The 51,766-nt window shown below is 48.8% G+C and carries 31 protein-coding genes and 1 pseudogene; 18 read left to right on the forward strand and 14 right to left on the reverse strand.

Annotation, left to right across the window (positions count from 1 at the left end; translation table 11 throughout):
- The 6 genes and pseudogenes from BACCOPRO_RS16000 to BACCOPRO_RS16025 form a co-directional block, all read right to left on the reverse strand.
- Window positions 1–3,253: pseudogene (locus BACCOPRO_RS16000) on the reverse strand (SusC/RagA family TonB-linked outer membrane protein); the annotation flags it as partial.
- 608 nt (window positions 3,254–3,861) lie between these two features.
- Complete coding sequence (locus BACCOPRO_RS16005) at window positions 3,862–6,357, reverse strand: outer membrane protein assembly factor BamB family protein (RefSeq protein ID WP_008145280.1); 2,496 nt, start codon at window positions 6,355–6,357, stop codon at window positions 3,862–3,864.
- A 103-nt stretch (window positions 6,358–6,460) separates the two neighbouring features.
- Window positions 6,461–8,263, reverse strand: a complete 1,803-nt coding sequence (locus BACCOPRO_RS16010) for a RagB/SusD family nutrient uptake outer membrane protein (RefSeq protein ID WP_008145281.1) — start codon at window positions 8,261–8,263, stop codon at window positions 6,461–6,463.
- Window positions 8,264–8,275: 12 nt separating this feature from the next.
- Entirely contained in the window at window positions 8,276–11,617 is a 3,342-nt protein-coding gene (locus BACCOPRO_RS16015) for a TonB-dependent receptor (protein ID WP_008145282.1), read from the reverse strand.
- 246 nt (window positions 11,618–11,863) lie between these two features.
- Window positions 11,864–12,871, reverse strand: a complete 1,008-nt coding sequence (locus tag BACCOPRO_RS16020; protein WP_008145284.1) for a FecR family protein — start codon at window positions 12,869–12,871, stop codon at window positions 11,864–11,866.
- A gap of 78 nt (window positions 12,872–12,949) precedes the next feature.
- A complete protein-coding gene (locus BACCOPRO_RS16025) occupies window positions 12,950–13,525 on the reverse strand; it encodes an RNA polymerase sigma factor (RefSeq protein ID WP_008145285.1) in 576 nt (191 codons plus the stop codon).
- Between the two features lie 353 nt (window positions 13,526–13,878).
- Between BACCOPRO_RS16025 and BACCOPRO_RS16035 the strand changes: the two genes are divergently transcribed.
- From BACCOPRO_RS16035 to BACCOPRO_RS16050, 4 genes are all read left to right on the forward strand, one after another.
- A complete protein-coding gene (locus BACCOPRO_RS16035) occupies window positions 13,879–17,490 on the forward strand; it encodes a glycosyl hydrolase 2 galactose-binding domain-containing protein (RefSeq protein ID WP_008145288.1) in 3,612 nt (1,203 codons plus the stop codon).
- A gap of 175 nt (window positions 17,491–17,665) precedes the next feature.
- Window positions 17,666–18,619, forward strand: coding sequence for a glycoside hydrolase family 18 protein (locus BACCOPRO_RS16040; RefSeq protein ID WP_258461142.1), 954 nt, complete (start codon window positions 17,666–17,668; stop codon window positions 18,617–18,619).
- A gap of 195 nt (window positions 18,620–18,814) precedes the next feature.
- Window positions 18,815–20,068, forward strand: coding sequence for a serpin family protein (locus BACCOPRO_RS16045; protein WP_162231606.1), 1,254 nt, complete (start codon window positions 18,815–18,817; stop codon window positions 20,066–20,068).
- Window positions 20,069–20,208: 140 nt separating this feature from the next.
- Window positions 20,209–20,457: a cyclomaltodextrinase C-terminal domain-containing protein gene (locus BACCOPRO_RS16050; protein WP_040311620.1), complete on the forward strand. Its 249-nt coding sequence runs from the start codon at window positions 20,209–20,211 to the stop codon at window positions 20,455–20,457.
- Window positions 20,458–20,555: 98 nt separating this feature from the next.
- Here BACCOPRO_RS16050 and BACCOPRO_RS16055 read toward each other — a convergent pair whose 3' ends face one another.
- Together BACCOPRO_RS16055 and BACCOPRO_RS16060 are read right to left on the reverse strand one after the other, a co-directional pair.
- Window positions 20,556–21,482, reverse strand: coding sequence for an Rpn family recombination-promoting nuclease/putative transposase (locus BACCOPRO_RS16055; protein ID WP_008145293.1), 927 nt, complete (start codon window positions 21,480–21,482; stop codon window positions 20,556–20,558).
- 87 nt (window positions 21,483–21,569) lie between these two features.
- The gene (locus BACCOPRO_RS16060; RefSeq protein WP_008145294.1) at window positions 21,570–22,403 is read right to left on the reverse strand and encodes an alpha/beta hydrolase; all 834 of its coding nucleotides are present in this window, start codon (window positions 22,401–22,403) and stop codon (window positions 21,570–21,572) included.
- Between the two features lie 123 nt (window positions 22,404–22,526).
- Here BACCOPRO_RS16060 and BACCOPRO_RS16065 point away from each other — a divergent pair, with 123 nt between their 5' ends.
- From BACCOPRO_RS16065 to BACCOPRO_RS16100, 8 genes are all read left to right on the forward strand, one after another.
- Complete coding sequence (locus BACCOPRO_RS16065; RefSeq protein WP_008145295.1) at window positions 22,527–23,702, forward strand: MFS transporter; 1,176 nt, start codon at window positions 22,527–22,529, stop codon at window positions 23,700–23,702.
- Between the two features lie 49 nt (window positions 23,703–23,751).
- Window positions 23,752–24,915: a DUF3843 family protein gene (locus BACCOPRO_RS16070; protein WP_008145296.1), complete on the forward strand. Its 1,164-nt coding sequence runs from the start codon at window positions 23,752–23,754 to the stop codon at window positions 24,913–24,915.
- 86 nt (window positions 24,916–25,001) lie between these two features.
- Window positions 25,002–28,595: a glycoside hydrolase family 2 TIM barrel-domain containing protein gene (locus BACCOPRO_RS16075; RefSeq protein ID WP_008145297.1), complete on the forward strand. Its 3,594-nt coding sequence runs from the start codon at window positions 25,002–25,004 to the stop codon at window positions 28,593–28,595.
- Window positions 28,596–28,928: 333 nt separating this feature from the next.
- Complete coding sequence (locus BACCOPRO_RS16080) at window positions 28,929–29,702, forward strand: glycerophosphodiester phosphodiesterase (RefSeq protein ID WP_008145299.1); 774 nt, start codon at window positions 28,929–28,931, stop codon at window positions 29,700–29,702.
- A 3-nt stretch (window positions 29,703–29,705) separates the two neighbouring features.
- Complete coding sequence (locus BACCOPRO_RS16085; protein WP_008145300.1) at window positions 29,706–31,166, forward strand: calcineurin-like phosphoesterase C-terminal domain-containing protein; 1,461 nt, start codon at window positions 29,706–29,708, stop codon at window positions 31,164–31,166.
- 55 nt (window positions 31,167–31,221) lie between these two features.
- Window positions 31,222–34,485: a SusC/RagA family TonB-linked outer membrane protein gene (locus BACCOPRO_RS16090; RefSeq protein WP_008145302.1), complete on the forward strand. Its 3,264-nt coding sequence runs from the start codon at window positions 31,222–31,224 to the stop codon at window positions 34,483–34,485.
- Between the two features lie 24 nt (window positions 34,486–34,509).
- Complete coding sequence (locus BACCOPRO_RS16095) at window positions 34,510–36,306, forward strand: RagB/SusD family nutrient uptake outer membrane protein (RefSeq protein ID WP_008145303.1); 1,797 nt, start codon at window positions 34,510–34,512, stop codon at window positions 36,304–36,306.
- A gap of 177 nt (window positions 36,307–36,483) precedes the next feature.
- On the forward strand, window positions 36,484–38,643 hold the full coding sequence (locus BACCOPRO_RS16100; protein ID WP_008145305.1) for an alpha-L-fucosidase: 2,160 nt from the start codon (window positions 36,484–36,486) through the stop codon (window positions 38,641–38,643).
- A gap of 2 nt (window positions 38,644–38,645) precedes the next feature.
- On the opposite strand, the gene mnmA is transcribed toward BACCOPRO_RS16100, so the two are convergent.
- Window positions 38,646–39,716, reverse strand: a complete 1,071-nt coding sequence (gene mnmA / locus BACCOPRO_RS16105; RefSeq protein ID WP_040311611.1) for a tRNA 2-thiouridine(34) synthase MnmA — start codon at window positions 39,714–39,716, stop codon at window positions 38,646–38,648.
- Window positions 39,717–39,954: 238 nt separating this feature from the next.
- On the opposite strand from mnmA, the gene BACCOPRO_RS16110 reads away from it, so the two are divergent.
- Together BACCOPRO_RS16110 and BACCOPRO_RS16115 are read left to right on the forward strand one after the other, a co-directional pair.
- Window positions 39,955–40,410 (forward strand): BACON domain-containing protein, encoded by a 456-nt coding sequence (locus tag BACCOPRO_RS16110; RefSeq protein WP_008145308.1) that lies wholly within the window; start codon window positions 39,955–39,957, stop codon window positions 40,408–40,410.
- A 21-nt stretch (window positions 40,411–40,431) separates the two neighbouring features.
- Window positions 40,432–42,633: a M64 family metallopeptidase gene (locus BACCOPRO_RS16115; protein ID WP_008145309.1), complete on the forward strand. Its 2,202-nt coding sequence runs from the start codon at window positions 40,432–40,434 to the stop codon at window positions 42,631–42,633.
- 83 nt (window positions 42,634–42,716) lie between these two features.
- On the opposite strand, the gene BACCOPRO_RS16120 is transcribed toward BACCOPRO_RS16115, so the two are convergent.
- The gene (locus BACCOPRO_RS16120; RefSeq protein WP_008145310.1) at window positions 42,717–43,796 is read right to left on the reverse strand and encodes a YeiH family protein; all 1,080 of its coding nucleotides are present in this window, start codon (window positions 43,794–43,796) and stop codon (window positions 42,717–42,719) included.
- Window positions 43,797–43,921: 125 nt separating this feature from the next.
- Window positions 43,922–44,821 (reverse strand): Abi family protein, encoded by a 900-nt coding sequence (locus BACCOPRO_RS16125; RefSeq protein ID WP_008145311.1) that lies wholly within the window; start codon window positions 44,819–44,821, stop codon window positions 43,922–43,924.
- A 429-nt stretch (window positions 44,822–45,250) separates the two neighbouring features.
- Between BACCOPRO_RS16125 and BACCOPRO_RS16130 the strand changes: the two genes are divergently transcribed.
- Window positions 45,251–45,811 (forward strand): UpxY family transcription antiterminator, encoded by a 561-nt coding sequence (locus BACCOPRO_RS16130; RefSeq protein WP_246497738.1) that lies wholly within the window; start codon window positions 45,251–45,253, stop codon window positions 45,809–45,811.
- Window positions 45,812–45,903: 92 nt separating this feature from the next.
- Here the strand turns inward: BACCOPRO_RS16130 and BACCOPRO_RS17925 are convergent, their stop codons facing one another.
- A complete protein-coding gene (locus tag BACCOPRO_RS17925; RefSeq protein WP_022278031.1) occupies window positions 45,904–46,017 on the reverse strand; it encodes a smalltalk protein in 114 nt (37 codons plus the stop codon).
- 191 nt (window positions 46,018–46,208) lie between these two features.
- Window positions 46,209–46,709, reverse strand: coding sequence for an HU family DNA-binding protein (locus BACCOPRO_RS16135; protein ID WP_008145314.1), 501 nt, complete (start codon window positions 46,707–46,709; stop codon window positions 46,209–46,211).
- A gap of 490 nt (window positions 46,710–47,199) precedes the next feature.
- Here BACCOPRO_RS16135 and BACCOPRO_RS16140 point away from each other — a divergent pair, with 490 nt between their 5' ends.
- From BACCOPRO_RS16140 to BACCOPRO_RS16150, 3 genes are read left to right on the forward strand one after another with little or no spacing between them, the layout of a single operon-like run.
- Window positions 47,200–47,418: a DUF4248 domain-containing protein gene (locus BACCOPRO_RS16140; protein WP_008145321.1), complete on the forward strand. Its 219-nt coding sequence runs from the start codon at window positions 47,200–47,202 to the stop codon at window positions 47,416–47,418.
- A 44-nt stretch (window positions 47,419–47,462) separates the two neighbouring features.
- Window positions 47,463–49,874 (forward strand): polysaccharide biosynthesis/export family protein, encoded by a 2,412-nt coding sequence (locus BACCOPRO_RS16145; protein WP_008145323.1) that lies wholly within the window; start codon window positions 47,463–47,465, stop codon window positions 49,872–49,874.
- Between the two features lie 5 nt (window positions 49,875–49,879).
- Window positions 49,880–51,019: a GumC domain-containing protein gene (locus BACCOPRO_RS16150; RefSeq protein WP_008145324.1), complete on the forward strand. Its 1,140-nt coding sequence runs from the start codon at window positions 49,880–49,882 to the stop codon at window positions 51,017–51,019.
- Window positions 51,020–51,034: 15 nt separating this feature from the next.
- Here BACCOPRO_RS16150 and BACCOPRO_RS16155 read toward each other — a convergent pair.
- The coding region (locus BACCOPRO_RS16155) for a VapE domain-containing protein (RefSeq protein WP_008145326.1) at window positions 51,035–51,766 on the reverse strand (732 nt) is incomplete at its 5' end.

Genomic DNA, 51,766 nt, shown 5'->3' on the forward strand with positions numbered 1-51,766 from the left:
GAGGGTGATACTTAAACCGCAAGAGAAGGTTCTGGATAATGGGTAGGCTACACCTTCTTCGTAACCGCCATAAAGAGTTTCGGGATCGAACTGCTTGTCAACTCCGGAAAGTGTCCACAGGTTTTCTCCTGAAACGAAGAAACGCAGGTTCTGGATACCCCAGCGGCTGGTAATGCTGTTCGGAATGGTGTATCCCAGCTGCAGGTTCTTCAAGCGGATATAGGCTGCATTCTGTAAGTAACGTGTCTGGGTCTGCTGGTTTTTGTAGTTATGCAGCGGGCGTGGCAGATAAGCGTCCAGATTTTCCTGCTGGTAGCCGTTCTGTACAGACCATGTGTTCTGGTCACGGAAGTAGTCGCTGACAGCGGTCAGACCGTTGTCATTCCAGATCTGCCAGGAAGTACCGAACATGTAAGCACTTCCCTGCCATACGTCACGTTTCATGACACCTTGGAAGAAGGCACGGAAGTCGAATCCTTTCCAGCTGGCGTTCAGGTCAAGTCCGAACAGGTAGCGCGGAGTGTTGTTTCCGATGACAGACAAGTCTCCGTGGTCACTCAATGTTTCAGATCCGCTTGAAATCTTACCGTCTCCGTTCAGGTCTGCGTACATGATATCTCCTGCTGTCCAGTCTTGTCCCAGTGCATCTTGTCCACCGTTAGGCAGGGTAGCCAGGTGGTCTTGCATCTGCTGGTCTGTCTGTGCCAGTCCCACAGTTGTGTAACCCCAGATTTCACCGATGTATCGTCCCGGAATATAGTTCCAGATATTTTCAGTCGGGTTGTTGGGATATTTGGTGATTTTGGTACGTGCGTCCGACAAGTTAAAGTTTACCCCATAGCTGAATCCGTTCTGCAGGCGGTCTCTCCATCCGATAGTCAACTCCCATCCCTGAGAGCGGAGGTCGGTATTGTTGGTTACGGGAACTCCTGTACCCAGGATGTTCGGAAGTTCAGGAGCGTTGCCGACCATGTTTTTGGTTGTCACGGATATAATATTCAAACGATCCGGTCAGACGATTCTTGAGCAATCCCCAGTCGAGACCGACGTTGTAACTCTGGATGGTTTCCCAGCCAAGGTCGGTAGATACAAGTCCCGGTGTACCTGCCGTATTCGGACGGTTGCCGTTCATCAGCCATGCTCCACTGGCGGAATAGATGGCAAGAGTCTGGTAAGTCTGATACCAGTTGGTTGTATTCTGATTACCTAATGAACCGAAAGATCCGCGAAGTTTCAATGTTCCGATCGTATTGCTCAGCGGTTCGAAGAATTTTTCCTGTGCGATATTCCATCCGACTGATACAGACGGGAATACTTTCCACCGGTTGTCGCTGCGGAAGCGGGAAGAACCGTCTGCACGGATATTGGCTTCAAACAGATAACGGCCCATGTAGTCGTAGTTTACACGGCCAAAGAAACCGGCTGTAGACCAGTCGCTGAGGTTTCCGTATACATCCGGAGTCATAGCCTCCCCATAGAAACTGTTGCCGCTGGTAAGGTCGATCACCGGTTTGTTTGGGAACATGATACCATTGCGGGTCAGTCCGTATTGTTTTACACGCATTTCTTCTGCCTGGAAACCGGCCATCACATGCAGGTTGTGAGTGTCGTTGAACAGGTGAGTATATTCTGTATATGCGTTGAAGGTGAGATGAGCATTCTTGTAGAATCCTTCGTGCACCTCTGATCCGTCTTCATAAACGACAGGGTCTCCGGCTACGTTGTGGTTATACAAAACCTGAGAATCCCAGTGACGGTCCTGATGGTAAGTACTGTAATTGAATTCCACATGAGTGAGCCAGTTCTTGATCGGTTCGATCAACAGTCCGGCCTGCTGGTAGATACGGTCATTCTGCCACTGGTCAGTACCGCCTTCTGCCAGTCCGAGTTCCGGTGACGGACTGCTGTAATAGTATCCGTTCGGATCGTAAAGAGGCAGGGTAGGCCATCCCTGTCGGGCAATGGACTGATAGAGACTGCTGGTCAGGCGTGACGGGCGTTTCTGATCCTGACGGCTGAAACGCATGCTGTAATTGAAGCGGAGCCATTTGGTAAGCTCTGAGTTGATTTTTGCTGTAACATTATATCGTTTGAATCCTTCTTCCCCGATGTTCATCAAACCGCCCTGATCCAGATAATTGAAAGATGCGTAGTAATTGAATTTCTTGCTACCGCCGTTAGCACTGAAATTGTGTTCCTGTGAGAACGTCCAGTCTTTGTAAATGACATCGAAACGATCCACATCATCAATACCGACCTGATAACCGTCTCCCCATACGGTTTCGTCCCATGATGCCGGGCTGAGTGCATAAAGGATTCTTCCATCCTCGGTAATGCGCTGTCCCGGTTTGTAAGGTCTGGCATTGTGGTATTCAACAATTTTCGCCATGCGTTCGTTGTCGAAGAATACCCCACTGCTGCTGTTGGTGTTGGCATCGTTCAGGAAACTGGCGAAGTCAACAGAGTTCATCATGTGGTTTTTGTTGATCGGATTTCCCCAGCGGAATGAGTTGTTGTAGTTAAGGGTCAGTTTGCCGTCGTCATTACCCTTCTTGGTTGTGATCAGGATGACACCGAACGGTGCGCGTGAGCCGTAAATAGAAGATGCCGCTGCATCTTTTAACACGGAAATGTTGGCAATATCCTGAGGGTTGATGGTGTTGAGGTCACCTTCCATGCCATCAATCAAAACCAGCGGGCTGCCGCTGGAACCCTGTCCGATGGTACCCATACCGCGGACATTAATACTCGGAGTATCTTCCAGGCTACCGTTGGTCTGCGAAATGTTCAATCCGGGAACGACACCTTGCAAGGCCTGTGAAACATTGCTTACCGGACGCTCGGCGATTTCATCGGCTGTAACAACGGAAACGGCTCCGGTCAGATTCGCTTTCTTTTGACTTCCAAAGCCGACAACCACAACTTCATCCAGCAATTTGGTGTCTTCCAGCAGTTTGACCAGAATCTCTTTTCCTGAAGTTGCCTTTAGTGTCTGGGTTTTGTAACCCACAAAAGAAATTTCCAGTTCGGCATTTTTCTGGGTAGTTAAAGAGAACAGACCATCCAGATCGGTGGTAACTCCGTTGGTTGTGCCTTTTTCCAGAATGGTTGCACCGATGATGGGTTCTCCGCTGGCATCGGTAACTTTACCTTTTACTGTAATTTTACCGGTTTGTTCGATAGACAGGCCGGATAAAACATTGGCAGGCTGTGCTGCATAGAGATTAGATGAAATGGGTAATAAAATGCCCATGCAAAGTCCTAAGGCTGCGTAACGCGATACCTTGAAGGAACGGGTCGGTGGTGTGTAGGTTGTCACACCCTTTGATTGGACAGAAATGTTTTTCATATTTCCTGTTTTTTATAGTATATGAATGTGAGAATTAATACGGCGGCGAAGATATAAACTTTATGTAAAATAAACAATAAGTGTCGATAAAAAATATTTTTACTAATTAAATGCGTATTATTTAAGTTCTATAATCAAAAAATCTCCCTTTTTGTCTTGTGCATAGATGGCTTATTGTATTGTAAATACCAGCTTTTGTAAAGTTATATATTGATCTATGTGTTTAAAATATAGTTATTTATAATAATGTAAATTGAAAGTTGTAATGTCTGTATTATGTGATTTTCTACAAGATGGTTATTGTAGTAAATACACTTATAATCATGCAATGAAAAATATTTACATAAAAGCTGGTATTTATACTTTTATACGATTTTCTTAGACTAAATTATTATCAATAAATTATAAGTTTATTTTCCGGACTGGCATCTGTATTGGGAATAGAGTAGCTAGAGTTTTCAACGTAAATGCCGAAAACCCTAACTACCAAGATGCCTACACAATATTTCGTCTTACCTGGACTTTTTCAATTCGCAGGAAAAGCCATATACATTGCCGCCAAAATCTACGGCAAAGAGACCATTCCCCGATATTGCAATGGTAGCAAAAAGAGGAGCTCCCATCGAATGCCGCCATTGTAAACGTCCGCTTTGGGCATCGAGGGCATACAGTGTCCCATCTGAGGCACCGATATACACCTGGTTGCCACATAAAACCGGACTTGTTTCGACCGTATTCGGATGATTGCCCTGATAAGGAGCTGAAAGAATCATGGCTTCACGGGTTTTGAAGTGCCATTTTTCTTCCAGTGTTTCCTTGTCCAATGCTACTACACCATTGTTGGAAGTACCAAAAATTATGGCGTCTTTTGTCACCAATGGAGTAGAGGCAACTTCTACGCCGTAATTCAACTTCTTGCGCATCAGAATGCGTCCTGTTTTATTCTCTACCATCAACAGAGAATTAGCAGAAGTAACATACATAACATCACCCCATGCTGCCGGTGTTGCAGCCCGAAAGCGTAAATCCTTGTCCCAATCCTGCCAAAGCATTTTACCGGTTTCAGCATTATTTCCAAACAGGGCTCCCCAATGACGGCTTCCAATGAGGACATTGTCCTCACTCAACGTCAGGGTGGCTACGCAACCTTCACCACGTCCCCAGTCCTTGTTCTGCCAGATTATTTCGCCAGTTTGACCTTTGAAGGCTGTCAGTTGATAACCTGTACCCGCATAGACAATGCCGTCTTTGGCTACCAGTCCGTCATTCAGGGCAGGGGTTACACCTATTTTTAAATCCTTTTGCCACACGATTGCACCGTTTTTCGTATCTATTGCATAAACGATACCTTGTACATCTTGTGCAAATACAAGTCCGCCATCTATTGCAATGCTGTTACGGACGGATGATTTCAACGGAGATTTCCAGACAATCTGCCCGGTAGCAGCTTCTATTTTTGTAATTGAGGCCTTACCGGTTTCATTCTCATCCAGCGAAGCCACATAGACAAAGCCTTCGCTGACCACTGGTGCGGACATATAGATATTGGAACCGACATTGGTCGTCCAGGCCAGACGGGGGGCAACCAGCGTATCTTCAACCAGACCGGTGTGAGTCGGATTGCCTAACAGGTTATTCCAATCCTTATCGGTCACAATAGGCTGCTGCTGGTCTTCATACAAGAAAGATGCCGTTTTTTTACTGATTTCCCCATTGGCATATTGCGCTTCAGCGATAACGGTAACATAGTGTCCTTTGGCTGTTGACGGTAAAGATATCTCAGCTGTCCATGCAAAATCACTTTGTTGTTTCATCGGTTTGTTTTTCAATAAAACCTTCCCGTCTGATGTACAGCTGTATATCATACGGACTACCGGACTCGCTGTGGAATAAGCATTGACGGTCAGAGGTATGGTTCCATCCGGACTAATGGCAGACTGATGGTTCTGGATAGATGCAATTACCATCTTTTTATCCAGATACGAATAGTGAAAATCTGAAGTAAAGTCTCCTTTTGCATCAATATGCATCACACGAAAAGCTGAGGAAGCATGGTCTATACCGCCATAAATAGGTGTAGAAGAACATATTACTGCTACCTGATTATCCGGATGCGTGTAAATATGGTTTACATGCCAGTGTCCATAAAGCCATGCTTTCAGGTTGTGTGCCAGGAGGTCAACTACTTCTTGGTTCTTCAGTGTAAATTTAAAATCCGGACATCCGCATTCTCCGGGAATGGTATGGTTGAAAACATAGATTGCCTTATTCTTATCTACATACTTCAAGTCATTGGCCATCCAACTGAATACTTCATTCATGCGATAGCTGGGGGAATAGTCACCACCCGGCATCGGTGTAACAATATAATGGACATTGCCCACTTCAAATGAATAAAATGTAGGTCCGTAGATTTTCTCAAAAAGTTCTTCTCCATATTTCCCGGCTACCAGATCGTGGTTTCCGATGGCATAGAATACTTGAGTTTCTGGCATGTTGGATGAATTCATCACTTTGATATGACTATTCAAGCCTCCCACATAACAAATGTCTCCAGTATGAATGATGAAGGCAACTTTTTCATTGGCGGCATACTCGCGCATACCTTCTGTCCATTCGTCCTGTCCCTGCGCTTCTCCGATTTCCGTATCCGAGATATGGATAAACCGGTGACTGCCGTCGGTCTGTACGGCATTATAGCGCAAAAGTCCGAAGTCGTAACTGACTTCTTTGCCTTCGATACGATGATAATAAGCATTCTCTGTCTTATAGCCCGAAGGAGTAGTGATAAATACAAAACGTGCCTTCTCATGTCCGGGCAAGGTAAACTGTCCTTTTCCGTCTGTCTGAACTACATTTAGTCCATCTGACACCGATATTCCTTTCATCAGTGTTTCCCCTTTGTCATAACGCCCGTTATGATTGGTGTCAACATAAACCTTGCCGGTGTATTGTGCAGACAGAATGGAGGGGAATGCCAACAGCATTCCGAGCAATATTTTTTTCATGAATATATCTCTTAAAATGAAACTAAAGCAGTAAAGGCTTCGTCCATTATTTGAGCAAGATAATGAAGTAGCCTTTACGCTTAGTTATGTTTATACTGTGTTATTATTCGGCCCAGAACTTATTCTGTTTTAAGTTAGGATTGATATTGATATCACGTACCGAAATAGGAGTATAATAATATTTAGGTTCTATCCATTCCCAGTTGGCCTGTACCTGAGAAGTACGAAGGATATGTCCATGGTCACCTTCTGAAAACATAATCGGAGATTTGTCATCGATAATTTGAGTACTTACATTCTTCAAGTCTTCTTCGGTCAAATCTTTTTTCGCTTCATTGGCACTTTCTGAATCCGGGAAGAATCCCACATCCTTGACTCCGTCACCATTGGTATCCATATAGCCATAACCCGGGATATAGGCACCTTCCGGGACTTTTTCCAGAAGTTTGGCACATCCCCAACGCATCAGGTCATTATAGCGATAACCCTCACAGGCCAATTCGATACGGCGCTCGTGACGGACTTCGGCAACAGCTCCTGCCTGCGTTGATTTAATGTTGGAGTAGCGGGCCATCTGTACAGGATCGGGATTGTTCAACCATTCATCCAACTTGGCGGGAGGAAGTTCTACACCTACACGACCACGGATTTTGTTGATGGTTTTATCCAAATCCTCCTGGGTCAGAATACCCAGTTCGGCTTTAGCTTCTGCATTGATCAGAAGGATGGTGGCATAGCGAAGAATAGGAAGATCACAATATGCTGTACCCCATTCCCACATATCCTGTGGAGTGTCCAGACAGAACTTTACTTGCGGATAACCACCGAATTCCATTTTCTGCTGAGCCGGCATTTTGTCCCATTCGCGTTGCCAGCCAATTGGCATCAGTGTTTCAGCCATACGAGGATCGCGGTTTTTATACACTTCAGTTACAGTCATAGTCTCATAACCGGGAACCGTGTGAAAAGGAACAGCTTTACCATCTTCAGTGATGTAAAGATAATCTTCCATCAGGTCACGGCTTATTGAGTGATTATAATTGAAAATGGAACTAATGCCATACTTACGTCCTAAATTCTTGTCGTTGTCCATCACCAGAATCACTTCCGGATTCGTACTCAAATCCAGACTGCTGAACAGTGCGCGATACGGAGGCATGGAGCCATTGGGAACATTGGAAATCTCATAATCATAATTGTTCATGATGGTTTCAGATGCCTGGACTGCCAATTCCAGGAACCTGTCGTAGTCGTTTAATTCCAATTCAGGATGATACTTGCGGAAGGTACCTTCATTCAAGGCAATACGTGCCTGTTCTGCCAATGCCACGACTTTATAGATTTCTGTCTTACTGTTACCATCCTTCATGTTTTTCACGGCAAAGTCCAAATCAGCCATGATGCTGTCTACTACCAAAGCACGCGGATCCTGGGTTTTGTACAGTTCTTCCGTATCAGTCGTTTGCAAGTCTTTGCTATACCAGGGAACATCCGAATAACTTTGTACCTTTCCATAGTATTCTTTGGCGCGATACAGTCTGCCTAAGCCAATAAAATGATTGATATCCGCTTCGTTGCCTGTGGCCTGTGGGGCACGTGCCAGAAAGAAATTGATGGAACGGAGGGTTCCCCATCCCCACTGTCCTACTTCTTCCGGAGTAAGCTGACCGTTCATCTTATCGAACACACTACTTGCTTCACAATAAATTACATTATCGGATACACCATCGGTTGTACTGGCTCCCCAGTTGTAGAGTCCATAGGCATACGTTTCCAGATCGCTTACTGACTTGAAGAAACTCTTTTCAGTTAAACTGTCTTCAGGAAAACGGTCTAAAAACGAGTCGTTACATCCCATCATGGTTAAACCGAGCATACTCAGTGTTATATATTTTGCTGTTTTCATTGTTTTGTTTATTTAAAATGTCACATTCATACCGAAAGAATAAGCACGTTGCAATGGATAACCGCTACCGGCCAGGCCTTCAGGATCGCATTTATAGTGTTTGTACAAGCCTGACCATACAGCTAGGTTATCTCCCGTAAAGAACAGGCGTAAATAACTTAACCCGATTTTTTCCACCCATTTTTTGGGGAAAGTATAACCAAGCTGCAGATTCTTCAAGCGAAGATAGGCTGCATTCTGCAAATATTTAGTCTGAGTGGCAGCTGCCTCCAGACCTCCCTGGAAAGCTACGTATGATTTCAGACGGGGGAAATAACCGTCCGGATTGTCTTCACTCCAATGATCGTACATGTTACCATAGGTAATGTTGGTCCAGGGCTGGTTATAAATACCCCAGAAGTAGAGGTCGCTAGCACCAGGATAATAGTCTTTCTTGCCTACACCTTGCAGGAAAACACTAAAGTCGAAACTATTCCAATCAGCATTCAGGGAAATTCCATAAGTATACCGGCTTCTGCTGTTACCAATAACTGTATAATCGCCATGGTCTTCTAAAGTCCAGGCACCACTGTTGATGATACCATCTCCATCAAGATCAGCAAACTTCAAATCTCCGGGAGCAGTCGGAGGTGTACCTGGATAAGAGGTGACCGGAGTCTGGTCGGCATGATTCTTGATATCCTCTTCATCTTTAAAGAAACCAAGCGTAGTCAATCCCCACATTTCTCCGACTTCACATCCTTCGTACCAGTCGCTCAAGTTGCCATTCGGGTTATCAAACTTCGTGATGAAAGTACGGCTGTCTGCAATATTGAAACTTACACCTATATTCAACGGCTTGCCTGCTACAGTGAACCGATCCTTGTAGCCTACAGTCAACTCCCAACCACGCGTCTTCAGGTCGGCCGCATTGGCATAGGGGACATCTGTACCCAAAACACCCGGTAAAGTAGCTCCATGTGTCAGCATATCTTCAGTGCGACGGACATAGTATTCACCGGTAAACGACAAGCGGTTTTCGAAGAAATTCAAGTCAGCACCCACATTGAGAGTCTTTACTTTTTCCCATGTCAGTGAACCGGAAACCAATCCGGGAGTACCTACATAAACAGGTTGTTTTCCTTCGATAATGGCACTTATCTTACCATTTCCCATAGTAGCCAGATAAGGATAATAACCTACATCCTGATTTCCCAGCTGACCATAGGAAGCACGGAACTTCAAAAAACTGATGGTAGAGGTCAATGGCTCAAAGAATTTTTCCTTGGAAATAACCCAACCCAGTGAGGCAGAGGGGTTAAATACAAAACGGTCATCTTTGGGGAACGAAGAAGTACCGTCATAACGGCCGTTGAACTCGATGATATATTTATTGTCATAAATGTAACCGATACGTCCGAAACCGCTTCGGGTAGCTTTGGAACCCAGGCTTTCGCCAACGTTCATGTCACCAGTGGCCAGACCGGCAGTGGGTACGGAGGTAGAGATCAGATCTTTGCGGTCCAAGTTATTACCGTAATATTCGTATTCTTCCTGATTGAAACCAATCATGGCCGTCAAATCATGCTTTTGGGCAAATGTCTTGTGGAAAGTTGCATAGATGTCGATATAGATGTCTTTGTCATCGCCGGAATCAGCATAAGCACTGGTCACCTCATTTTGATATTTTATGGGGCGATCAGGACCGTCGGTATATGCTACCGGCAGATAAGCCCAGCGCTGGCGGTTTTTGTTTGTAGAATAAGACAGCGAACCTTGTACCCATAACACATCTTTCAATAGATCAATCCGGGTACCGAATGTGGTACGTATCTGGGTTTCATATTTTTCCCAATCACCACCTTCTGCCAACAGCCCCAACGGATTGGCACCGCTACTGGTCCAGGTACCGTCAGGATTCTTGGGCATGTCCAGCGGAGAAATACGGTTGATAGCCCAATAAGTATCACTACTCAGGTTGGTAGGAGCCTTGTAATCATAAGTAATGACACTGGTATTATTCGAAACGCTCCACCAGTCCTTAATATGAAAATTCAGTTTGCTGTTGATGGTATAGCGGTTATAGGTATCAGTATTGTATTTGATCATACCGTTCTGATAATTGTATCCGGCTGAGAAATAATAATCCAGTTTGTCCGTACGTCCCGAAAGATCTACCGAGTGATTGGTTGCAAAAGAGAAGTTTTTGTAGCACTCGTCTACCCAGTCGGTCTGTCCCCAATATTCATAAGTACCGTTAGGAGTCAGACGATAAGGGTCGGAGCCCGGATTCTCGGACATTTTCTTGGCGTACTCCAATGATTCTTCGTTGTAAATGGTTCCCCACGGATAATAAGCCTGGTTACGCATGGTAGCTACTGTGTAGGGATCAGTAATAATTTCCGGTGAGAACGTATTGCTTCGGAAAGAAAAGTTGTTGTTGTAGTTGATGGTCAATTTTTCATTTTTAGCCTCTTTGGTTGTAACCAAAATTACACCATATGCGGCCTTGGCACCATAGATGGCACATGAAGATGCATCCTTCAATACCGAAATGCTGGCAATGTCATTCGGGTTCATACGGTTCAGCATACCGGCGTCTGAAGCGACACCATCAATTACAATCAACGGGCTACCGCCATTGATAGATTCGTAACCACGTACATTAAAAGACGGGGTAGAGATGGCCTGACCGGTGCCGATTTCCACATTCAAGTTGGCTACTGTACCCTGCAATGCCTGACCGACGTTCAACACCGGACGGTTTTCCAATTGCTTGGTAGCAACAGAAGCAACCGCACCGGACAGGTTTGCTTTCTTCTGTACACCATAACCTACAACTACCACTTCATCCAAAGTCTGGGTGTCTTCACTTAGCGTGATAACCATATCTTTTCCAAAAGCAGCTTTCAGTTCTTTTGTCTGGTATCCGACAAAGGAGACTTCAAGCACTGCATTTGCCGATACATTGAATGCAAAATTACCGTTAAGGTCAGTAATGACTCCGTTCGATGTACCTTTTTCCTTAATCGTAGCACCAATCATCGGTTCGCCATTGGAATCAATGATTTTACCTTTTACCCGTTGTTCTTTAGTAGAGGCAACGGTCTTCTTTGCAGGAAATATGATGATTTTATTTCCTGAAACAGTATAGTCAAGTCCTTGTTTGGCAAGTTCCTCCACAAGAACCTGTTTAAGTGCCTTTCCGTTTGTCAAGATTGTTACGCCTCTTTTGCCGTTCACTTCTGCATCTCTATAAGAAAACCGATAATTGGTTTGCTTTTCAATCGCTTTGAAAAATTCTTTGACAGAAGCATTCTTGAGGTTGAGATTTACCTGACCTGTTTGAGAATATCCCCCAATAAAAGTTAACATACATAAAGATAACAGGGTGGAACGTAATTTAAATGAATGTTTTTCCTTATCTTTATGCTCAGAATTAATTAGTTGTGTTTTTGTTCTCATTGAAATGAAAATAATAAATGTTGAATTTGTTGATACTATTTCTCACATAGTTTCTTCTCAAAGACTAATCTAATTCTCCGCTCCGAATAATTTGCCGATTATTCGGAGTTTTTTTTTCACAGTTATGTTTTCATATTCATAGTGTTTTAAAGGTTATTATTCATTTAATTGTATGGTTATAATTCCGTCTTCATTTTTGTAATTAAAATTATAATGCATTTTCAAAACCTTCATAATGCTTTCAATGTTCTCATCATCAAAAGTTCCCGTATAGATATCATCCAGCAATGATTTATCCTCAACATTGAAAGTAACTCCAAATTTTCTGGATAAACAGTTGAGTACGTTTTCCAGTGTCTCACTTCTGAATACAAGCTCTTTTTTCATCCATGCAGTTTCTGACTCGTTTGATGTTGAAACATGTTTCAGTTCGCCTGTCTTTTTATAATAGGTCACTTTCTCATTGGGCTTTACATTTATATTTTTGTACGGCGGAAGCACCATCTCAATGTTCACACTTCCTTCTACCAGAGACATTTCCACGATATCCTTATCCTGATAGGCGTATACATTGAATTTCGTACCTAATACGGTAATGTCCATAAAACCTGTCTTTACCGTAAATTGCTTTTTTATGTCCTTCTTTACTTCAAAGAAGCCTTCACCCGACAGCTCTACATTTCTGCTTTCACGCCCGAAATCCTGACTGTATGTAAGCGAAGACTTGGCGTTCAGATAAACAATCGTTCCATCGGGCAGGGTAACCAGTGATTTTCCGTAGTCACCCGAACGTATTACCACATTTTGCTCTGCCAGTGAACTTATCGTCTTGTTCTGCATATAGGTCAGCACAGTCAGACTTCCTGCAATAATGAATAAAATGGAAGCAGCTATTTGCATCCAGTAGTTCTTGAAGGAAATTCTGTTTTGGCGAATTTCTTTCTCCTTTATATTCATTTTTTCATAGAGTTTCTCTATTTTTTCATCAGGAAGTGGTGAGTAATGGTCAAATTTGTCCCATTCAGACATAAGGATATCTTTCAGTTCCTGATCGGAGGTAATTTCCATCAGGGACTTCAATTTCTGAAGTTCCTCCGATGTTATTCTGCCCGAACGGAATTTTTCCAATAACCTTGCTACTTCTTTATCCATTATTATATTCATAAAACCAAAATCTGATTTTTATAGGTAATATCCATAAGCAGCAGATTTATAACATATCATTTTATATGTTATATAACATTAATGAAGAGAGAAAACGATGATTAGAATAATGGCATTAAATCCCGTCAGCTCATTGCGCAATGTTTTGAGTGCAGCCGACAGTTGGTTACGTACGACCTGATCCGTAATAGAAAGCTTTTCTGCAATCTCTGGTATAGATATTCCATATTCCTTGTTCAGTTCGAAGATTTCCCTTTGTCGGGGTGACAGGTGTGATTTCGCTTTCTCCAAAGCTTTTTGGAATGTATCATAATCTATTTCGTCGGAGATTTCATCGTCTTTGGTTGCCATCGTATTCTGGTATTCCAGATATTTCTCCATGGAAGGATTGTTGATTTGTCTTTTCAGTTCTTTCAGAAGGCAGTGATATGCGATAGTAAACAGATATGATTTGAACAAATACTCAGAATTAAGGCTTTCTCTGTTGGTCCAGATGCGCATGAAAGTTTCCTGTACCACATCATCCGTAGCACTTTCTGATTTCAGATACTGATATACGAACTGATAGAGCCTCGATACCCATTGGGAATACAGTATCTTGAAAGCTTTTTCAGAACCGTTTCTTATATCTTCAATCAGCATTTTCTCTTGCATAGCTATACATATCTTTTGTCTGAAGGCAAATTTATAAAAAATATATTAAAACATACTCGGGATAAAAAAATTGCAGATACAGACAGGAAAACCAATACACATCCGGTTCTCCTGTATTTCACTGTTATTTCGTTTTGCCGGTACATCATCAAATATCCCGGCCCGCATTGCTTTTGTGATTGCTTGCGGACAGAGAAACTTCTGAGGTTGGACGGGGCAGAAAAGCCGGGAAACCTTAAATCTTTGCCTCGGGATGAATTTATCGCAGAATCGGGCAGGAGAGTTGGCAAAATAATCGTAAATTCGCACGGGAAATTTAAATTTTATCTTTAACCATTACCTTAATAATTAGAATGAAACGCAGGCATTATTTTCATTTCTTTCTGGGAGGCATTGCAGCCTCGGCAGCGTTGCTTGCAGCCTGTTCCGGCAGTAACGGACAGGTGACGGGCCGCTCGGACTATTATACAAGGGGAATCGGACAGTATCCGGGCAGTCCGCAGGAGGACTTTTCGCCCGAACTGGTGAAGGACGATACTTACCGCAACATCGCTCTGATGCGTGCGGCTTATCAGTCGTCTGCTTACGACTATAACCTGACTGCCCAGCTGGTTACCGACGGGATTGTACATAACGGAGTTCCTCAGTATCTGAGACTGCTGACTCCTGACGGCGAGAAGCCGAAACGGGAGCGGGAGTGGATGATCGATGAAGGTCCTTATTCACGGAATGTGGCAACCGGTGAAGACACTTATTTCCAGTTTGATCTGGAGAACTACAGGAAAAAGGCAGACCGGGTTTATCTGAAAGGGACAGTGACTTATTATGCAGAAAAAGCCGGCAAGGGCTATGAACTGATCTGTCAGGGATCGGACGACGGGGCCAGCTGGACCGAGTTGGGAAAGATTGCCGGAAAAGGACTGCCCGGCGAAGCTGCGAAATATAACATGCATTCTGATCCGAACAAACAGGATGAAAAGGGAGCACTTCCGGTGCGTATCATCGAACTGGAGATTCCCATGAAGCAAAGCGGAGAGTACAGTCATTACCGTGTTGTCATGCGGATGGCGGGAGCTGCCTACTGGACGATCCACGACATGAATTTCTTCAATGGCGGGGAATATGTCGAACTGAAACCGTCTTCCTGCTTCAACAGCATCTGGATGAGTGCGGGCGATGCGCAGGAATGGATCTACGTGGATCTCGGCACTAAGGCCGATTTCGACAAGGTGATCCTGCACTGGGTGAACAAGGCCGTTCAGGGAAAGATCCAGACCTCGGATGATGCACGCAGCTGGAAGGATGCCGCTCCGCTGCCGGGTGGAGACAGTCCTACGGATGAAATAGCTGTCAAAGGAAAAGCCCGCTATGTGCGTGTACTCATGGAACGTCCGAAGGAGAAAGGTTCATATATGCTCAGTGAAATCGAAGTGATGGGTAAGGGTGGACTGACAGCCCGTGCCGTTCCGCAACCGGCTGCCGAAGGCAACAGCATCCGTCTGTCGGGCGGCAACTGGAAGGTCCAGCGTGCTTCGGAAGTGAAGGGCAATGGAGAAGAAATCGCTTCTGCCGGTTTCCAGACCGACGGATGGATTCCGGCTACGGTACCGGGAACCGTGCTGAGCAGCTACAAGAACATTGGTGCCCTGCCTGATCCGAACTATTCGGCCAACCAGCTGAATGTATCAGAGTCATTCTTCAATTCCAATTTCTGGTACCGTAACGAGTTTACGGTTCCCGAAGGTTTCATCAAAGACCGGGTGTTCCTGAACTTTGACGGAATCAACTGGAAGGCTCATGTCTATCTGAACGGCCGGAAAGCAGGCGACATCGAAGGCGCGTTCATCCGCGGCAAACTGGATGTGACGGAGCTGATTGTTCCCGGAAAGAATGTTCTTTCGGTAGAGATCATGAAGAACAGCCACCTGGGAGCTGTCAAGGAAAAGAACAAGCAGAGCACAGACTTCAACGGAGGAATCCTGGGAGCGGACAACCCTACTTTCCATGCAACGATCGGCTGGGACTGGATTCCTACGGTCCGCGGCAGAAATATCGGTATCTGGAACGATGTGAAGCTTGTGAGCACCGGTAACGTAACCGTCAGTGATCCGCTGGTAGAGAGTGTATTCCCTCTGCCGGACACTACTTCCGTGCGCCTTACCGCTCATGCTTTCGTGAAGAACCATAGCGACAAGGAAGTTCAGGGTGTGCTGGAAGGAAGTATCGGTACTCTCCGTTTTGCCCAGGAGGTTACTCTGAAAGCCGGCGAAGAGAAAGAGATCCTTTTCACTCCGGAACGCTTCGGACAGCTGAATATGGAACATCCGCGTCTGTGGTGGCCCAACGGATATGGTGAGCCTTACCTCTATGATGCTGCTTTCACGTTCAAGACCGACGGAAAACTTTCTGACAGCCTTTCTTACAAGACCGGTATCCGCCAGATGACCTTTAATGAGGACAAGGGTATTCTGAATATGTATATCAACGGACGGCGATTCGTCGGACGCGGCGGCAACTGGGGATTCAGTGAGTCGAACCTGAACTACCGCGGACGTGAATACGATGCAGCTGTCGCTTATCATGCCGATATGAACATGAACATCCTGCGCAACTGGGTGGGCATGATCGGCGATGAAGAACTCTATGAGGCTTGCGATCGTCACGGTATCATGATCTGGCAGGACTTCTGGCTGGCCAATCCTGCTGACGGGCCCGATCCTTATTATCCTGACCTGTTCATCACCAATGCCGAGGATTACGTACGCCGCATCCGCAGCCATGCTTCCATCGGTATCTATTGCGGACGGAACGAAGGCTTCCCGCCGGAACGCATCGACAAGGCCTTGCGGAGCATCGTGCGTGACGAACATCCGGGGCTGCACTACATCCCGAGTTCGGCCGATGAGGTTGTGAGCGGACACGGTCCTTACCGCATGCTTCCTGCCAAGACCTATTTTACACTTCCTGCCGGAAACGATAAGTTCCACAGTGAGCGCGGTATGCCGAACGTGATGACTTACGAAGGTTTCTGCCGGACTTATTCTGAAGAAGGCATCTGGCCTCAGTCGGATGAATGGGGTATGCATGACTACACTCTTCAGGGGGCACAGGGAGCAGCTTCGTTCAATGAAATCATAGCCGAAGGTTATGGCAAGCCGCAGAGTGCCCGGGAATTTACGGAGCTGGCCCAGTGGGTGAACTACGACGGTCACCGCAGTCTGTTTGAGTCGCGGAGCAAGAACCGCATGGGATTGCTGATGTGGATGAGTCATCCCTGCTGGCCTTCCATGGTATGGCAGACTTACGACTATTATCTGGAGCCGACGGCAGCCTACTTTGCCATCAAGAAAGCATCGGAACCCCTGCATATTCAGTGGAATCCGGCTACCGATGAAGTGGAAGTGGTGAACTACAGCGCCGGTACTCACAGTCATCTTACAGCCCGGGTACAGATTCTGAACATGGATGCCAGTGTAGCCTGGGAGAAAGAAACGACCGTGGACAGCCGTGAGGATACGACAGAGAAGTGCATCAAGCTGGAATTCCCCGAAACGCTTTCGGAAGTTTATTTCATCAAGCTGTGGCTGCTGGAGGACGGAAAGATCCTGTCCGACAATTTCTATCACGCCAGTCGGAAAGGAATCAATTATCAGGCTCTGAAGCAACTGCCTGAAGTGACACTCGACTGTCAGGCAAAGATGGCTCAGGATAAAGAAGGCAACTGGACAGCGACAGTCACTCTGACCAATCCCACATCCACACCTGCACTGATGACCCGCATCAATGTGGTTGGTGACAAGGATGGTGACCAGTTTCTGCCCATTCTCTATGAAGACAACTATTTTGCCCTGCTTCCCGGTGAGCAGAAAGAGGTATCTGTCCGTTGGAAAGATGTTGATACCCGGGGAAATTCTCCTGTGATCCGGATAACGGGATACAATGTAAAGGAACTGAGCAGACAATAATCATGTAACGGTTCTGACGTGTAGAAGAGGATACCTGCATCCGCAGGATCCTCTTCTATAATTTTTCTTATACCTTCTTGCGCTTTTTATACTGACTTATCTTAATCTGTTTATACATATGAAAAGTATATTTCAACTGATAACTCTTCTCTGCCTTTCTGTTATGGCAAGTATGATGGAATCTTGTTCCACAAAAAATGAAAAGATTGTTTTGGCATATGTCACATCGCATGGGGCAACTCTTCCGGACCCTGATCTTGTGACACACATAAACTATGCATTCGCTCATGTAGATTCTACATTCAGCAAACTCAAGATAGATAATGAAGGACGTCTGTCTGAAATTACGGCTCTCAAGCAAAAAGCTCCCCATCTGAAGGTGTTGCTTTCCGTTGGCGGATGGGAAAGTGGCAGATTCAGTGAAATGGCTGCAAACGAACAATACCGCCTGTCGTTTGCCAACGATTGCCGGCGGGCAATCGAACAGTTTCAGCTGGATGGTATTGACATCGACTGGGAATATCCTACCAGCAGTGCGGCAGGAATATCATCTTCTCCTGACGATACCCAAAATTACACGTTGCTGATGAGAGATCTGCGAAAAGCAATCGGTCCGGACAAACTCCTGACACTGGCTTCCGTATATAACGGCAATTACATAGACTTCAAAGCCATTGATCCTTATATAGATTTTGTCAATGTTATGGTATACGATATTAACCGTCCCCCTTATCATCATGCGGCTCTTTACCGTTCGCCACTGGTAGGAGACGGATGCGGTGAAGAGGCTGTGGAGGCTCATATACAGAAAGGAGTTCCTGTAGAAAAACTGGTATTGGGTATTCCTTTCTACGGGCATGCGGCTGCTCCATTGTCTGATTTTATCAGTTACGATGCAATCATGGCGCAGCAAGACTACAAAACCTGCTGGGACTCGATTGCAAAAGTCCCTTACCTTGCTGATAAAGATGGAAAGTTGGTTTGTTCGTATGAGAATCCATCTTCCATTACAGCCAAATGTGCTTTTGTCAAGCAGAAAGGGCTGAAGGGTATTATGTATTGGGAATACAATTCTGATGGAAAAGAAGGGAGCCTCCGGAAAGCAGCCTATGAAGGAATGCAGGAATAATATGTTGGTAGTCAAGGAGCTTCTATGACTTTTTGTGGAAACGAATGATCTGTTTCATGAGTTTCGAAACGTGTAAGATTTCGTCTCTTTCATACGGCTTTTGAATTCTCTTTGCGTTTTTTTTTTTTTACATACACGGCATTGGATATCAGCCTGTTTATGAGTAAATTTGAACGTTTCTTAAAAGGAAGTATTATGAAGACTAAGTTGTATTTCTTGACACCCTTGTTGCTGTTTGCACTCAGTGCCTGCAACTCTGATGATCCGTCTTCTTCCGAAACGGATGTTCCCGCAGCCAAAGAACGGCAGGATATTCCTCTTACGCGTTCAGAAACCCAGTTGGCTGACCATACACTGGACTTCTCGCTGGCTTTGCTCAGACAGGCCAGTCTGCAGGAGGCAGGAAAAAATATGCTGGTGTCTCCTCTCGGCACGGCTGCCTTGCTCAACCTGATGGCTAACGGAGCTGAGAGTCATACGGCTGATGAACTGTATGCGGTTTTGAGTCCTTCCGGTGTCAGTGCCGGTGAATTGAATGATTTCTTTTCGAAACTCAATACCTGGCTTCCGGAACTGGATAACACAACCTCACTGGCACAGGCTTATTCTCTGTGGATGGACGATCAGTTCACCGTTCATTCCGGTTATACGGATGTGGCTCAGTCGGTATTGGGAGCAGATGTCAGACAACTGGATTTTCAGAATACCCAAAGTCAGCAGCAGCTTTACGACTGGTGCAGCGAAAAGACAGAAGGATGTATTCGGGAAATTGATTGTCCGTTGGCGGATGCGCAGCTGGTGATGCTTCATACACTTTATTTCAAAGGAGCATGGACTGATAAATTTGATCCTGCACAGACTCGGACAGAGACTTTCCGGGGGAATCTCAGGGAAGTTGCCGTGCCGATGATGCATGACAGACAGAGAGCCGGTTATGCCGCAACTGAATCATTTACGGCTGTCAGTCTTCCTTATGGTAACGAAGCATATTCCATGTTGCTGGTTCTTCCGGCTGCCGGGACAGATATGGCGCAGGCCGGCCGGGCATTGGCCGACGGAGCCTGGAAAGAACTGACGTCCCGGCTTTATGGGGCTCAGGTGGATCTGAAACTGCCGAAGTTTGAACTGGCTTATGATACCTCACTTATTGAAATGCTTCAGGAAATGGGGATTCACGATGCATTCAGTGGAGAGGCTGATTTCAGTGGACTGACCCCCGATCCGTTGTATTTCAATGTTTTCAAGCAGCAGTCTGTTCTCAGGGTAGACGAACGGGGAACAGAAGCTGCTTCCGTCACCTGGGCAGGGCTTGACACTTCTTTGCCTGAAGGAGGTGAGGAACCTGTGGCAGCTGTCACTTTTGACCGGCCGTTCTATTTCTTCATCCAGGAAAAGAGTACCGGACTGATGCTTTTCATGGGTAAAGTGGAAGAATTGAATCCGGAATAAACTCATTTCTATACTGATTTCACCGGCTTGATGTAAATCATGAAAACTGAATAAAAATAATATTTTCTGTTTGTACGGAATGTATAATATGTTGGAAAACATATAAATTTGCCCCGCTAAACCAAACTAAACTAAAGATGTTGGAATACAAAACCGTAAAGTATCATATCCCTCAGCAGGGAATATACTTGTATGCTCGTACAAACGAAGGAAAGACGGAAATGATCGTTTTGAACAGTACTGACCAGGAACAGACATTGCCAAGCGAACATTACAATGCCTTGACAAATGGACGGAAAACCGGTACGGAAATTGCCAGCGGCAAGCAAGTGGATTTCACACGTAATTTGGTTTTACCGGCTCGCCAGTCACTGGTCATCGAATTTTAAGAGTCTCCCTCCAAAAGGAGACTGAGTGGACAGAATATTTGGAAAAGGCTGTTCCCGACTGCCGCAGGGCAGGGGAACAGCCTTTCTGTTTGTTACACTTACTGGTGGTCAGTAGTTAATTGATTGATTTCTGCTTCTGTCAGTCCGGTAGCCTTTGCTATTTGTTCCGGAGACAATCCCAGTGATTTCAGGTTCCGTGCAATAGCGGCCTTTTCTTCAGCACGCCCTTCTGCCAGACCTTCAGCTCTGCCTTCAGCGCGACCTTCTGCACGCCCCTCTGCTCTGCCTTCAGCACGCCCTTCAGCACGTTCCGTCATGATGTTGTCACGCAGAATCACGATATTGTCCAGATGCTTATAGTATGCTTTCAGTTCTTCCCGGCTCATACGGTCCAGTTTCAACTGCTCTTTCACCGTATCCAGTCCCGGAGCTGTGGCATGTTCCGGAACATTGCCTGTGTTCAGATAGTAAATCCATTCTTCCAGCGGTGTCCTGGCTACCCGGTTAAAGTCATTTACTTTCAGAATGTAATATTCCGGATAGAGCTGACTGACCTTGTCCACCTTGAATGTCTGTTTCTGGAATGGACTGAGTTCCAGTATGTCTCCTTCGTGAATGCCTATGAATTCTGTCTTCCCGTGATATACGAAATCTTTGCCGTGTCCCAGGGAGAAATATACAATATTCACGCTGTATACTTTACGCACCTTCTCATATCCTTCACCCCGGTTGATGTATTCCGTTACCAGTTTGGACGCACCGAACAGCATGCGTTGGAAGTACGCATACTCGTTGTTGTTTTGAACCTCGATGAGTACCAGCTCTCCTTGTGAATTTTCGGCCAGCATGTCCACGCGGTTATATTTGTCGAATTCATCCTCCTGATTGCTTTCGCTTTCCAACAATTTGTGGATGGTTACTTTTTCCTCCAGCAGGGTGGTAAGCAGTCCTTCCAATACCGCATAATTGGCCTTGTTGCGCAACAGGCGCTTCATGGCCCAGTCAAAACGAATATAATTTTCCATAAGGCAATGCGTTGTTAATTGTTGTTCTTACAAAGGAAATGAATAATTTGGTTTTTACCAAGAAAATGAATGTTTTAGTTTTTCTTGTTATTTCGATGCGGCAGGATCACGGTAGCCTTTAAAGTATTTGCGGAAGAAAATCCACTGATAATCGATCGAATTGTTCCAGTAGTTTATGTTATGGGCACCCGGACGTATGATAAAATCGTGACGGATACCTCGCCTGAGGAGTTCCTGATGGAATTTCCGGTTGACTTCCAGAAAGAAATCTTCCGTTCCGCAGTCGATGATCAGGGAGAGATCTCCATCCTGGATGCGGTCCAGCTGGGTCATGACCGTGTGGGCATCCCAGCGGCTCTGGTTTTCTACTTCCTTACCCAGGTGGTTGCTCATTCCCCAGCTTTTTGGGAACGGACGGATATCTACACCGCCGCTGGTACTTCCGGCTGCTCCGAACAGATCCTTGTGACGGAAGGACAGCCACATACTTCCGTGTCCGCCCATGCTGAGTCCGGTGATGGCCCGTCCCTTGCGGTCTTTGATGGTGGGATAGCGGGAGTCGATCCAGGCGGTCAGTTCCCGGGCTACAAAGGTTTCAAACTGGCTTTCCGGACGTAGCGGACTGTCCCAGTACCAGCTTGCTTCTCCGTCGGGACATACTACGATAATACCGTCGCGGTCGGCCATCTGGGGAAGTTCCGGTTTGATGGTCGGCCATGTGAATGCATTGCCTCCGTGTCCGTGCAGTAGATAGAGGGTAGGGCAGGAGTTTCCGGCCAGTGCCTGTTCGGGCACGATGACCACTACCGGAATGTTCCGTTTCATTTTGGGACTCGCAACGGAGAGGGTGTCCACCCGTGCAGCCTGGGCACAAAGGGCCGTCAGCAAGAGGACGGCAAGGCATAATCCGAGTTTTTTCATCGTTGTTAAAAGGTTGGTTTATGAGTTAGAATTTTAGGCTTTGTTTTTTGCAAAGGTAAGACGTTTTTCACTTTTTCAGGTGCGGATAAGGGCATTTTGTGGTAAAAAACGTACCTTTGGGGCATGAGAATACGATTGGAAGAAAACAAAGGAATCCCCGCATCCCTGCTGTGGATGCTGGCGATCATTTCCGGGGTGGCAGTTGCCAACCTCTACTACAACCAGCCCCTGCTGAACCGCATGGGCGAAGATTTGCACGTATCCGAGTTTACGGCTAACCTCATTCCGATGGTTACGCAGATCGGTTACGCGCTGGGACTGCTGTTCATCATTCCGCTGGGTGACCTCTACAAGCGGAGGAACATCATTGTGATTAACTTTTCACTGCTGGCCTGCTCCATGCTGGCTGTGGCTGTGGCGCCCGATATCCGTTGCATACTGGCGGCTTCGCTGGTGACGGGTGTCTGTTCCGTCATGCCGCAGATCTTCATACCGATGGTTTCGCAGTTCTCGCTGCCGCAGAACAAGGCCCGTAACGTCGGGATGCTGGTGAGCGGACTGCTGGCCGGTATTCTGGGATCTCGTGTGATCAGCGGAATTGTCGGCGAATACTGGGGCTGGCGCACCATGTATTACATTGCTGCCCTGATGATGCTGGTCTGCATCTTTGTGGTGTTGCGCATCCTGCCTGACATGCCTTCCAATTTCCGGGGGACGTATCGCGGCCTGATGAAGTCTCTACTGGATCTGTTCCGCAGCCAGCCTACGATCCGCATGGTGTCGGCACGTTCCGGACTCTGTTTCGGCAGTTTCCTGGCGCTCTGGGCCTGTCTGGCCTTCAAACTGAGCGGACCTCCCTTTTATGCCGGCAACAACGTGATCGGTATGCTGGGACTCTGCGGAGTGGCCGGGGCACTGACTGCTTCCTTTGTGGGAGCCTCCGTCCGCCGGCTGGGAGTCCGTCCCCTGAATTTCATCGGCTGCGGACTGATGATTGCGGCATGGGCCGTGATGTATATCTTTCAGGACACGTATACCGGATTCATTGCCGGTATCATCCTCATTGACATCGGTATGCAGTGCGTACAGATCAGTAACCAGACCTGTGCCCTGTCGATGGCTCCCCAGGCATCCAGCCGGGTGAACACCATCTTTATGACCACTTACTTTGTGGGCGGTGCTGCGGGTACTTTCCTGGCAGGTACATGCTGGCATGCCTTCGGCTGGGCCGGAGTGGCAGGAGCCGGAGTCTGTCTGACGGCCTGTTCCCTGCTCATCACGTGTCTGGCCAGACACTGATCCGGGACTGCCTTTATGATCCGTAACCTCAAATTCTTTAAAATATCGCATGAAAAAATCAATCCTTTACCCCAAAGAATGGCTGGCCATCCATCCCTATACGGCTGTCCGTCCTTCGGATGCGTATTATGTGACACTGGCCAATGAACTGCTGGCGGCCTGTACGCTGACGGAGCTGCCCGAACCTTTCCGGCGCAAGCTGTGTCTGTATGTGGCAGCCTATGTGGAAGATGTCGTTTCCGGACTCGGACTGTGGAGATGTTTCACGAAGGAACATACTGCGCTTTACGGGAAGCCGCTTCCGTTCCGGAAGGTGTCGGCCGACTGGCTCTCCGATGAGGTGAACGAGGAAGACGTGGCGTTCCTCATCTGGAACACCTGGCAGAAAGCCACTTTCAGCCACGGCTTTGTCAGTCCCCTGCATCCGGACATTATCCGTCAGGCAGCCGCTTTCCTTCCGCTGGTGGAGCGGGCCTACGAGGAAGCTCCCGAGAATGAGGCACTGGCCGGATTCTGGGATACCTTTGCCACGAAAGAAGAGGCTGAACGCAAGCTGACCTGGCTTTTCGGACATACTTATCTGACGGAGCCGTCGATGCAGCCTTATATCGCCCATGTTGCTCCGCACGACCGTTTCATCGTACCGACCGGACCGCTGGCGCTCTTTCTGCACGAATGGACAGACCGCCTGGCCGCCGATCCTTCACGCTGGAAGGAAGTGGAAGGACTTTATACTTCCGAACCGGAAGTACCCGAACGGGTGAAGGAACAGAACCGCCGCAACTACGAACTCTTTACGGCGCATACACAGGGGCGGGAAGTGGCTTATCTGCCGGACTATGAGGCTCTGCGCGGTTTTCTGACCGGAGTGCTCCAATGGCCTGATGACGACAATCACACCCTGCCTCAGTTCCGTGCCCACCGCAACTTTGTCCTGCTGGTGAATCGGGAGAAGGGTATTCTGCTGGCCAAGGACGTGGCTGCCTGCATTGCCGACCCGGACAATCCGTTGTATCGTCCGGAAGAAGCGCGCAGGAAGGCTTTCCGCCTGCTCACCGAGGAAATGCTGTGTCCGCCCGACCTGTTGCACCGCTGCATTGCCAACGGCTGGTTGCCTGATGCTTCCCTGTCCGGCGAAGCGGACAGCTGGGTACAGGAGAATGCGGATTTCATTGCCCGCCACACCCTGCTGTACTACTACCGGGGAGACTGATCCGGAAATTATCCGTAACAGTGTCCGGATATCCCGGAAAAATCGTATCTTTACCCAGACTTTAATTTAAAAACCTATAACAACTTATGAAACAACGTTTATTTGTCATTCTGACTTACCTCGTATTCCTGGCGGTACAGGGCCTGCAGGCACAGGTGCGCTTCGACAAGAAGAAGCTCTACAATGTCTGCTCAGTCAAGTATCCGGGAAAGGCCTGGAGCTATTCAGGTTCGGCCCCGAATGTGAAACTGGCCGCAGTGAGTGAATCGGACAAACAGCAGCAGTGGAGCATCACGGATCTTTCCGGCAGCTTCCGGCTGATTAATCCTTTTGAGAACCGGGCCGTGCGGGCTGCCGACAATGCCCTGGCACAGGTGGCTGAAGTGAACGGATCTGACGAAATGCAGCTGTGGCTCATCAAGCCTGTCGGCGAGTATGTGCAGCTGATTCCTTCAAACAAGGCGCAGTGGGTAGCTTCCTGCCGCGAAGACGGAACCATCGCCCTGGTGGATGTAGCCAAGGCCGGTACGTCGAAGGAAACCCTTTTCCGCATCACGGCAAGCAAGGTGGCTGCTCCGGCTTCTGCTTCCGGTGCTGCACGCGAGAAGGTGTACTGGGAAGACGAAACCCGTTTCGAGGAAAACAAGGAAAAGGGCCATGCCACTTATATTCCTTATTTCAGCGAACAGGAAATGCTGGCCGACAAGGAGTTTTACGCCACTCCGTGGGTGTACAACCAGAGCAAGGCCATGATGCTGCTCAACGGCGACTGGTACTTCAACTTCGTGCCGCAGCCGTCTGAACGTCCGCTGGATTTCTATAAAGAAGACTATGATGTCAGCAGCTGGGCTACGATTCCTGTTCCCTCCAACTGGGAAATGCAGGGATATGACCGTCCCATCTACTGCAATGTGGAGTATCCGCACTCCAACACACCGCCCTATATCGATGCCCGCAAGGGATTCAATGACGGCGGAAAGAACTACGGCATCAATCCCGTGGGCTCTTACGTCCGCTATTTCAACCTGCCCGAAGGCTGGGATAAACAGCGCACTTTCATCCAGTTCAACGGTATCTACAGTGCCGCATTGGTTTACCTGAACGGAAAGTACGTGGGCTATACCCAGGGTTCCAACAACGTGGCTGAATTTGACCTGACTTCATATCTCCGTCCGGGACAGAACAAACTGGCCGTACAGGTGTTCCGCTGGAGCGACGGCTCTTACCTGGAATGTCAGGACATGTTCCGTATGAGCGGTATCTTCCGCGATGTTTATCTCTACAACATACCGCTGGTGAGCGTGCGCGATCATTACATTACTTCCCGTCTGGATGCTTCGGCTGATTACCGTCAGGGAGAAATGCAGGTGGAACTGACGCTCGACAACCGGGGACGTCTGAAAGGCGAAAAGGAACTTGTTGTCCGTCTGTCGGATCCGTCGGGCAAGGTAGTGGCTGAAACCGAACAGACCGTGCGTTTCTCTGAACGTGAAACAACCTGCAAGGTTAAGACTGACTTCCGCGTGAAGAACCTCAGCCTGTGGACAGCAGAAACACCGAACCTCTATACGGTGAGCGTTATCCAGCGTGCTGGAGGCAAGGACGAAATGGCCTTCTCTACCAAATATGGTTTCCGCGACATCGAAGTACGCGGTCCGCTGGTATATATCAACGGCAAGCGCGTCTTCTTCAAGGGTGTGAACCGCCACGACAGCCATCCGCTCTACGGACGTGCCGTAACGGTGGAATCCATGCTGCAGGATGTGCTGCTGATGAAGCGCAATAACATCAATACCATCCGTACCTCACACTATCCCAACGCGTCGAAGATGTATGCCATGTTCGACTATTACGGACTCTATACCATGGATGAGGCCGATCTGGAAGACCATGCCAACCAGTCCATCAGTGACATGCCGTCATGGATTCCGGCCTTTGTGGACCGCATCGACCGCATGGTGCTGCGTGACCGCAACCATCCGAGTGTGATCTTCTGGAGTCTGGGCAATGAATGTGGAGGCGGTAACAACTTCCAGGCCTGCTACGATGCAGCCAAGCGCCTTGATCCCCGTCCCGTACACCACGAAAGCACCCGCGACGGCAAGGAATTCGGCGGTAACCGTTTCAGTGACCTCTACTCGAAGATGTATCCCAGCATGGGCTGGATGGATCAGTATGTCAACTCGTTCGACAAGCCGATGTTCATCTGCGAATATGCACATGCCATGGGTAATGCCATCGGTAACCTGACTGAATACTGGAACAGCATCGAAAGCAGTTCGTCTACCATCGGTGGTGCCATCTGGGACTGGGTAGACCAGGCCATCTATGAACCGGTTGAAATCAAGCAGGGCAACTATGCCGGACGTCTGCACACCGGATACGACTTCCCCGGCCCGCACCAGGGCAACTTCTGCTCCAACGGTATCATCCCCGCTACCCGCGAGGAAACTCCGAAGCTGAAGGAAGTGAAAGCCGTTTATCAGTATATCAAGTTCCGTCTGGAGAATAATGACAAGAACGGAAACGAAGTGACTGTCAGTCTGAAAAATACGTATAACTTTACTTCTCTGGCTGATTTTGACCTGCGCTGGGAAACCGTGAAAGACGGTTATGTAGTGGGAGCAGACAGCATGCTGCTGGCCGATGTAGCCCCCTATGATTCCGTTTCACTCACTTTGCCGCTGTCGGGAGCTGACCTGAAGAAAGCATCGAAGAACGGTGAAGAAGTGATGATCAACCTGACCGTGCGCCAGCGCAAGGCAACGGTATGGGCCGGAGCCGGTCATGAAGTAGCCCAGAAGCAGTTTGAACTGACCAGCCGTGCCGGACTGCCGGAACTGCGCATCAATGCCCGTGTACCCAGGCTGGCCGTGAAGAAAGAAGGTCAGAGCCTGACCGTCGGCAACGGATTTGTGGATGCAGCCTTTGACACCACAACCGGACGGATGACTGCCCTGCGCCTGAACGGACTGGATGTCATCTATGGCGGTGAAGGTTTCATCTTTGATAACCACCGCTGGATTGAAAACGACCGCTTCGAGAAGACCGAAAACGGACTGGAACCCACCGGTACCTGTGAGGCTGTGGAAGAAGCCAGCGGTAATGTGGTTGTGAAGACTGTCCGCAAGGGAAGTCTCTGCGACACGGAGATCACGTATGTGTTCTATCCGGGCGGCGTAATGGATATGGATGTGAAACTCACTCCGAAGACTGCCGACCTGCGTCGTACCGGTCTGGTATGCTCCGTCAATGCCGGTCTGAACAATGTGGACTATTATGCATACGGTCCGTGGGAAAACTATAACGACCGTCATGCAGGCTGCATGGTAGGACGCTACCGCACCACTGTGGAAGACATGGTTGTACCTTACGTGAAACCCCAGTCCATGGGTAACCGTGAAGGCTTGCGTGAACTGAAGCTGACCAACTGCCAGGGACGTGGTGTCAGCATCCAGACCGAAGGCGGTGTATCCTTCTCCGCCCTGCGCTATACGGATGCCGACCTGATGAAGGCCAACCACCTCTGGGAACTCCAGGAACGTCCGTGCATCATCCTTCACCTGGATGCACTGGTTCGCGGTCTGGGTAATGCCAGCTGTGGTCCGGAAACCATGCTGAAATACAAGATCCCGCAGATGCCGTTCAGCTACAAGCTGCGCTTCTCTGCCTGCGACTGATCTTGATGATTAAACCTGTAACGAGGCTGACTTTATTTACGGAAGTCAGCCTCGTTTTTATATATGCCTGTTCTTTCTGTCTGTTTGTCTTGTTTGCTGTTGCTGATTGTTTCCTGCCGTTGTTAATCTGTTGTCGAATAGAGATTTGTTATATTCAGGGATGCGGCTTGTATCAGAATAAGTAATGGAAATGCAATATGAATCATGTAGCTTCTTTATGAAAAAGTAACTGGACTGTAATACCATAGTCCTACTTTTGCAGCGTTAAAAAATCAAATATTTAATCTTTTTTATATAAAGATTCTGTTTGAGTTATTCTAAAATAAAAGTTACATGAAAATTAAACAATCTATTTTAACAGGATTATGCCTGCTTTTTGTATGGACGGCACAGGCACAGACTCAAGTTATTGCTCACCGTGGCTTCTGGAAAACAGAAGGTTCTGCCCAGAACTCGATTACAGGCCTTCAGAAGGCCGCCGAAGCCGGAGTGTATGGTTCCGAATTTGATGTGCAGCTGACTGCTGACGGGGTAGTGGTAGTCAATCATGATGATGTTGTCGAAGGACTGGTGATCGGAGAGACCAGGTATGAAAAACTGAAAGATATCAAATTGAAAAACGGAGAACGTATTCCCTTGCTGGAAGAGTATCTGAAGACAGGTAAGCAGCTTCCTGAGATTCGTCTTGTACTGGAAATCAAACCTCATAAGACCCAATCTCAGGAAAATCAGATCGCCGCTGCCTGTGTCAGACTGGTAAAAAAATATGGAATGGAAAAGCAGGTGGAATATATTTCTTTCAGCATGAATATATGTGAACAGCTTGTCAGCCTGGCTCCGGATGCGGAAGTGGCTTATCTGAATGGAGACTGTGCTCCGAAGGATATCAAGGCTAAAGGACTGACAGGAATAGACTATAGTTATAAGGTGTTTTACAAGCATCCGGAATGGGTGAAAGAAGCCCAAAGTCTGGGATTGAAGGTAAATGTATGGACTGTGAACAAAACAGCTGATTTGCAGAAGATGATTGCTATGGGTGTGGATTTGCTGACAACTGACCAGGTGCTGGAAGCCAAAGAGATGGTAAGCGGTCGGGAAGCCCGATAACGGATGAGAGGTGAAATCAATAAAGATAACATGAAAGGTAAATGGATTATTCTGGGCTTCATGCTGTATGGAGCCTGTGTACAGGCAAAAATCGTTGATTCTCAGTTTTGTTTTGCTGGGAAAGTGATAGATAAAAATGGTCGGGGAGTAGCCGGTGTCGTAGTGAACAACGGTATTAGTTTTACAACAACGGATGCACAGGGAACGTGGGCGTTGCATTCAGATACGACCAGAAGCAAGTTCGTTAGCATTTCTACTCCGGCAGGATATGTCTTGCCTCAGAATGACGGACTGGCCGATGGCTTTTATGTTCCGGTGCGTGTCCTGGCTTTGGCCGGTGGAAAACATGATTTTGTATTGGAGAAGCGGACTGAAACTGACGATCGTTTCCATTACATAGCCGTGTCTGATCCTCAGGTGCGCAATGAACGCGATTTCAAGCGCTGGTGCCAGGAAACGGTGCCCGATATGGTGGAAGTCATTGACTCGTTGAAGCAGTCGCATGAAGTTGTCGGAATGACACTGGGCGACCTGGTATGGGACAACATGCCTTTGTTTGATAATTACAAAGCTTCGCTGAAAAATACGGGAGCCACATTCTTCCAGTGTATCGGTAATCACGATTTTGACAGACAGTATCAGGGGCTTCACAATATGGAACTGGCTTCACCGGTATATGGTGAAATGGTCTACGAAAGTCATTTCGGTCCCACTGACTATTCTTTCAACATCGGCAAGGCACATATTGTCACGATGAAGAACATCAACTATGTAGGTGGAAAATCTTATCTGACCAGCCTGACCGGGCAGCAGCTGGATTGGCTGAAGAAGGATTTGAGCTATTTGCCTGAAGGCAGTCTGGTAATCCTGAACATGCATGCACCTTCATGGAACCGTATTTCTCCCGATGGCAACATCCGGAACGCCGCCCAGCTGAAGGAGGTTCTGAAAAACTATAATGTACATGTGTTCAGCGGACACACTCATTTCTTCCAGAACAATGAAGTTTCTCCTGTGCTGTATGAACACAACATCGGTGCGGCCTGTGGCGGCTGGTGGACGGGCTGGGTCAATCAGTGTGGTGCGCCCAACGGATATATGGTGGTGGATGTTGACGGAAATGATTTGAAGTGGCATTACAAGGGAACCCGCCGTGACTTTTCTTATCAGTTCCGCATCTATAACAAAGGAGAGTTCAAAAGCCAGAGCAGTTTTGTGGTTGCCAATGTCTGGGACTGGGACAGTGCCTGCAAAGTCGTGTGGTTTCAGGACGGAAAACCGATGGGAGAAATGGAACAGTTCGTTGATTCCGATGAAGAGCGTGCTTCGGAACTGAAGAACCGTGCCTCGGCAGAAAAGACAGGCCATCTGTTCCGTGCCATGCCTGCCGACGGAAGCAAGGAAATCCGGGTAGAATTTACCAATCGTTTCGGAGAGGTATATACGAAGAGTATTCGTCTCTGAGCCCGAATGAAATCAAGGCGATATGAATATAAACAATCCATAAATTAATAAAGTGATGAATATATTGAAATCTGTAGTTTTATTCCTGATACTCCTGTTGGCTGGAAGCAGTATGGTGCTTTCGGCACAGAACAGAAGCATATCGGGAAAAGTGTTCGATACAAATGAGGAGCCTCTTATCGGGGTGACAGTAACCATTGAGAACACTACCATTGGTGCGATAACTGATATTGACGGTGCCTTTACACTTCAAGTGCCCGAAGGGAAGGTAGTTCTGAATGTGTCGTATGTGGGTTTTGTCCCGCAGAAGGTGACGGTTGCTTCCGGACAGTCCAATGTGACCGTACGTCTGAGCGAAGATGCGGTCTTGCTGAACGAGGTAGTGGTTGTCGGTTATGGTAAACAGAAGAAGGTGAATCTGACCGGAGCTGTTGCTTCCGTAGGTGGTGAAGAACTGGAAAACCGTGTCACAAAATCGTTGAGCAGTATGTTGCAGGGTACAGTAGCCGGCTTGAATGTAACGACCTCTTCGGGTGTGCCGGGCAGTTCCGCTTCCATCAATGTGCGCGGTATCACTTCCATCCATGAATCGGAACCGCTGGTACTGATTGACGGTGCCGTGGGAGATATCGACCGAGTCAATCCCAATGATGTGGAATCCATTTCCGTTATCAAGGATGCATCTGCCGCTGCCATTTACGGTGCACGTGCTGCATTCGGTGTGATTCTTGTGACAACCAAGTCGGGAGCTGCCAAAGGCGGCAAGGCAACTGTACGTTACAGCGGCCGTTTCGGATGGCAGGCACCTACCACTTCCACTGATTATGAAACAACCGGTTACTGGTCAGTATATACCATCAATCAGTTCTGGCAAGCCAATTCGGGTACGCTTTATGTGGATTATACCGATCAGGATATGCAGGAACTGTGGAACCGTGTGAACGACAAGACTGAACATCCGGATCGTCCCTGGGTGGTGGAAGACGTGAGAAACGGACGTAACCAGTGGGTTTACTACGGAAACTATGACTGGTGGCATAGCCTGTATCGTGACAACCGTCCGATGCAGCAGCACAATGTGTCCATCAGCGGAGGCAAGGATGATGTAAAATATTTCGTTTCGGGATCCTACGACAAACAGACAGGTATCCTGCGTGAGAATCCGGATATATACCGGAAATACAATCTGCGTTCGAAAATCGATTTCCGTATCAATGAATGGCTGACCATGTCGAACAATACTTCGTTCTACAGCTCACAATACAGCTATCTGGGTGACGGTGACGTTGAAAATACACTGGCCTACAGTGCCCGTCATGCACTGGCTTGTTTCCCGCAGAAGAATCCTGACGGATCCTGGCTCTACAGTACACCTTATCTGAACTACAAGGTGGCCAACGGACGCCATATCCTTCTGGGTGAGAATTCACACCGCAATGTGGAACGCAGTACGGACTTCACCAATACCACCCGTCTGGTGTATGCTCCGATCAGGGAGCTGAGCTTCACCGGAGACTTTACTTATCGCCAGTACCAGTCGCGCAATACCAGCCGTTCAAACGTGATGTATTACCGGGAGTATCCGGATGGTGAACTGTTGTCGTATGCAACCGGAGCCGGAGCTAATCGTCTGGATGAGGCTGTCAATACGAACCAGTATTACTCTACCAACATTTTCGGAACCTACGATGACACCTTCAACCAGGCTCATCACCTGTCGGTTGTAGGCGGTATGAACTATGAAGCATGGAAGAACAAGAATATTTCGGCATACGGTGAAAACCTTGTTTCTACTGATCTCGACGACCTGGATCTGGTGGGACAGAATGCGGAAGGTGCTACGATCACCGGAGTAGGCGGAGGACAGAATGAATATGCCCTGCTGGGTATTTTCGGACGTATCAATTATGATTATAAGAGCCGTTACCTGTTTGAGGTGAGCGGACGTTATGACGGAACTTCCCGTTTCGCTTCTGGAAGCCGCTGGGGATTCTTCCCTTCAGCTTCGGCCGGATGGCGTATCTCCGAAGAATCTTTCTTCCAGCCTGTACGCCAGTGGATAGACAATCTGAAAGTCAGAGGATCTTTCGGTAGTCTGGGCAATCAGAACATCTCTTCTTATTATTCTTTTGCCCGCCTGATTTCCATCTCCAGTCTGGGATATACTTTCGGGGAAGGAAGTGTGCTGCCCAAGTATTCTTCACTGAGCGCACCCATCGCTTCGGGAATAACCTGGGAGACTGCACAGCAGTGGGACTTCGGATTCGACCTGACCATGCTGGGCAACCGTCTGAACCTGACGGTGGACGGTTATATCCGCGATACGAAGGACATGCTTACCGATGGTGTGGATCTGCCCGGAGTGTATGGTGCCGACCTGCCCGATATGAATGCAGCCGACTTGCGTACGAAAGGTTATGAAATCACCCTGAACTGGCGTGACCGCCTGACACTGGGAAACAAGCCTTTTGAATACAGTGTCGGACTTAACCTGAGTGACTACAAGAGTGTGATTACGAAATACGACAACGAGAACAAGACATTTGCCAAAGATTATTATGAAGGAATGGAAATCGGTGAGATCTGGGGATATGTGACAGACGGACTGTTCCAGACCGACGAAGAGGCAAAGGCATACGCTGAAAAAGTTGACTTGAGTTATGTACTCAAGGGACAGACCGGCGGATGGCAGGCCGGCGACGTGAAATTCGTCGATCTCGACGGTGACGGCAAGATAGGCATCGGAAGCAACAATGTCGACAACCCCGGCGACCGGAAGATCCTCGGCAATTCTCTGCCTTCCTTCTCTTACGGTATTTCAGCCAGTGCGCAGTGGAACGGTTTTGATGTTTCCGCCTTCTTCCAGGGAACAGGCAATCACTACTGGTATCCTGCCGGACAGTCAATGCCTTTCTGGGGCCCGTACTCTTATCCGTATCTGTCGTTCCTGCAGAAGGACTTCCTGGCCGATGTATGGACTGCTGAAAATACGGATGCCTATTTCCCCCGTGCGATGGCTTACTCTGCCAGCGGTGGGGTGCTGAGCAACGTGAACGACCGTTATTTGCAGAACCTGCGTTATCTGCGCTTCAAGAACCTGACAGTCGGCTATACACTCCCTCAGTCATGGACCGGAAAAGCCAGAATCGAATCTGTGCGCATTTACTTTACCGGTGAAAACCTCTGTTACTGGTCGCCGCTGAAGAAACATTCCAGATATGTAGATCCCGAAGCGGCTATTGACAGAAGCGATGCATATAACAATGCTTATTATCCGTGGCAGAAATCATTCCTGTTCGGTATTGACGTTACTTTCTAATGACTTAAACTAACAGAACATAATATGAAAAAAAATATTTTATTGGCTTTTACGTTGATGGCTGCTCTTTCATCCTGTAATGACTGGCTTGACAAGACCCCGCTGAGCGATATCACGGAAGAAAACTATTTCAGGACTGAAACAGATCTCCAGCTTTTCAGCAACAACTTTTACAACACGATTCTCGACAAGTCACCCTACGACCAGCAGAGTGATGTATATGTACAGCAGGAGCTGTCGGATGAACTGCTGGGAGGATCCAACCGCATCGTTCCCGCCAGTGGAGGAGGATGGACCTGGACTGCACTGCGCAATGTCAATACCCTGCTGGGAAACATTGATAAGTGTGAGGATGAAGAGGCTGCGGTCAAGTATTCCGCATTGGCCCGCTTCTTCCGTGCCTACTTCTATTTCGACAAGGTAAAACGCTTCGGAGATGTACCCTGGTATGACAAGGAACTCTTCTCTTCCGATGAGGAACTCTATAAGGCACGCGATTCCCGTGAACTGGTGATGACCAATATGCTGGCCGACATTGATTACGCCATTGAGAACTTGCCTGCCAAAGAAGAAGAAACCAGCAGTCCTTTCCGTGTGAACCGCTGGGCAGCCCTGGCTCTGAAGGCCCGCTTCTGTCTGTATGAAGGAACCTATCGCAAATACCACAATGTATCACTGGACGGACACGATTACGCCTACTATCTGGAACAGGCTGTGAAGGCTGCTGAGGAACTGATCAATGGCGGTAAGTATCATCTGTATTCCACCGGTAATCCCGAAGAAGACTATCTGATGTTGTTTGCCGCAGAAGATGCCAATCCCGATGAGTATATCCTGGCTATCAAATTCGATTATGGTATGAGTCTTTACCACAATGCTACGGCACATACTCTGGTTCCGACACAGGGACGTCCGGGACTGCCCCGCAAACTGATCAATGCCTACCTGATGAAAGACGGAACACCGTTTACCGACCGTGCAGGATGGGAGAAAATGCCTTTCACCGAAGAAGTGAAAGATCGCGATCCGCGTCTGGCTCAGACTGTCCGTACTCCGGGGTATCACCGTATCGGCCAGACTGAAATTCTGGCTCCTGACTTGTCGGTCAGCGTAACCGGTTACCAGCCTGTCAAGTTTGTACAGGATCCGACTGCTTCTGGCGGACAGGTAGACCGTAACGACCGTTCTACTTGCGACCTTCCGGTTTTCCGCTATGCTGAAGTCCTGTTGAATTATGCGGAAGCTAAGGCTGAACTTGGCACATTGACACAGGCTGATCTTGACAAGACCGTTAATGTGATCCGTGACCGTGTGGCAATGCCGCATCTGGATATGGCCGCTGCCAACGCTAATCCGGACAGTTACCTTTCTTCAGCTGAATATGGATATACCAACGTGACCGGAAGCAATCAGGGAGTGATTCTCGAAATCCGTCGGGAACGTGCCATTGAACTCACTCAGGAGGGATTCCGTTTCGATGACCTGGTGCGCTGGAAAGCAGGCTCCTGCGTGAATCAGTCCATTACCGGTATGTATTTCCCCGGTGCAGGTGAATACGATCTTTCCGGTGACGGCGTGACGGATGTCGTTCTCTATACCGGCGATACCAAACCTGATAAAAAGGATGCACAGGTGTACAAGATCGGATCTGACATCGTGCTGACCGAAGGAGAAAGCGGATATGTTGATTATCACCATAACATTTCGCGTACTGCCTTTAATGAGGAACGCGACTATCTCTATCCGATTCCTATCAATGAACGTTCGCTGAACCCGAATCTGACACAGAATCCGGGATGGAATGACGGACTTTCTTTCTGATTGAAAGCATAGCCATGAATAAACCAACAGGGACAGTCTCACATATACGGCTGTTCCTGTTTTTTGTACCTTTATTTTTCCACCTGATTCCTTTGCAAAAAAGACGGGATGGGTTATCTTTGTGTCCGGATCGTCCCGGTGACGGTTCTTTTGTGTTCATCTTAACAGAAAATACTTATGAAACATGTGTGGAAACCAACCCGTTCCCTGCTGGCTGTACTGACAGCCTGCGCTTCTCTTTCCGCTCTGACCGCTTCCGGACAGACAGTTCCTCCACCTGCTCCCTACGGGGCACTTCCTTCACAGGGCCAGTTGCAGTGGCATGAGATGGAGATGTATAACATGATTGAGTTCAATCAGATCAATTACCTTGATAAAGACTGGGGCTGGGGCGACGAGTCTCCCGAGATCGTCAATCCCGTAAACTTCAATGCCGAAGAGATCGTGCTCCGTGCCAAGAAAGCCGGATCGAAGGGATTCCTCATCAATGCGAAACACCACGGAGGCTTCTGTATGTGGCCTTCCCGCACGACCGACTACAATATCTCCCGTTCTCCCTGGCGCAACGGAAAAGGCGACTGGGTAGGCGAGTGGGAGGCAGCCTGCCGCAAGCACGGGCTGAAGTTCGGGGTTTACCTTTCTCCCTGGGACCGCAATACGGCCAAGTTCGGTACTCCCGAATACCTGGATATGTTCAAGGCACAGCTCCGGGAACTGCTCACCCAGTACGGCGATCTCTTTATCATCTGGTTCGACGGTGCTCCGGGTGAGGGTGGCGACGGATATTATGGCGGTGCCAATGAATACCGCGGAGGCTTCCTCGACTACTACGACTGGGAAAACATCTATGCTCTCTGCCGCGAACTGCAGCCCAATGCCGTGATCTTCGGCGATCCGGGACCCGACGTGCGCTGGGTGGGCAATGAGAAAGGATATGCCGGCGAGACCTGCTGGGCTACCCTGTTTGCTCCCGGTGAGAAATGGAACGGACGGCCGATCCCTTCCGGTGCGCCCGAACACATCAAACGCATCAACGAAGGAAACCGCAACGGCCAGTACTGGATTCCTGCCGAAGCTGACTTCTCCCTGCGCCGGCGCTTCACCTGGCACGCTTCCGACAGCCTGACCGTCAAGACTCCCCAGAAACTGTTCGACATCTATATCAACAGTGTCGGACGCGGACAGGGATGGGATCTGAACCTCCCGATCAATCCGCTGGGGGAACAGGATGAGCCCGACAAGCTTGCCCTGGAAGAGTTCGGACGCTACCTGGAAGCTACGTTCCGCGATGACCTGACCAGGGGAGCCACGCTGCATGCTTCCAATGTGCGGGGTGGGGATGAGGCACATTACGGCACTGCCCTTCTGACCGACGGAGACCGCTATTCCTACTGGGCCACCGACGACAAGGTAACCTCAGCCGAACTGGTTCTTGATTTTCCCCGTACGGAAACATTCAATATCATCAAACTGCGCGAAAACATCAAGCTGGGCCAGCGCATTGACTCGGTGAAAGTCGATATGAAGGTCGGCGGAACCTGGAAAGAAATTGCCGGAGCCACCAGCATCGGTGCCTGCCGTCTGATCCGTCTGAAAAACTATGTGGAGACTTCCTCTCTGCGCATCCGCTTCTATGCACCGGTTGCCCTGGCTGTCAGTGAAGTGGGATGCTACAAGGAACCCGACGGAGCCGTTGCTCCCGTGATCAGCCGCACCAAGGCGGGCGAAGTGTCTCTTCAGGTGGAACGTCCGGTCTACCAGCTTCGCTACACGACCGACGGTTCCGTGCCTTCGGTTTCCTCTCCGCTTTATACCGGACCGTTTACCTTTGCCCGGGAAGGAGCTGTCCGTGCCGTAGCCTTCGACAAGGACGGCCGGAAAGGTGAGGAAGCTGTCCGTACCTTCGATGCCTGCAAGCGCAACTGGCGCATCCTGACCGCCGACGGGCAGCCTTATGCCGCAGCCGGGGCCCTGGTGGATGATGACGACCAGACCTTCTGGCGCTCCCCTTCTCAGGACAAGGATGCTGCTTTCCGTCCGCAGAGTCTGGTGATCGACCTGGGCGAAACACAGGAAGTCAAAGGATTCTCCTATACGCCCCGTCAGGACAACAGCAGCGAGGGGGTAATCGACCGCCTTGCTCTCATGGCCAGCGAGGACGGCAAAAACTGGACACCGGTATACGAAGACTTTATTCCCAACATCCGTCAGGCACCGGTCTACCGTTCCTTCCGACTGAAGACTCCCGTGTCCTGTCGCTATCTCAAGCTGACAGCCCTGCGCGTGCTGGAAGGCAATTACGCTACGGGAGCCGAGTTCGGCATCCTGCTGAAGTGAATTTATCCGGGACACCGGCGGATTTCCCCGCTTCCGATGCAGAGCCGTGCCTCCCGGTCGTAGATCACACCGAACTGACCCGGTGCGATTCCCTGGATCAGGTGCGGACTCTCCACCTCATAACCGGTTCCTGCCGGTCGGATCACCCCCGGCAGGAACTGGTCCGTATGGCGGATCTTGAAGCAGATCTCCTGTTCCCCGGCTTCCGGCCAGGGATTTTCCGTAATGAAATGAAAGTCCGTCAGCCGGAACTTCCGCCCGTACTGATGCACCGTGTCATATCCCCGCGATACGAACAGCAGGTTCTTCTCCGGGTCCTTGTCTACCACGAACCACGGACCTCCGCTCAGTCCCAGTCCTTTCCGCTGTCCGATGGTGTGAAACCAGAATCCCTTGTGCGTACCGATCTCCCGGCCGCTTTCCAGTTCCACGATTGCCCCCGGCCGTTCGCCCAGGAAACGCCGGATAAAGTCGTTGTAGTTGATTTTTCCCAGAAAACAGATCCCCTGGCTGTCCTTGCGGCGGGCACTCGGCAGCCGTGCCGCCAGAGCCGTCTCGCGCACCTCCTGCTTCATCAGTCCCCCCAGCGGAAACAGCAGCCTGGATACCTGCAGGTAGTCAATCTGAGCCAGAAAATCCGTCTGATCCTTCACCGGATCTTTGGCCGTTGCCAGCCACACCTTCCCTTCGCGTTCGCAGGTCGACGCATAGTGCCCCGTCGCAATCCGGTCGTACGCATGTCCCGCCTTTTCCTCGAAACATCCGAACTTGATCAGCTTGTTGCACATCACGTCCGGGTTGGGCGTGAAGCCCTGTCTCACCTTGTCGATGGTGTAAGCCACCACCCGGTCCCAGTACTCCTGCTGGAGATCCACCACCTCCAGCTTCAGGCCATACTTGCGGGCCGTTGCCGTCGCCAGTTCGATGTCCTCTTCCGCCGTGCAGCTCAGTCCGTCGTCGGTATCCATGCCGATCCGGATATAAAACAGGTCGGGCTTGTAGCCCTGTTCGCAGAGCAGGTGGACCGCTACGGCACTGTCCACTCCGCCCGAAATCAATGCAGCCAGATTCATGAAGTATTTTTGCGGCAAAGTTAGCTCCACTTTCCCGAAGGTGAAATACCCTGTTTGGGGTATTCTCTGCATAGCCGTAGCTTTCATCGTGCTGGCTTATTTTCTGTAATCATTGATAATATATCTGATTTTACGGGAGTATGTAATAATTTTTTCTGAATGTATTGATTTTTTGATATTTTCTTTATATATTTAGCCACATAATTCACAAATCCGTAAACTTTTAAACAGATAGGTTATGTTTGTCTTTTTTAATTTTCCAAAGTCCCATTCTGGAATTTTTCGGGTGATAATTTTAATGTTTAGTGTATTCCTCTTTTCCTGTGAAAAGGAGAATGCGGGTTCTTCTGCTTCTGCCACAATTCTTGAAATACCGGAATCACAGACTTCCTGGAATATTTCTCAAAGTGGAGAGACAGTTTCTATACAACTTCATTCTGATGGGAGGTGGAGTGTTGAACTGGATGATCAGTTCTCTTCATGGATAAGTATAACTCCCCTTACAGGAGGTGCAGGAGACTCTGTCATCAGTCTGACCATAGGAGAGAATTGGAATAAAGAAGAACGGAATGGAGTTGTGACAATCCGGAGTGGTGAACTTTATCAGACGGTATCAGTTATTCAGGAAGGGAATAGTCAGTATCTTGTTCCAGAGGGTGAAAATACAGACGATATGCCGGTTGACAAATGGTAACTTTAAAAGAAAGGAAATATAATGAAAAACATAGGAATTTATATCGGTTTGCTGTTTTTGGTATGGAGTATGTCAGCATGTACGGATGAGCAGTCATTTGATGGGCAAAATGGAAGTATCCGTGTGACAGGTGTTATAGATCAGTCATCAAGAACTGTATATGATGTGGGCGAAGATGCAGTTGTTGTTTCATGGGATGAAGGTGACCTGATTGGTCTGTTCCCGGAAGGGCAGTCAAGGGCAATACGTTATAAAGCTCTTACAAAAGGAAAGCAGGTTGATTTTGCTCCGGTTGATACACCTTTAGAGAAAAAAGAAGGGGGAGAGTTCTATGCATATTATCCTCATGTAGAATCTGCTTTAAGTTTTCCTCATCTTCCCTTCAGAGATCTGTTTACACAATCTTATTGTGAGGATCATCCCGATCCGGCTGTTGACTTCATGTACGCTAAAAGCCAGATGCAGAATGGAGAATTGCATTTGCATTTTAGTCATCTGTTTACTTTTTTGAAACTTAATATTCGTGTGGAACTTTTGGATAATGCACAGGGATTGTTTGTTCGTTCGGTAGAGCCTCTCATTCCTGTAACCGAAGAAGGTAATTTACCTTACTTTGATATGGAGAAAGAGATGGTTTGCGGAGTAAAGTATAATCACATGTGGTATCTGATACCTGCTGATAAGATAGCCGATAAAGAGGTGGTTACCTGTTATCTGGCTGTACTCCCGACTTCAGAAGACAACGTCATTACTTTTTTTCTTTTCAAGAATGATGGAACAGCCGATCAGGCAATTTTGGAACGGAAAGCCCCTGAAGGTGGTTTTCTCCCCGGGCATGTATATGATCTGACGGTTGATGAAATGGAATTTGAAGATGTAATGATGGTTCAGCAGCGGGAAAAGCAGGCGTTGATAGATCTGTATAATGCTACTGATGGCGACAATTGGATCAATCATGAGAACTGGTGCAGTGACAAGCCTTTATATGAATGGTATGGAGTTGAATATTGGGATGGACGTGTCAGGAGTCTTTCCTTATCTGAAAATGGATTAACCGGAAACCTTCCTGCTTCTCTGGCTAATCTGGAAAATTTGAATTACATGAATTTGACCGGCAACAGGCTAAGTGGAAACGTGCCGGATGAAATACTTGCCAGTAAGTGGTGGAATGAAGTTGGTTTTGGTGGCATTCTTTTTCAGCAGGAAGGATATAAATTGATATTCCCTACGTATGAATCCACTGATTATTCGATGGATGGGTCTGTTGTTACTCTTCAGACTCACACAGTAGGAGATGGTTTGAAACTGGTGATTTTCGGTGATGCCTATTCTGACCGTCTGATTGCCGATGGAACATATCGGAGCCATGCCGAACAGGCCATGAAGGCGTTCTTTTCAGAAGAACCATATGCTTCTTTTCAGGATTACTTTGATGTGTATATGGTCAATGTTGTGTCCAGAAATGAAATACTTGGGGAGAATACAGCATTTCAGACCTCAGTAGAATTTGAGAGGAATACATTTGTTACAAATCCTCTGATGGTTATTGATTATTGCTATAAGATGGCGGAAACGAATTATCAGACAGCTGATGTAACTACCATTGTTCTGTTGAATTCAAGTGCACCGTTCCGTTCCAATTGTTCGATGTGGTCTGATGGTTTTTCGGCAGCTTTCTGTCTGTATGGTCAGGGTGGGCAAGATCTTGAATATCTGATCCATCATGAAGCTTGCGGGCATGGATTTGGAAAACTGGCCGATGAATATACTGAATTTGAAGGTTATTATCCCTATTCAGCTGGAGTTGAGGAACTTCATGCTATAAATGAATCCATGAACATTGATGTGACCTCTGATCCTTTGCAAGTGTCGTGGGGATATTTTCTGTCGGATGCCCGCTATGCAAATGAAAAAATCGGAATTTATGAAGGAGCTGATTATTATCCCAAAGGAGTATATCGGGCTACGGAAAATAGTATCATGCGGTATAATAGCGGTGGCTTTAACGCACCAAGCCGACAGAGCATTTATCGTCGTATCATGGAGAAGTCCGGTGGCATGTATAACTTTGAAGAATTTCTGAAATATGATGAGATCAATCGGCAACGGATAGACTGGGGAGTTGTTTCCCGGAGTATTTCAATGCCTGAAATGCTGAAAGGAGCCTCACCGATCCGATACAATTATCCTGCAAGTGAGGCAAGAAGCCGTTTGGGAAAATAAGATCCGTTGTAAAAACCATTCAGGGGAAGTCCGGAACCACAAACCAGACTTCCCCTGAACCATTTTTCATCCCATACATTGGCTTATCCGATCATCGGAACCAGCCACTTGGTCAGCAGGTAACCGCCGCCCAGCAGCCAGATGTAAAGCAGTCCGGCCAGCAGGAAAGGTTTCGCACCTGCCTGTTTGAATTTCTCCATGCTGGTGTCCGTACCCAGAGCAGTCATGGCCATGGTCAGCATGAATGTATCGATGTATTCAATGGCACCGTTCAGCGGAATTTCCTTCACGCTGTCCACTCCGAAGAGGTATTGCAGCAGTGAGTTCAGACAGATGATGCCGATGAATCCGAAGGCAAACCAGGGAATGGTGATCTTGCTCTTCTGGGTCGTGCCTCCCTCTGTTGCAGCCTTCTTGCGGCCGGCCAGTGCGAAGCTCATGATCACGAGCACCGGAGCCAGCATCATGACACGGATCATCTTGGTGATGGTTGCCGTACCCGCAATACCCAGCGTGTCGGTCGGGTCCATTGCGTTACCCGCACCGGCCACGTGAGCCACTTCGTGCAGGGTACTTCCCGTATAGATTGCTACTCCCGTGTCACCCAGCGCATCCAGCATACCGGCGCGGTACAGGATAGGATAGAGGAACATGGAGATCGTTCCGAAGATCACCACCGTCGATACGGCGATGGCTGTCTTGTGGCCCTCACATTTCACGACCGGTTCGGCACCCAGCACTGCCGCAGCACCGCAGATCGCGCTTCCCGTAGCCGTCATCAGCGAAGTATCTTTATCCATTTTCAGCAGCTTGCCCAGCCATACGCCCAGGAAGATGGTTCCTGCCACGATGATGGTGTCGATCACCACAGCCGGAAGTCCCACGGCAGCTACCTGTGTCAGCGTCAGGCGGAATCCGTAGAGTACGATACCGGCACGCAGGATCTGCTTCGTACAGAACTTGATTCCCGGCACCCAGGTTTCGGGAAGCTTGTTGCGCAGGCTGTTGGCATACAGCATACCCAGGATGATACCCACAATCAGCGGACTGAATGACAGACTTTTCACGAAAGGAATTTCGGCGATGTAGAACGCAGCGAATGAGAATAAGGCAATCAATAAAATACCGTGAATGGTATTTGCTCTGTTTTCTTTACTGAACATAGTTTTATCTCTTTTTTAATCCGCTGCAAAGGTAATACATTCTTTCCGGTTTCGCTATTCACCTTTTTTTATACCCTATAACCGGAAGTAATATCCGCTTTTGTCAAGCAGAGTGTTCAGGAGAATTATTTCCACAAGCTTTCTTCTTTCCAATTCCGACAGAATCCCATTGCTGTTATATCTATCGAAGGAAAATCAGCCAATAAGTTAGAAAGTTTTTGGTTGAAGTTGTTGTTGGGGGATACTGAAGCAAGGAAATGTCGTATGATGCACAGGCGATAGTAAATTCTTTTCTTATCCGTTGTTGTGGTATCAATCCATGCATTTACCGTTTTGCGTGGTTCAGCTGGATTCAGCATGAAATTTCTGTTCCATACCCTTGCATGATGGCAACACATGTTACGCAAGTTTGCAAGTACGGTTAGCCATGAGGTAAAAACTTGTGGTTTCAGACCGAAATAACCGGCGATGTGCTTCATCAGCTGGTTTTTTGATATATTGGAATAAATATAGTTCAGGTTCCCAAAAGACAGCACTTCTGTTTTCATCCATGCCGGAGGATATGTTTCAATGAAGTTTTGTCGAAATTCTTCAATGTAATCCTCTTTACTTGATATCAGTTCTTTGTCTATGATTGACAAAGTCTGATTAAATTTATCTGTATTGGCAAAATATGCAGCCTCTGTTATCCAATACTTGTCATTTAATTCCTGGCATCCGATGTTAGCTAATACACTGCGAATGGCAATTTCGATTTTCTCTATTTCGTTGAAAAGTAGAATACGTAATTTTTTGTCAAAGCGATAAAGCGTCAAGACTTCCTCAAATTTTGTTCCCTCTTTTAGTGATAAATCATTTTTGGGGCTTTTGTAAAATGGGTAAATATATGCAGATAAGCGATGATAACCGATGTTCATCAGATAACTGGCCGCTTTATGCTCATTTTCTATTAGCATTCCACGTGATTTAAGAATTTGAACGATTTGTTCTGGAGAGGAATAAGGCTTGACGAAATTTGCTTTCATATATGTAGAATAAAAAAACGACCCGCCGATTTGAGCATTGTCAAGAGGCTTGGCGGGTTCTAATGGGGCAAAGGTAGTGAGAATATATGAAATAACCTACTATTGGGAACGTTATTTTTTTACCCCGTTGAACCTAAAGTTGGTTTTTGTAATGGAAATGTAAATACCTGTTTTGTAATATACGGGAATATTTGGTTAAAACAGGAGTAAAAGTGTATCATCAATGAGAAAAATACTTATCTTTGCGCCGAAATGATACAACCTGGCAGCTGTGGGAGGGCCGGTCTCTCCTAGACGGAAGCATGTTTTATTTCATTTCTCTTTATTGTCAACCAAATAGATGTGATATACCGGGCTCCTGCAGGACCTGGTGGAGAGAGAAGAATATACATGCGGAAAAATTTCAGCCAGATTACGACAGGTAAAGAAATGAAACAGACGATCGAAGAAAACCCGATATGGATCCCGTTGCAGACCACCTACTGTAAGGAATTGCAGGTGGCCGAATTTCTTCGTGACTCAGAGATACCTTATTATATCCCCCAGACTTATGAGCTGCAGGACGCAAAAGATGGAAGCGGACGTTGCGAACGGATTCTTGTTCCCGCCATCCATAATCTGCTTTTCATACGATGTAACCACTACGATCGCGAATGGTGCAGACGTTTGCAGCAGTCCATTCCTTTTCCCACGTATTTCATGAGGCGCGGACGGGAAAGTGCCGACTATTGTATCATTTCCAACCGGGAGATGCAGAATTTCATACGGGCCACCAACCCCGAGATCCAGGGGACGCGGTTCATTGATCCCGAAAAACTGAAGAACAAGAAAAATGTCCGGGTGCGGGTTGTCCGCAAGGGACCGCTGTTCGGTATGGAAGGACAGTTTGTCCGTTACGGAGGACGCCATTATATCGCCATTCAGGTGAGCGGAAGTGCCGCTTTGCTGCGGATCAGCTACACCTGGTGCGAACTGATCGAAGAAATTTAACCGCTGGTTAAGTGTTTCATGACTGAAAAAGAAAGGAGGGTCTGCCTTGTGCAGCCCTCCTTCAAATCAGGAATCCTTTCCGGTTTCGTCCGCTAGATCACCCCGCAGGCACTGAGTCCGAAGGCACCTGCGACGGCGGTTGCCACGGTGATGATCACTTTGAGCACCAGGCTCCAGATTGTTTTTTTCTTGCTGGTATTTTCCATAAGCAGTTAAGATTAAGGTTTATATAATTGGGGTCGGAAGCACTGAGGAGCCTGACGGAACGGTTTCCTGCTTTCCCTGGTGAAAGCCACTTGTGCCTGGCGGATCCGGAGTCATTTTCGGAGAGTCCGCTCACCGCCTGTCTGGAAAGGGTCGCCGTCGCGCGTCAGTTCCCGTCAGTTATTTCCGCTGGTCAGACACCCATGCCGCCCTGGTCATCCGTTTCTTCCTCCGTCACCTCCGGCGAGATATCCACGGTTGTTTCACCGGCCTTGTGGGCCTTGAGCACTTTCTGGCTGACAGAGCGCGGAGCCACCAGGTTGAAGACGGCTTCACCCAGCAGATCCTTGAAGCGGGCGCCGCACTGCCATTTCACGTTCAGCTTCTTGACGTAAATGGCCGGATTGTACTCGGCAGCCGAAGGAGCCCCTTCACCGCTGATGCGGACATAGAAGAAACCCAGGTCGCCCAGTTCCACCTTCTTGCCTTCCAGCAGCTGTTCCCGCAGGCAGTCCACCGCCATGGTCAGGATCGCCGCCACGTCGGAACGCTTGTACACGCTGCCGTGGCTGGCAATATGTTCGGCAAACTGGTTGATGTTCATCACTTCGCTGTACTGTGAAGTGGCATAAGCTTTCTTGGGAGCCCCCTTGTCGATGGGGTTGCTTCTCATGGCGATACTGTAGTTTAACATAATACGATAAATAAAGAGTTAATAAATAAGTTCCTTACAGACTCCGGACTTTCGGGTTCCGGCCATTCCTTGCATTGACCAGTCAATGCCAGGATATCGACCAGTCGATGCTGAGGTATTGACCAGTCGATGCCAGGATATTGACCAGTCGTTGCGAAGGGATCGTGCGGTCGATTCAGCTGCATCGACCAGTCGTTGCTGAGGTAACCACCTGTCGGTTTCTCTGGATTTTCCGGATAATCCGGAGAGCTTGTCCGGAACCTTCCTTCCCGTTGTCTGTATGACAAAGGTAACACCTTCCGAAGAACGGTTTGCACCTTACGGACGCTTGTCGGCGAATGACGGGCGATGATGCACGATAAGGCCCGACAGGGGTGTGGCGACACACGGTCCGGAGGTGAAAAAAGACCGGAACAGAGTCCGGAAAAGCTTGCTTATATCACTGAAAATGAGTATCTTTATCCTATAATCAATTAACGGAAACAAAGATATGGATACTTTTCAGATTCGCTCTTACGGCATCGGGGAACTTGCCCGTTGCTATGCTCCCAACATCACGGCAGGGGCTGCCCGCCGCAAACTGATGTACTGGATTTCCCTGCAGCCTGCACTGGTCGATGCGCTTCATGCGTCCGGTTTCAGCCAGAAGGTGCGCAGCTTTACGCCCGCTCAGGTCCGCCTGATCGTCGAGGCGTTGGGGGAGCCCTGAAAGTCAATAAAAACAATCATTATACAAAAACTTAAGAAGTAGATATGAAGAAACATTCACTGGTAATTCCGTTGTTTCTGTGTCTGTTCCTTGCTGCTCCCTCTGTCTGTGCACAGACCATGAGCGACCAGCAGGTACTGGAGTACGTGAAACAGGGGATGGCCGAAGGGAAGGACCAGCGTCAGCTGGCTACTGAACTGGCGCGGCGAGGCGTCACACGCGAACAGGCCGAACGAGTAAAGAAACTGTACGAACAGCAGCAGGGAGTCAATGCCTCTCAGATGAGCGGTACCGAACTGAATGAAGCCCGCCTGCGCGAGGCGGTGAAGGAGGACACTTCCACAGCGCTGGAAACTCCGCAGCCCGATGCTGCCGAACTTGCCCGCGAGGATCAGGTGTTCGGACGCAACATTTTCAATACCCGCAATCTTACCTTTGAACCCAGTGTCAATCTGGCTACTCCGCCCAACTACCGGCTCGGCCCGGGCGATGAGGTGATCATCGACATCTGGGGAACCAGCCAGAATACCATCCGTCAGCAGATTTCTCCCGACGGAACCATCAATATCGAGAAGATCGGCCCCGTTTCCCTGAGCGGCATGACCGTGAGTGCGGCCAATGATTACCTCAAGAAGGTGCTGGGCAAGACGTACAGCGGTCTCGACAGTGCCGAGGGCAATCTGGAAATCCGTCTGACCCTGGGCAATACCCGTACCATCCAGATCAATGTGATGGGTGAGGTGATGCAGCCGGGTACCTATGCCCTGAGCAGCTTCTCCACCGTCTTCCATGCGCTTTACCGGGCAGGCGGCGTGAACGAGATCGGAAGTCTCCGCAGCGTGCAGGTAGTCCGCTCCGGACAGAAGATCGCCGATGTCGATGTGTACGACTTCATCATGAAGGGCAAGATCCAGGACGATATCCGTCTGCAGGAAGGCGATGTCATCATTGTGCCTGCCTATGAAGTGATGGTCAGGTTCAGCGGCAACGTGAAGCGCCCCATGCGTTTCGAAATGAAGGCCAAGGAATCCCTGGCCACCCTGATTCAGTATGCCGGCGGATTCGATGCCGAAGCCTATACGAAATCTCTCCGTGTGGTTCGCCAGAACGGGGAAGAATATGAAATCAATACTGTCAGGGACAAGGACTTCAGTGCCTACCAGATGCGCAACGGCGACGTGGTGACGGCCGAAGCCATCCTGAACCGCTTCACCAACAAACTGGAAATCCGCGGTGCGGTCTATCGTCCCGGCATTTACCAGCTGAGCGGAGAACTCAACACCGTCCGTGCCCTGATCACCGAGGCCAGAGGGCTGACCGGCGATGCCTTTATGAAGCGTGCCGTGCTCCAGCGCGAGCGTCCCGACCTGACGACTGAGATTGTCAGTGTCGATGTGGCAGGCATCCTGAACGGTACTTCTCCCGATATCCCCTTGCAGAAGAATGACATCCTGAACATCCCCAGCATCCATGACCTGGAAGACCGCGGCGATGTGATGATCTATGGCGAGGTTGCCCGTCCGGACAGCTATTCCTTCTCGGACAACATGACGCTGGAAGACCTGATTATCCGTGCCGGAGGTCTGCGTGAGGCTGCCTCTACCGTACGGGTGGATGTTTCCCGCCGTATCAAGGACCCCAGGAGTACCAGCTACACCGACAGCATCGGCCAGACCTTCACCTTTGCCCTGAAGGACGGCTTTGTGATCGACGGCCAGCAGGGATTTGTGCTCCAGCCCTATGATCAGGTGTTCGTGCGCCGCAGCCCGGGCTATCAGGCCCAGCAGAACGTACAGGTCACCGGCGAAGTGCTGTTTGGCGGTACCTATGCGATGACCAGCCGCGAAGAACGCCTGTCCGACCTGTTGCACAAGGCCGGAGGTGCTACTCCCAGGGCCTACCTGCGCGGAGCGAAACTGACCCGTGTGGCGAATGAGGATGAAAAGAAGCGCATGCGCGATGTCCTTGAGATCATGAACCGCCAGTTCGGCAAGGCCATGATGGACTCGCTGGGTGTGCGTGTGGAAGACACTTTCAGTGTGGGACTCGATCTGGAGAAAGCCCTGGCCAATCCCGGCGGCGAGTACGACCTGGTGCTGCGTGAAGGGGATGTTATCAGTGTGCCCAAGATGAACAACACCGTGAAGATCGACGGTGCCGTAATGGTTCCCAACACGGTGGCCTACCTGAAAGGCAAGAATGTCAGCTACTACCTCGACCAGGCAGGAGGCTATGCCGACAATGCGAAGAAATCCAGGAAATTCATTATCTATATGAACGGTCAGGTCACCCAGGTGGGCAGCCGCGACAGCGACAAGATCGAACCGGGGTGTGAAATTATTGTGCCGAGCAAGAAAGACCGCAAGGTCAATGTGGGTGAGATCCTGGGCTATGCCAGCTCCTTCGGCTCCCTCGCTACCATGTTCGCCACAATTACGAACCTGATCAAGAAGTAATACCTATGGAAGAAAAGAAAACTGATAAGATGGAACAGCCCCTCTTCACCCGTCCTGAAGGCGGGGAGGAGGACGAACTGACAATTGACTGGATGGCATTGATCCGTCGCATTTTGGCCATCCGCAGGAAATTATATCTCGCTGCCGCCGTGGGACTCGTAGCAGGCGTGATCATTGCCCTGAGCATTCCCAAGCAATATACGGTCAGTGTGACCCTTTCCCCCGAAATGGGCAGCGGCAAGAGCGGGGGAGGACTGGCAAGTATGGCCGCCTCTTTTCTGGGTGGAGGGGGCAGCGACAGCCCCGATGCCCTGAATGCGACACTGGCTCCCGATATTGTGGCTTCTACCCCTTTCCTGCTGGAACTCTTCGATGCCCGTGTCCGTACGGCCAACGGCAAGGTGGATACCACCCTTGTTGCCTATCTGGACGAACAGTCCGCCCCCTGGTGGAATACTGTTCTGGGGCTTCCCGGTATGGCGGTCGGCGGCATCAAGTCTTTGTTCAGTCCGGCGAAAGAAGAACCCCTTACTGATACGGATTCCCCGGCCGGAGGTTCCATTGAACTTTCAGAAAAAGAGGCCGGAAAATTAAAATCTCTTCGTCAGTCTGTGCTGGCTGATGTGGATAAAAAGACGTCAATTACCACTTTGACCGTTACCCTGCAGGATCCCAAGGTCACTGCCACGGTTGCCGACAGCGTAGTTTCCAAACTTCAACAGTATATCACTGCTTACCGCACCCGCAAGGCGAAGGAAGACTGCCGTTACCTGGAACAGCTTTACCGGGAACGTCAGGCGGAATATTATGAAGCCCAGCAGCGGTATGCGAACTATGTGGATGCCAACAGCAACGTGGTGTTCCAGAGTACCCTGGCCGAGCGCGAACGGCTTCAGAACGATATGTCGCTTGCCTATCAGGTCTACAGCCAGGTAGCCCAGCAGCTGCAGGTGGCCCGGGCCAAGGTACAGGAAGAAAAGCCCGTCTTTGCCGTGGTGGAACCTGCCGTCGTTCCGAGAGAACCTTCCGGCACCAGCCGTAAGGTGATCGTGCTGGGATGGATTTTCCTCGCCGTTGCAGGCGTGGCTGCTTGGGAACTTCTCGGTAAGGATTACTGGCAGAAGTTCCGCAGCGCCCTGTCCTGATCCTCTTGCGGAATATCAGGCTTCCGCTTCCCGCAGATAATGCCCCAGGGCACTGCGGTTCTGGTTCACCTGATCCAGTGTCAGTTCCACTACCAGATAGCCCCGTTTGTTGCCGCTGCGCACTGCCTCGAAGCCCAGCTTCTTCATCAGCTGGTTCACCTTGGCGGGGCTCATCAGCTGGCGGATTCCCCCGCTGATGCGGCTGATGATCTGGGCCGTGGTGATGAAGACAGCCGCTTCCCCCGGCAGGGGACGGCGGAAATACGTCTGGATCTGGTCCGCTTCCAGATCCGGTGCCCGGAAATACTCGTTGCGGCGGTTCACCTCCGCCACCTCACTGCTGCTCAGCCAGTAGCGGAAACGGCTTTTCCAGAGCGCGTAAGCCTGGGCATACACTCCCCTGTAGTTCACGGGGTGCGTATACGGATCATCAATGGCGGTGATCTCCATGGGAAACCAGCGGCGGTCGCCTGAGATGTCGGTCAGGAAGTTGACATTGTTCGTCGTTCCGCAGAAGCTGGCGATGTGCGGCTTCGATTCCTTGAAGTGCCCGTACGCCCTCCGCTCGTTGATGATCAGGGTGGTCGATACCGCCTTGATGCGGCTCAGCGCCTCCGGCCGCAGCTCCTCGATCTCCTCCAGGCAGATCAGGGCAAATTCCGTCAGGCGCAGCTGGTCGTCCTTGGTCATCTGGGCAAAGTCGGACTTCACGCAGAAATACTTCCGCAGTTCCGGCGGCAGCAGGTT

The organism is Phocaeicola coprophilus DSM 18228 = JCM 13818, from assembly GCF_000157915.1.
GTDB classification, from domain to species: domain Bacteria; phylum Bacteroidota; class Bacteroidia; order Bacteroidales; family Bacteroidaceae; genus Phocaeicola; species Phocaeicola coprophilus.

Bases quoted from the DNA above. Each gene is read 5' to 3' on its own strand.
- BACCOPRO_RS16095 (WP_008145303.1), top strand. From the start codon at position 34,510: ATGAAAAAAAATATTTTATTGGCTTTTACGTTGATGGCTGCTCTTTCA.
- BACCOPRO_RS16020 (WP_008145284.1), bottom strand. From the start codon at position 12,871: ATGAATATAATAATGGATAAAGAAGTAGCAAGGTTATTGGAAAAATTC.
- BACCOPRO_RS16090 (WP_008145302.1), top strand. From the start codon at position 31,222: ATGAATATATTGAAATCTGTAGTTTTATTCCTGATACTCCTGTTGGCT.
- BACCOPRO_RS16045 (WP_162231606.1), top strand. From the start codon at position 18,815: ATGAAGACTAAGTTGTATTTCTTGACACCCTTGTTGCTGTTTGCACTC.
- BACCOPRO_RS16065 (WP_008145295.1), top strand. From the start codon at position 22,527: ATGAGAATACGATTGGAAGAAAACAAAGGAATCCCCGCATCCCTGCTG.
- BACCOPRO_RS16010 (WP_008145281.1), bottom strand. From the start codon at position 8,263: ATGAAAACAGCAAAATATATAACACTGAGTATGCTCGGTTTAACCATG.
- BACCOPRO_RS16150 (WP_008145324.1), top strand. From the start codon at position 49,880: ATGGAAGAAAAGAAAACTGATAAGATGGAACAGCCCCTCTTCACCCGT.
- BACCOPRO_RS16060 (WP_008145294.1), bottom strand. From the start codon at position 22,403: ATGAAAAAACTCGGATTATGCCTTGCCGTCCTCTTGCTGACGGCCCTT.
- BACCOPRO_RS16140 (WP_008145321.1), top strand. From the start codon at position 47,200: ATGGATACTTTTCAGATTCGCTCTTACGGCATCGGGGAACTTGCCCGT.
- BACCOPRO_RS16070 (WP_008145296.1), top strand. From the start codon at position 23,752: ATGAAAAAATCAATCCTTTACCCCAAAGAATGGCTGGCCATCCATCCC.
- mnmA (WP_040311611.1), bottom strand. From the start codon at position 39,716: ATGAATCTGGCTGCATTGATTTCGGGCGGAGTGGACAGTGCCGTAGCG.
- BACCOPRO_RS16115 (WP_008145309.1), top strand. From the start codon at position 40,432: ATGAAAAACATAGGAATTTATATCGGTTTGCTGTTTTTGGTATGGAGT.
- BACCOPRO_RS16015 (WP_008145282.1), bottom strand. From the start codon at position 11,617: ATGTTAACTTTTATTGGGGGATATTCTCAAACAGGTCAGGTAAATCTC.
- BACCOPRO_RS16025 (WP_008145285.1), bottom strand. From the start codon at position 13,525: ATGCAAGAGAAAATGCTGATTGAAGATATAAGAAACGGTTCTGAAAAA.
- BACCOPRO_RS16055 (WP_008145293.1), bottom strand. From the start codon at position 21,482: ATGGAAAATTATATTCGTTTTGACTGGGCCATGAAGCGCCTGTTGCGC.
- BACCOPRO_RS16100 (WP_008145305.1), top strand. From the start codon at position 36,484: ATGAAACATGTGTGGAAACCAACCCGTTCCCTGCTGGCTGTACTGACA.
- BACCOPRO_RS16085 (WP_008145300.1), top strand. From the start codon at position 29,706: ATGAGAGGTGAAATCAATAAAGATAACATGAAAGGTAAATGGATTATT.
- BACCOPRO_RS17925 (WP_022278031.1), bottom strand. From the start codon at position 46,017: ATGGAAAATACCAGCAAGAAAAAAACAATCTGGAGCCTGGTGCTCAAA.
- BACCOPRO_RS16005 (WP_008145280.1), bottom strand. From the start codon at position 6,357: ATGAAAAAAATATTGCTCGGAATGCTGTTGGCATTCCCCTCCATTCTG.
- BACCOPRO_RS16120 (WP_008145310.1), bottom strand. From the start codon at position 43,796: ATGTTCAGTAAAGAAAACAGAGCAAATACCATTCACGGTATTTTATTG.
- BACCOPRO_RS16135 (WP_008145314.1), bottom strand. From the start codon at position 46,709: ATGTTAAACTACAGTATCGCCATGAGAAGCAACCCCATCGACAAGGGG.
- BACCOPRO_RS16080 (WP_008145299.1), top strand. From the start codon at position 28,929: ATGAAAATTAAACAATCTATTTTAACAGGATTATGCCTGCTTTTTGTA.
- BACCOPRO_RS16145 (WP_008145323.1), top strand. From the start codon at position 47,463: ATGAAGAAACATTCACTGGTAATTCCGTTGTTTCTGTGTCTGTTCCTT.
- BACCOPRO_RS16130 (WP_246497738.1), top strand. From the start codon at position 45,251: ATGAAACAGACGATCGAAGAAAACCCGATATGGATCCCGTTGCAGACC.
- BACCOPRO_RS16035 (WP_008145288.1), top strand. From the start codon at position 13,879: ATGAAACGCAGGCATTATTTTCATTTCTTTCTGGGAGGCATTGCAGCC.
- BACCOPRO_RS16040 (WP_258461142.1), top strand. From the start codon at position 17,666: ATGGAATCTTGTTCCACAAAAAATGAAAAGATTGTTTTGGCATATGTC.
- BACCOPRO_RS16125 (WP_008145311.1), bottom strand. From the start codon at position 44,821: ATGAAAGCAAATTTCGTCAAGCCTTATTCCTCTCCAGAACAAATCGTT.
- BACCOPRO_RS16075 (WP_008145297.1), top strand. From the start codon at position 25,002: ATGAAACAACGTTTATTTGTCATTCTGACTTACCTCGTATTCCTGGCG.
- BACCOPRO_RS16110 (WP_008145308.1), top strand. From the start codon at position 39,955: ATGTTTGTCTTTTTTAATTTTCCAAAGTCCCATTCTGGAATTTTTCGG.